At 54.9% G+C, this 57,196-nt stretch carries 55 protein-coding genes and 1 other RNA gene (1 of these 56 cut by a window edge); 44 read left to right on the top strand and 12 right to left on the bottom strand.

Translation table 11 applies throughout. The features are described 5' to 3' along the window. Positions 1–212: 212 nt before the first annotated feature. The 12 genes from Q4606_RS16185 to Q4606_RS16240 all read left to right on the top strand — a co-directional run bounded on the left by Q4606_RS16185 (position 213) and on the right by Q4606_RS16240 (position 10,676). The gene (locus Q4606_RS16185; protein WP_303594301.1) at positions 213–1,763 is read left to right on the top strand and encodes a 2-isopropylmalate synthase; all 1,551 of its coding nucleotides are present in this window, start codon (positions 213–215) and stop codon (positions 1,761–1,763) included. A gap of 50 nt (positions 1,764–1,813) precedes the next feature. Next, positions 1,814–2,641 (top strand): 2-isopropylmalate synthase, encoded by an 828-nt coding sequence (locus Q4606_RS16190; protein WP_303608140.1) that lies wholly within the window; start codon positions 1,814–1,816, stop codon positions 2,639–2,641. Continuing rightward, positions 2,641–3,129, top strand: a complete 489-nt coding sequence (gene rimI, locus Q4606_RS16195; protein ID WP_303594298.1) for a ribosomal protein S18-alanine N-acetyltransferase — start codon at positions 2,641–2,643, stop codon at positions 3,127–3,129. The genes Q4606_RS16190 and rimI overlap by 1 nt, the downstream gene beginning before the upstream one ends. An 87-nt stretch (positions 3,130–3,216) precedes the next feature. After that, positions 3,217–4,797 (top strand): peptide chain release factor 3, encoded by a 1,581-nt coding sequence (prfC, locus tag Q4606_RS16200; protein ID WP_303594297.1) that lies wholly within the window; start codon positions 3,217–3,219, stop codon positions 4,795–4,797. A 22-nt stretch (positions 4,798–4,819) separates the two neighbouring features. Further along, positions 4,820–5,593 carry a TatD family hydrolase gene (locus tag Q4606_RS16205; RefSeq protein WP_303608192.1) on the top strand — a complete coding sequence of 258 codons (774 nt, stop codon included), beginning with the start codon at positions 4,820–4,822 and terminating at the stop codon, positions 5,591–5,593. Positions 5,594–5,805: 212 nt separating this feature from the next. Continuing rightward, on the top strand, positions 5,806–6,234 hold the full coding sequence (gene rplM / locus Q4606_RS16210; RefSeq protein ID WP_303594294.1) for a 50S ribosomal protein L13: 429 nt from the start codon (positions 5,806–5,808) through the stop codon (positions 6,232–6,234). Between the two features lie 12 nt (positions 6,235–6,246). Further along, a complete protein-coding gene (rpsI, locus tag Q4606_RS16215) occupies positions 6,247–6,639 on the top strand; it encodes a 30S ribosomal protein S9 (protein ID WP_303594291.1) in 393 nt (130 codons plus the stop codon). A gap of 244 nt (positions 6,640–6,883) precedes the next feature. Further along, a complete protein-coding gene (gene petA / locus Q4606_RS16220; RefSeq protein WP_303594289.1) occupies positions 6,884–7,477 on the top strand; it encodes a ubiquinol-cytochrome c reductase iron-sulfur subunit in 594 nt (197 codons plus the stop codon). Further along, a complete protein-coding gene (locus Q4606_RS16225; protein WP_216009755.1) occupies positions 7,477–8,709 on the top strand; it encodes a cytochrome bc complex cytochrome b subunit in 1,233 nt (410 codons plus the stop codon). Before petA ends, Q4606_RS16225 begins: the two co-directional genes overlap by 1 nt. After that, positions 8,709–9,464, top strand: coding sequence for a cytochrome c1 (locus Q4606_RS16230; RefSeq protein ID WP_303608141.1), 756 nt, complete (start codon positions 8,709–8,711; stop codon positions 9,462–9,464). The genes Q4606_RS16225 and Q4606_RS16230 overlap by 1 nt, the downstream gene beginning before the upstream one ends. A 109-nt stretch (positions 9,465–9,573) precedes the next feature. Continuing rightward, entirely contained in the window at positions 9,574–10,203 is a 630-nt protein-coding gene (locus Q4606_RS16235; protein WP_303608142.1) for a glutathione S-transferase N-terminal domain-containing protein, read from the top strand. A 59-nt stretch (positions 10,204–10,262) separates the two neighbouring features. Then, positions 10,263–10,676, top strand: coding sequence for a ClpXP protease specificity-enhancing factor (locus Q4606_RS16240; RefSeq protein ID WP_303594364.1), 414 nt, complete (start codon positions 10,263–10,265; stop codon positions 10,674–10,676). 54 nt (positions 10,677–10,730) lie between these two features. Here the strand turns inward: Q4606_RS16240 and Q4606_RS16245 are convergent, their stop codons facing one another. Genes Q4606_RS16245 through Q4606_RS16255 form a run of 3 tightly spaced genes read right to left on the bottom strand, consistent with a single transcriptional unit; the run spans position 10,731 to position 13,645 of the window. Next, positions 10,731–11,321 carry an SIS domain-containing protein gene (locus tag Q4606_RS16245; RefSeq protein WP_303594280.1) on the bottom strand — a complete coding sequence of 197 codons (591 nt, stop codon included), beginning with the start codon at positions 11,319–11,321 and terminating at the stop codon, positions 10,731–10,733. 6 nt (positions 11,322–11,327) lie between these two features. Beyond that, positions 11,328–11,696: a YraN family protein gene (locus Q4606_RS16250; RefSeq protein WP_303594279.1), complete on the bottom strand. Its 369-nt coding sequence runs from the start codon at positions 11,694–11,696 to the stop codon at positions 11,328–11,330. 53 nt (positions 11,697–11,749) lie between these two features. Next, entirely contained in the window at positions 11,750–13,645 is a 1,896-nt protein-coding gene (locus Q4606_RS16255; protein ID WP_303608143.1) for a penicillin-binding protein activator, read from the bottom strand. 75 nt (positions 13,646–13,720) lie between these two features. Here Q4606_RS16255 and rsmI point away from each other — a divergent pair, with 75 nt between their 5' ends. The 18 genes from rsmI to lpxC all read left to right on the top strand — a co-directional run bounded on the left by rsmI (position 13,721) and on the right by lpxC (position 33,514). Continuing rightward, on the top strand, positions 13,721–14,617 hold the full coding sequence (gene rsmI / locus Q4606_RS16260) for a 16S rRNA (cytidine(1402)-2'-O)-methyltransferase (protein WP_303594276.1): 897 nt from the start codon (positions 13,721–13,723) through the stop codon (positions 14,615–14,617). A 57-nt stretch (positions 14,618–14,674) separates the two neighbouring features. Next, positions 14,675–15,036: RNase P RNA component class A (rnpB, locus tag Q4606_RS16265), an RNA gene on the top strand. Positions 15,037–15,341: 305 nt separating this feature from the next. Further along, positions 15,342–15,794, top strand: coding sequence for a division/cell wall cluster transcriptional repressor MraZ (gene mraZ / locus Q4606_RS16270; protein WP_303594275.1), 453 nt, complete (start codon positions 15,342–15,344; stop codon positions 15,792–15,794). Then, positions 15,791–16,777, top strand: a complete 987-nt coding sequence (gene rsmH, locus Q4606_RS16275) for a 16S rRNA (cytosine(1402)-N(4))-methyltransferase RsmH (RefSeq protein WP_303608144.1) — start codon at positions 15,791–15,793, stop codon at positions 16,775–16,777. The genes mraZ and rsmH overlap by 4 nt, the downstream gene beginning before the upstream one ends. A gap of 2 nt (positions 16,778–16,779) precedes the next feature. Further along, entirely contained in the window at positions 16,780–17,172 is a 393-nt protein-coding gene (gene ftsL, locus Q4606_RS16280) for a cell division protein FtsL (RefSeq protein ID WP_303594271.1), read from the top strand. Between the two features lie 43 nt (positions 17,173–17,215). Beyond that, complete coding sequence (locus Q4606_RS16285) at positions 17,216–18,955, top strand: penicillin-binding protein 2 (RefSeq protein ID WP_303608145.1); 1,740 nt, start codon at positions 17,216–17,218, stop codon at positions 18,953–18,955. Positions 18,956–18,959: 4 nt separating this feature from the next. Then, positions 18,960–20,444: a UDP-N-acetylmuramoyl-L-alanyl-D-glutamate--2,6-diaminopimelate ligase gene (locus Q4606_RS16290; protein WP_303594267.1), complete on the top strand. Its 1,485-nt coding sequence runs from the start codon at positions 18,960–18,962 to the stop codon at positions 20,442–20,444. Beyond that, the gene (murF, locus tag Q4606_RS16295; protein WP_303608146.1) at positions 20,441–21,880 is read left to right on the top strand and encodes a UDP-N-acetylmuramoyl-tripeptide--D-alanyl-D-alanine ligase; all 1,440 of its coding nucleotides are present in this window, start codon (positions 20,441–20,443) and stop codon (positions 21,878–21,880) included. The genes Q4606_RS16290 and murF overlap by 4 nt, the downstream gene beginning before the upstream one ends. Next, on the top strand, positions 21,865–22,950 hold the full coding sequence (mraY, locus tag Q4606_RS16300; protein WP_303594265.1) for a phospho-N-acetylmuramoyl-pentapeptide-transferase: 1,086 nt from the start codon (positions 21,865–21,867) through the stop codon (positions 22,948–22,950). Before murF ends, mraY begins: the two co-directional genes overlap by 16 nt. Positions 22,951–22,965: 15 nt before the next feature. Then, entirely contained in the window at positions 22,966–24,321 is a 1,356-nt protein-coding gene (murD, locus tag Q4606_RS16305) for a UDP-N-acetylmuramoyl-L-alanine--D-glutamate ligase (RefSeq protein WP_303608147.1), read from the top strand. Further along, positions 24,321–25,523, top strand: coding sequence for a putative lipid II flippase FtsW (gene ftsW, locus Q4606_RS16310; RefSeq protein WP_303594263.1), 1,203 nt, complete (start codon positions 24,321–24,323; stop codon positions 25,521–25,523). Before murD ends, ftsW begins: the two co-directional genes overlap by 1 nt. Then, on the top strand, positions 25,516–26,622 hold the full coding sequence (murG, locus tag Q4606_RS16315; protein ID WP_303608148.1) for an undecaprenyldiphospho-muramoylpentapeptide beta-N-acetylglucosaminyltransferase: 1,107 nt from the start codon (positions 25,516–25,518) through the stop codon (positions 26,620–26,622). Before ftsW ends, murG begins: the two co-directional genes overlap by 8 nt. After that, positions 26,615–28,063: a UDP-N-acetylmuramate--L-alanine ligase gene (murC, locus tag Q4606_RS16320; protein ID WP_303608149.1), complete on the top strand. Its 1,449-nt coding sequence runs from the start codon at positions 26,615–26,617 to the stop codon at positions 28,061–28,063. The genes murG and murC overlap by 8 nt, the downstream gene beginning before the upstream one ends. A 1-nt stretch (position 28,064) precedes the next feature. Further along, the gene (locus Q4606_RS16325) at positions 28,065–29,030 is read left to right on the top strand and encodes a D-alanine--D-alanine ligase (protein ID WP_303594362.1); all 966 of its coding nucleotides are present in this window, start codon (positions 28,065–28,067) and stop codon (positions 29,028–29,030) included. Continuing rightward, positions 29,023–29,862, top strand: a complete 840-nt coding sequence (locus tag Q4606_RS16330; protein ID WP_303594257.1) for a cell division protein FtsQ/DivIB — start codon at positions 29,023–29,025, stop codon at positions 29,860–29,862. The genes Q4606_RS16325 and Q4606_RS16330 overlap by 8 nt, the downstream gene beginning before the upstream one ends. A 36-nt stretch (positions 29,863–29,898) precedes the next feature. Continuing rightward, positions 29,899–31,134 carry a cell division protein FtsA gene (gene ftsA, locus Q4606_RS16335; protein ID WP_303594255.1) on the top strand — a complete coding sequence of 412 codons (1,236 nt, stop codon included), beginning with the start codon at positions 29,899–29,901 and terminating at the stop codon, positions 31,132–31,134. A 95-nt stretch (positions 31,135–31,229) separates the two neighbouring features. Beyond that, the gene (gene ftsZ / locus Q4606_RS16340) at positions 31,230–32,387 is read left to right on the top strand and encodes a cell division protein FtsZ (RefSeq protein WP_303594254.1); all 1,158 of its coding nucleotides are present in this window, start codon (positions 31,230–31,232) and stop codon (positions 32,385–32,387) included. 209 nt (positions 32,388–32,596) lie between these two features. Next, positions 32,597–33,514: a UDP-3-O-acyl-N-acetylglucosamine deacetylase gene (lpxC, locus tag Q4606_RS16345; protein ID WP_303594253.1), complete on the top strand. Its 918-nt coding sequence runs from the start codon at positions 32,597–32,599 to the stop codon at positions 33,512–33,514. An 11-nt stretch (positions 33,515–33,525) separates the two neighbouring features. Here the strand turns inward: lpxC and Q4606_RS16350 are convergent, their stop codons facing one another. Beyond that, positions 33,526–33,972 (bottom strand): DciA family protein, encoded by a 447-nt coding sequence (locus Q4606_RS16350; RefSeq protein WP_303594251.1) that lies wholly within the window; start codon positions 33,970–33,972, stop codon positions 33,526–33,528. Between the two features lie 212 nt (positions 33,973–34,184). On the opposite strand from Q4606_RS16350, the gene Q4606_RS16355 reads away from it, so the two are divergent. From Q4606_RS16355 to ribA, 6 genes are all read left to right on the top strand, one after another. Continuing rightward, the gene (locus Q4606_RS16355) at positions 34,185–35,138 is read left to right on the top strand and encodes a M23 family metallopeptidase (protein ID WP_303594250.1); all 954 of its coding nucleotides are present in this window, start codon (positions 34,185–34,187) and stop codon (positions 35,136–35,138) included. A 179-nt stretch (positions 35,139–35,317) separates the two neighbouring features. After that, on the top strand, positions 35,318–38,065 hold the full coding sequence (gene secA, locus Q4606_RS16360; RefSeq protein ID WP_303608150.1) for a preprotein translocase subunit SecA: 2,748 nt from the start codon (positions 35,318–35,320) through the stop codon (positions 38,063–38,065). 109 nt (positions 38,066–38,174) lie between these two features. Further along, positions 38,175–39,392: a bifunctional glutamate N-acetyltransferase/amino-acid acetyltransferase ArgJ gene (gene argJ / locus Q4606_RS16365; protein ID WP_303608151.1), complete on the top strand. Its 1,218-nt coding sequence runs from the start codon at positions 38,175–38,177 to the stop codon at positions 39,390–39,392. 2 nt (positions 39,393–39,394) lie between these two features. Continuing rightward, positions 39,395–40,396, top strand: a complete 1,002-nt coding sequence (locus Q4606_RS16370; protein ID WP_303608152.1) for a Nudix family hydrolase — start codon at positions 39,395–39,397, stop codon at positions 40,394–40,396. A gap of 103 nt (positions 40,397–40,499) precedes the next feature. Further along, complete coding sequence (gene moaC, locus Q4606_RS16375; RefSeq protein ID WP_303594243.1) at positions 40,500–40,982, top strand: cyclic pyranopterin monophosphate synthase MoaC; 483 nt, start codon at positions 40,500–40,502, stop codon at positions 40,980–40,982. Positions 40,983–41,079: 97 nt separating this feature from the next. After that, positions 41,080–41,694 (top strand): GTP cyclohydrolase II, encoded by a 615-nt coding sequence (ribA, locus tag Q4606_RS16380; RefSeq protein WP_303594242.1) that lies wholly within the window; start codon positions 41,080–41,082, stop codon positions 41,692–41,694. Positions 41,695–41,772: 78 nt separating this feature from the next. On the opposite strand, the gene dxs is transcribed toward ribA, so the two are convergent. From dxs to Q4606_RS16400, 4 genes are all read right to left on the bottom strand, one after another. After that, positions 41,773–43,704, bottom strand: a complete 1,932-nt coding sequence (gene dxs, locus Q4606_RS16385) for a 1-deoxy-D-xylulose-5-phosphate synthase (RefSeq protein WP_303608153.1) — start codon at positions 43,702–43,704, stop codon at positions 41,773–41,775. Between the two features lie 181 nt (positions 43,705–43,885). Further along, positions 43,886–44,758, bottom strand: a complete 873-nt coding sequence (gene ispA, locus Q4606_RS16390) for a (2E,6E)-farnesyl diphosphate synthase (RefSeq protein WP_303594238.1) — start codon at positions 44,756–44,758, stop codon at positions 43,886–43,888. Between the two features lie 23 nt (positions 44,759–44,781). Then, positions 44,782–45,036 carry an exodeoxyribonuclease VII small subunit gene (locus Q4606_RS16395; RefSeq protein ID WP_303594236.1) on the bottom strand — a complete coding sequence of 85 codons (255 nt, stop codon included), beginning with the start codon at positions 45,034–45,036 and terminating at the stop codon, positions 44,782–44,784. Positions 45,037–45,091: 55 nt separating this feature from the next. After that, entirely contained in the window at positions 45,092–45,865 is a 774-nt protein-coding gene (locus Q4606_RS16400; protein ID WP_303608193.1) for an NRDE family protein, read from the bottom strand. Positions 45,866–45,964: 99 nt separating this feature from the next. Between Q4606_RS16400 and Q4606_RS16405 the strand changes: the two genes are divergently transcribed. The 4 genes from Q4606_RS16405 to Q4606_RS16420 all read left to right on the top strand — a co-directional run bounded on the left by Q4606_RS16405 (position 45,965) and on the right by Q4606_RS16420 (position 49,081). Further along, positions 45,965–46,762 carry a sulfite exporter TauE/SafE family protein gene (locus tag Q4606_RS16405; protein ID WP_303608154.1) on the top strand — a complete coding sequence of 266 codons (798 nt, stop codon included), beginning with the start codon at positions 45,965–45,967 and terminating at the stop codon, positions 46,760–46,762. A 10-nt stretch (positions 46,763–46,772) separates the two neighbouring features. Next, positions 46,773–47,561, top strand: coding sequence for a prolipoprotein diacylglyceryl transferase (gene lgt / locus Q4606_RS16410; RefSeq protein ID WP_303608155.1), 789 nt, complete (start codon positions 46,773–46,775; stop codon positions 47,559–47,561). After that, positions 47,558–48,397: a thymidylate synthase gene (locus Q4606_RS16415; protein WP_303594231.1), complete on the top strand. Its 840-nt coding sequence runs from the start codon at positions 47,558–47,560 to the stop codon at positions 48,395–48,397. The genes lgt and Q4606_RS16415 overlap by 4 nt, the downstream gene beginning before the upstream one ends. A 168-nt stretch (positions 48,398–48,565) precedes the next feature. After that, complete coding sequence (locus Q4606_RS16420) at positions 48,566–49,081, top strand: dihydrofolate reductase (RefSeq protein WP_303594229.1); 516 nt, start codon at positions 48,566–48,568, stop codon at positions 49,079–49,081. On the opposite strand, the gene Q4606_RS16425 is transcribed toward Q4606_RS16420, so the two are convergent. Then, positions 49,060–50,586, bottom strand: a complete 1,527-nt coding sequence (locus Q4606_RS16425; RefSeq protein ID WP_303594228.1) for a DEAD/DEAH box helicase — start codon at positions 50,584–50,586, stop codon at positions 49,060–49,062. The two genes, Q4606_RS16420 and Q4606_RS16425, sit on opposite strands and share 22 nt — an antisense overlap. 196 nt (positions 50,587–50,782) lie before the next feature. Between Q4606_RS16425 and Q4606_RS16430 the strand changes: the two genes are divergently transcribed. Beyond that, a complete protein-coding gene (locus Q4606_RS16430) occupies positions 50,783–51,571 on the top strand; it encodes an acyl-CoA thioesterase II (RefSeq protein ID WP_303594227.1) in 789 nt (262 codons plus the stop codon). A 32-nt stretch (positions 51,572–51,603) separates the two neighbouring features. Here Q4606_RS16430 and Q4606_RS16435 read toward each other — a convergent pair whose 3' ends face one another. Together Q4606_RS16435 and Q4606_RS16440 are read right to left on the bottom strand one after the other, a co-directional pair. After that, entirely contained in the window at positions 51,604–52,503 is a 900-nt protein-coding gene (locus tag Q4606_RS16435; RefSeq protein ID WP_303594226.1) for a haloalkane dehalogenase, read from the bottom strand. Between the two features lie 97 nt (positions 52,504–52,600). Then, positions 52,601–52,954: a hypothetical protein gene (locus Q4606_RS16440; RefSeq protein ID WP_303594225.1), complete on the bottom strand. Its 354-nt coding sequence runs from the start codon at positions 52,952–52,954 to the stop codon at positions 52,601–52,603. 114 nt (positions 52,955–53,068) lie between these two features. Between Q4606_RS16440 and Q4606_RS16445 the strand changes: the two genes are divergently transcribed. Together Q4606_RS16445 and Q4606_RS16450 are read left to right on the top strand one after the other, a co-directional pair. Further along, positions 53,069–54,148 (top strand): AI-2E family transporter, encoded by a 1,080-nt coding sequence (locus Q4606_RS16445; protein WP_303594223.1) that lies wholly within the window; start codon positions 53,069–53,071, stop codon positions 54,146–54,148. Between the two features lie 122 nt (positions 54,149–54,270). Next, entirely contained in the window at positions 54,271–54,663 is a 393-nt protein-coding gene (locus Q4606_RS16450) for a peptidoglycan-binding domain-containing protein (RefSeq protein ID WP_303608194.1), read from the top strand. Positions 54,664–54,727: 64 nt separating this feature from the next. Here Q4606_RS16450 and ilvD read toward each other — a convergent pair whose 3' ends face one another. Continuing rightward, entirely contained in the window at positions 54,728–56,563 is a 1,836-nt protein-coding gene (gene ilvD / locus Q4606_RS16455; RefSeq protein ID WP_303594221.1) for a dihydroxy-acid dehydratase, read from the bottom strand. Positions 56,564–56,728: 165 nt separating this feature from the next. Between ilvD and Q4606_RS16460 the strand changes: the two genes are divergently transcribed. Beyond that, positions 56,729–57,196, top strand: partial view of an HDOD domain-containing protein gene (locus tag Q4606_RS16460; RefSeq protein ID WP_303608156.1) — the beginning only. Its footprint extends 789 nt past the window's final position; the window shows 468 of its 1,257 coding nt (coding positions 1–468); its start codon is at positions 56,729–56,731; its stop codon lies off the right edge, out of view.

Genomic DNA, 57,196 nt, shown 5'->3' on the forward strand with positions numbered 1-57,196 from the left:
AGAAGTGAAACAGGCCTGCGCCGATGGTAGTGTGGCATTGCCCATGTGAGAGTAGGTCATCGTCAGACTCTTAATACCGAAAAGCCCCGACAGCTTCGCTGCCGGGGCTTTTTTTTGTTCGAAAATCATCTAAGACGCCGGGGGACGCTGCTCCTTATACGTCCCGGTGATATACTGCTGCAATAAAACCTAATGCGATATGGAGTACCTCAATGTCTGGCAACGATCATCTGGTCATATTTGACACGACTCTCCGTGACGGTGAGCAAAGCCCCGGCGCCACCATGAACAAGACGGAGAAGCTCCGTATTGCCAAGGCACTTGAGAAGCTGAAGGTTGATGTCATAGAAGCCGGTTTCGCAATCGCCAGCCAAGGTGACTTTGAGGCGGTGAAGGCAATTGCAGAGACCATAAAAGAGTCAACGATATGCAGTCTCGCCCGCGCTCTGGATAAAGATATTGATCGTGCGGCTGAGGCCATCCGGCCTGCTGCCCGGGGCCGGATCCATACTTTTATCGCAACCTCGCCTATTCATATGAAGCACAAGCTGCAAATGCAACCTGATGAGGTTGTTGAGCAGGCAGTGCGGGCCGTGAAACGGGCTCGAGGCCATGTTGATGACGTTGAGTTCTCGTGTGAAGATGCCGGCCGTTCGGAGCTGGATTTTCTCTGTCGTATCATCGAAGCGGCGATAGATGCTGGCGCCAACACAATCAATATTCCTGACACTGTTGGTTATGCGATTCCGGAACAGTTTGCTGAAACTATCCATCAACTGCTGACTCGTATCCCCAATGCGGACAAGGCGATTTTTTCTGTGCACTGCCATAACGACCTTGGTCTTGCAGTTGCAAACTCGCTTGCTGCCGTAACGCGGGGAGCCCGACAGGTCGAGTGCACAATCAATGGCTTGGGCGAGCGCGCAGGGAACGCCTCTCTCGAAGAAATCGTGATGGCAGTCCGTACTCGCCAGGACCTCTTCAATATTGATACCGGTATAGACGCTCGTCATATCGTCCCGGCTTCACGTCTGGTGTCCACTATTACCGGTTTTCCAGTGCAGCCCAACAAGGCTATCGTTGGCGCAAACGCATTTGCCCACGAGTCTGGTATTCACCAGGATGGAGTACTTAAGCACCGCGAGACCTACGAGATTATGCGGGCGGAAGACGTCGGATGGCACACCAACAGCCTCGTGTTGGGCAAGCACTCAGGTCGTAACGCCTTCCGTACCCGGTTACTTGAACTGGGAATCCAGTTTGAGACTGAAACGGAGCTTAATGAGGCGTTTACACGCTTCAAGGCGCTGGCTGACTTGAAGCACGAAATTTTTGATGAAGATTTGCAAGCCATTGCAAGCGACACCAGACAGAAAGATGAGGACGGGCGCTTTGGTTTGGTCTGTCTTCAGGTCTGCTCTGAAACGGGCGTCGTCCCCAAGGCGATTATGACGCTGACCATGGATGGAAAAGAGCATAAGGTCGAAGCCGAGGGTAGCGGCCCCGTAGATGCAACCTTCAAAGCCATCGAGTCTCTTGTCGATTCAGGCTGCAACTTACAACTCTATTCTGTGAACAACATTACCAGCGGTACTGATGCTCAAGGGGAAGTCACAGTGAGGTTGGAGCGTGGTGGCCGAATCGTCAATGGGGTTGGTGCTGACACAGATATTATTATTGCTTCAGCGAAAGCCTATATAGAAGCTCTTAACCTGATTAGTCGGGGTGGTATCAGGCAACATCCACAGGTGGCGGATGTTTGAGCTAGGCCTGAGGCTACCTATGGGGTTCAGCGAGTCAATAGGTTGATTGGATGATCCAGACTGAGGCCCAGAGACAGTTCTATCTCGGTGTCGCCGGCATTCGCTTGTGGTATGCCCGTGAACCCCTGCCGGGTGCGGCACCCAGCCCTGAGTTGGAATTTGCGGACCCGGGCGAGCCGGAGCAGGCACCGATTCCAGGCCATACTATGGCTGCCCGAAAGCCGGGAGGTCCAGGTACGCCGAACCCTGCCCCAGCTCTGTCCGGATCTAATCAGCGAGGGGGCCAGCGAATTGCCAGTCTCCAAGCGTTGATGGAGAAGAGTGCAGGGGTGTCGGAGAAGGAGTTGCCAGCTGCGGAGGTCCCCGTAGATGAAGCTCTGTCCTCAAGTGATTCCCATGACAGCGCAACGTCAGAAACGCGGCCAAAGGTGCCGGAAGACAAGACCTTCAAACTTAACCTTGCCGTTTTTTCAGGCGAGCATCATCTTTTGGTTGCAGGTATCTCCAAAGAAGCGAGCCTTCGTTTGCAGGAGATCCTGGCAGCGAACATACTGAAGAGTCTTGGAGAGGAGAAGTCGAGGTTGGTCGAATGGGTTCAATGGCCAGTGTTCAATAATACTCTTGTGGCTGGTGGATCTATTGCCAACCTGATGTCAGTTTTGCAGCATGTTTTTCGCGATGCGGGGGGCAAAAAGGTCGTTGTCCTGGGTAATATTGACGGGGCTGATGCGGTGCAAGGAGGTGCTGGTGGCTGGCTATCAGAGGCGCTTGAGCGTTGTCCGGATATCGAGTGTGAATATTCTCTTGCAGAGTTGGCCAGCAACCCTGGGGCCAAACGCTCCTTGTGGCAACAGCTAAGGCCGCTGGTCAGTGCCTGATGCGTAAAAAAGTGAGTGCAGATTGTTCTGCCAAGGGGCTGGATCTGGCTATAAGGCCATTGGAACCCGAGGATCTGCCTGAGATGCTTGATATCGAGCTTCAGGGCTATTCTCACCCTTGGTCTGAAGGCGTATTCCTGGACTGTTTCAAACCGAGCTACCGTTTGTGGGGCATTTGCCAGTTTGGTTCTTTGGTAGGCTACGCTGTGGTCTCCTATATACTTGATGAGGTCCATCTCCTGAACCTCTGTATCCACCCCGGGTGTCGAGGCCGAGGGGCTGGGCGGCTTCTATTGCGCCATCTCGTTGAGGAGGCAAATCGGGAGGGCATGAACCAGGTGATTCTGGAGGTAAGACTCAGTAACAGCACCGCAAGCAAGCTTTATCGCAGCGAGGGTTTTGAGGAAATAGGCCGTCGCCCTCGTTATTATCCTGCAGCTTCCGGATGGGAGGATGCCAGAGTAATGGCGCTGTTGTTGCAACCCTGATGGTTGCTGCTTCTGTTCGCGTAATCACCTCTTAGCCCCTATAATGGCGGCCTCTTTTGAATATCTGACGCAGGTTGCTTTTCGATTATGGCTCACCTTTCCCAGGAAGTGGCTAAACGCCGCACCTTTGCGATTATTTCCCACCCGGACGCTGGTAAAACCACGATTACCGAGAAAGTTCTTTTATTCGGGCACGCGATACAGAAGGCGGGCACGGTCAAAGGCAAAAAGTCTGGTCAGCATGCGAAATCCGACTGGATGGAAATGGAAAAGGAGCGTGGCATCTCGGTCACTACCTCTGTCATGCAGTTTCCATACGGTGGCAAGCTGGTGAACCTCCTGGACACTCCGGGTCACGAAGACTTCTCTGAGGATACTTACCGTACCCTGACAGCCGTAGATTCGTGCCTGATGGTTATCGACAGTGCCAAAGGTGTCGAAGAACGCACCATCAAACTGATGGAAGTGACCCGGCTCAGAGACACCCCCATCCTGACCTTCATGAACAAGCTCGACCGTGATACGCGTGATCCCGTGGAGTTGATGGATGAAGTGGAGGATGTTCTCAAAATTGCCTGTGCGCCCATCACCTGGCCTATCGGTATGGGGAAAAGTTTTAAAGGCGTTTACCACCTGCTTCGTGACGAAGTGATCCTGTATCAAAGCGGGCAGGGCCATGCTATTCAGGATGTCCGGACAATAAGTGGTTTGAATAACCCGGAACTCGACTCTGCGCTTGGTGGGTACGCTGAGGATTTGCGAGATGAAGTTGAGCTGGTAAAGGGGGCTTCTCACGAATTCGATCTTGATGCGTTTCTAGCGGGTGAGCTTACTCCAGTATTTTTCGGTACGGCATTAGGTAATTTTGGTGTAGACCATATGCTGGATGGTCTGGTTGAGTGGGCCCCGACGCCACAGCCTCGCGAAACAGACCAGCGGCTTGTGCAGCCTGATGATGAAGCCTTCACCGGATTTGTCTTTAAAATTCAGGCCAATATGGATCCCCAGCACCGGGACAGAGTTGCGTTTGTGCGCATCGTATCCGGTAAATACAGTCCTGGCATGAAGGCCCGTCATGTGCGAATTGGCAAGGAAGTGCGCTTTTCCGATGCCTTGACGTTTATGGCAGGGGATCGTGAGCACGCTGAAGAGGCTTATGGGGGCGATATTATTGGCTTGCATAACCATGGCACGATCCAGTTGGGAGATACGTTTACTTCCGGTGAAGATATGAAGTTCACCGGTATCCCTAACTTTGCTCCGGAACTGTTCCGTCGCATCCGGCTCAAAGACCCGCTGAAAGCGAAGCAGCTCCAGAAGGGCCTGATTCAGCTGTCGGAAGAAGGCGCTGTGCAGGTCTTCCGGCCGCTGCGCAATAACGATCTGATTGTGGGCGCGGTTGGTGTGCTGCAGTTCGACGTGGTTGTTAGTCGTCTCAAGACCGAATACAAGGTTGAGGCTGTCTATGAGCCCATCAACGTCGCCACTGCACGCTGGGTAACATGTTCGGATGAGCGTGGGCTGGATGAATTCCAGCGCAAGAACGCCGATAACCTTGCACTCGATGGTGGTGACCGGCTTGCGTATATTGCACCGACGAGGGTAAATCTGAACCTCGCTCAGGAGCGTTATCCTGATGTGGAATTCCACAAAACCCGGGAGCACTGATCCGGTAGGCCGGGAGGAAGCTTTGAAACTGGTTGATGCCCATTGCCACTTCGACTTTCCCCGGTTCGATGGTTGCAGAGCCGGTGAGCTGGAGGCCGCTCTGCACAATGGCGTTGTCGGCCTCGTTATTCCAGGTGTGCGCAGTTCGGATTGGGACCGCGTTAAGAGCACTGCCCAGGCTCACACTGGGTTGTTTTACTGTCTAGGTATTCACCCGTGGTACATCGGTGAGCACTCTGAAAGGGATCTGGAAGCCCTTGAGTCACTCCTGAGCGCTCGCCCTGAGCGCTGCATAGCCATTGGTGAGTGTGGGCTGGACCGTTTGCATGGCGATTTGGCCTCACAGTACCCCTGGTTTGAGGCGCAGATTGAACTGGCATCGAAGTTGAATTTCCCTCTGATTATCCATTCGGTAAAAACGCATGATGAGGTGCATGCCACTCTGAGGCGTCACAATTGGAACGGTAAGGCTCTATTGCATGGTTTTTCCGGAAGCTATCAGCAGGCTGCCAAGTTGGTAGGGCAGGGGTGCTTTATAGGCGTGGGGGGAGTGATTACGCACCCTCGGGCACGCAAAACCCGCGAGACTGTTGCGCGCCTGCCTCTGGAATCTCTCGTGCTGGAAACCGATGCGCCCGATATGGCCCCTGAAGGCATAGTTGCCGGAAATAATTCGCCTGCATACCTTCCCAGAATTTTGGAATGTCTTGCCGAAATCCGGTCTGAGCAACCGGAATATCTGGCTTCTGTGTTATTCTCCAATACGGAAGAGTTATATGGTCACTCGCTATGGTAGTGCAGGAATAATAAAACACTGTGCTACAGGGTTGGATTCCTGAAATCGTTCGAGTATACTTCGCGCCCTGGCTTTTCAAGGCGATGCCACTATCTCAGCCCCGAATAGTGTCACTGCCAACTAAATAACAGGTACTGAACCTCCTCCGGGTGTATTACACTTTCCGGTGGCGGTTTTTAACGTTTCTTTTTATAGCGTTCAAGGCGGAATCAATGAAGACTCTGAGTGCGAAACCAGAAACCGTAAAACGTGACTGGTACGTTGTAGACGCAGCCGGCAAGACGCTGGGTCGTCTGTCAACCGAAATCGCCCGTCGTCTGCGGGGCAAGCATAAGCCTGAGTATACCCCTCATGTAGACACTGGCGATTACATTGTTGTGATCAATGCGGGCCAGGTGCGGGTTACCGGCAACAAGTCATCTGATAAGATGTACTACAGTCATACCGGCTTTCCGGGTGGGATCAAATCTATCAGCTTCGAGAAGCTGGTCGACAAGGCGCCTGAGCAAGTGATTCAGAAGTCTGTAAAAGGCATGCTTCCGAAGGGCCCGCTTGGTCGTGCCATGTTCAAGAAGCTGAAAATCTATGCAGGCGCTGAGCATCCTCATACAGCCCAGCAGCCCAAAGAACTCGACATTTAACGGAAGGCGGATATGTCTGTAGCACAAAATTACGGTACTGGTCGCCGCAAAACGTCCACGGCTCGGGTGTTCATCAAGCCGGGAAGCGGTAATATTTCTATCAACGGTCGCACTATCGAAGATTTCTTCGGTCGTGAGACTTTGCGGATGATCGTGCGTCAGCCTCTGGTTGTTGCCGAATCTGCAGATCGTTTCGATATCAACATCACGGTTAAAGGTGGTGGTATCAGTGGACAGGCTGGCGCTATTCGTCACGGCCTGACACGCGCTCTGATGGATTATGATGAAACTCTGCGCCCAGCGCTGCGCAAAGCGGGTTATGTAACTCGTGATGCTCGTGAAGTTGAGCGTAAGAAAGTTGGTCTGCGTAAGGCGCGTAAGCGTCCTCAGTACTCCAAGCGTTAAGTTTCGCTGGAGCAGATCTCAAGAAAACCCGGCTATTTTGGTCGGGTTTTTTTGTTTCCGGGTCAATGATAGTCAAATTGATCTGGAGCAGAGAACCGGCTCTGGTGGCGTCTTTCTGACTTGTAAGGACATGGTAATTTCATTACCATTTGAGCGCTTATAATTTTGGATTGTGAAGTCCTTTTCGATGCACACTGTCGGCTTTCTTGCGGGCTGTGACATCGCCTGATGGGAGAAAACCATAATGAATAATGGCGACGTGAGCCAAGGTCGACGCCGCTTCCTTATCGGTGCTACGGCTGCGGTAGGTGGAGTTGGCGTCGTCGGTGCGGCAGTCCCTTTCGTGGCATCCTGGAATCCCAGTGCCAAAGCGGAAGCGGCTGGTGCGCCGGTAACCGTCAATATCAGTAAGATTGAACCGGGTCAGCAAATCACTGTTGAGTGGCGGGGTATGCCGGTCTGGCTTATCCGTCGGACCGACGAAATGGTGGGTAATATAGAAAAGCTCAACGATAAGGTGAAAGATCCTCAATCCGAAGCCCCTCAGCAACCAGATTACATTGACGGCGTACTGCGGTCGCTCCGGCCTGAGATGGCTGTTCTCGTCGGCTTGTGCACTCACTTGGGTTGTGTGCCCTCTTATCGTCCTGAGATTGCGCCTGCAGATCTGGGGGATGAGTGGCTTGGTGGCTTGTTCTGTCCTTGTCACGGTTCCCGCTATGATATGGCCGGACGGGTCTACACGGCGCAGCCTGCACCGCTGAACCTTCAGGTTCCGCCTCATCGGTACGACGATGACGTGACTCTTACGATTGGACTTGATCCGGAGGCAGCGTAATGCAGAAATTATTGAATTGGGTAGATGAGCGTCTACCCGTTGTTGATGCCTGGAATAAGCATCTTGCAAAGTATTATGCGCCGAAAAATTTCAATGTCTGGTATTTCTTCGGCTCTCTGGCAATGCTTGTTCTGGTCAATCAGCTGGTAACAGGCGTCTGGCTTACTATGAGCTACAATCCGACTGGCGAGGGTGCGTTCGCTTCGGTTGAATACATCATGCGTGATGTGCAGTGGGGCTGGCTCCTGCGTTACCTGCATTCTACAGGTGCGTCTGCTTTCTTTATTGTGGTTTACCTCCACATGTTCCGTGGTCTGATGTACGGCTCGTACCAGAAGCCCCGTGAGTTGATCTGGCTGTTCGGTATGTTGATTTATCTGGTGCTGATGGCGGAAGCTTTCATGGGCTACTTGCTGCCTTGGGGTCAGATGTCCTACTGGGGCGCGCAGGTTATCGTCAACCTGTTTGGTGCCATCCCCGTTATTGGTGAAGATCTGTCTCTGTGGATTCGTGGTGATTACCTGATCTCGGGAATCACTCTGAACCGTTTCTTTGCGTTACACGTGGTTGCTCTGCCGATCGTGCTGCTTGGCCTGGTTGTTCTCCATATTCTTGCCCTTCACGAAGTGGGTTCCAACAACCCGGACGGTATTGATATCAAGAAGAACAAGGATGAAAACGGTATTCCGAAAGACGGCATCCCGTTCCACCCTTACTACTCTGTGCACGACCTGGTGGGCGTAGCAGTGTTCTTCTTTATCTTCTTTATTGTGGTGTTTTTCTTCCCGGAAATGGGTGGACTCTTCATCGAGAAGCCGAACTTTGAGCCTGCAAATGCGCTGAAGACACCTGAGCATATTGCGCCTGTCTGGTACTTCACACCTTTCTACGCGATGCTGCGTGCGGTCACGGTTGACCTGTTCGGTTTGTCCGCGAAGTTCTGGGGTGTTGTTGTTATGGGTGGCGCGATTGCCATTCTGTTTGTCCTGCCGTGGCTGGACAGAAGCCCTGTTCGCTCGATTCGTTATAAAGGTTGGTTGAGCAAAATTGCATTGGCACTGTTTACAGTTAGCTTTGTTATTCTTGGTTATCTGGGGCTTGTGCCTGCAACCGAGGGTCGTACCACTTTGGCTCAGATTTTGACCGTTGTGTACTTCCTCTACTTCATTCTGATGCCGTTCTATACGCGCATGGAAAAAACCAAGCCAGTACCAGAGAGGGTGACAGGATAATGAGAAAGCTGATTTTTGGTCTTTTCATCGCATTCCTGCCGGTTCTCGGGCTGGCAGCCGGTGCTGGCGTTCCGCTCGATCATATTGAGACGGATCACACCGACAAGGCGTCTCTGCAGCGAGGCGCGGCCATGTTTACGAATTACTGCATGGGATGTCACTCCATGGAGTATGCGCGCTACAAGCGTGTGGCCGAGGATCTTGAGGTTCCAGTTGAGCTCTACGAGGAGAACCTGATCTTCACTGGCGCCCAGATAGGCGAGTTGATGAAGAACTCCATGGACAAGGAAATGGCTGCGAACTGGTTTGGTGCACCGCCACCGGATCTTACATTGGAAAGTCGTCTGCGCGGCGAATCCTGGGTTTATTCCTACCTGCGCGGTTTCTATAAGGATGAAACCCGCCCGCTTGGCGTAAACAACGTGGTATTCGATAAGGTGGGGATGCCCCATGTGCTTGTTGATCTTCAGGGTTTGTGTGCGGTTGAGCCCAATATTGGTCATGCAGCAAGCGTAGAGCCATTAAGTGGGAACATTAATAACGCAAGCGCTTGCCCTGAATACGCGACGGAAGGAAGTATGACCGGAGCAGAGTTCGATCGTGCCATGTACGATCTGACTAACTTCATGTCTTACATGGCGGATCCGATCAAGGTAGAGCGTGAGCGCCTTGGGATTTTCGTTTTAATCTTCGTGGCTATTTTCTTTGTATTCGCCTACCTGCTCAATCGTGAGTACTGGAAGGACGTACACTGAGAAATAGGGTATAATCCTGTTCCCTGAGTTCCAGTGGGCGTTAACCGGCCCGCTGGAATTTTTGCGTTTTTCAGGGCCAATTCGGTTTGTTTACTCGTGAGGTAGTTCTATGGGCGTTGTGACCAAGCGGTCATCGATGACGTTTTTCTCGGATCCAGCCAGTCACTATAGCCACAGGGTGCGCATTGTGTTGGCGGAGAAGGGTGTTACCGTTGATGTCGTTGATGTTGATCCGGACAATCCGCCAGCCGAGCTGGCTGACCTGAATCCGTATAACGCCCTGCCGACTCTGGTAGATCGTGATCTGGTTCTGTATGAGCCGAACATCATGATGGAATATCTTGATGAGCGCTTTCCTCACCCTCCGTTGCTGCCGGTCTATCCGGTTGCCCGTGCCAACAGCCGGCTGATGATTCATCGTATTCAAAAGGACTGGTGTGGTCTGGTGGATCAGATCTTGAACCAGCCAAACGTCAAGGCGTCAGAAACCGCCCGCAAAGAGCTGCGTGAAAGCCTTCTTGCAACGGCGCCTCTGTTTGGCGAAATGCCGTTTTTCCTCTCTGAGGAATTCACTATTGTAGATTGCTGCATTGCCCCCATCCTCTGGCGTCTGCCGTCACTGGGGATAGAGCTCAATGACAAACAAGCCAAGCCGCTGCACAAGTATATGGAAACTATATTTGGGCGCGAAGGTTTCAAGGCGAGCCTCTCTGATCTTGAAGAAGATATCCGGAGCTGATTTGGCGGGCATTCGCTTTACGGAACAGGAGGCAAGCTGTGTCTGATAATAAGATCACCATGACATCCAGTCGTCCGTATCTGGTGCGGGCGTTTAATGAGTGGATACTGGATAACGACTGCACACCCTACATAGTGGTGGATGTGGGCGTTCAGGGTGTACAGGTGCCTACTGAGCATGTGGCGAACGGACAAATCGTTCTGAATGTCAGTCCCGGAGCTGTACGCGGTCTGGTAGTGGGAAATGGCGCGCTGGAATTCAGTGCCCGCTTCGGCGGTGTGCCAATGCAGGTGTTTATTCCGCTTCAGGCTGTGATGGCTATTTATGCCAAGGAAAATGGTGAGGGTATGGTATTTGGCAGTGAGCCAGGCTCGCCAGATCCTGACGGCACTAATGATCGGGAAGGTGCCGGGCAGTCGGGAAATCAGGACGATCGCCCATCGGGCAGGCCCACTCTCAAAGTTGTGAAATAAGCTATAACCAATAGCTGAACTAATCAAAAACGCCGGCATTTGCCGGCGTTTTTGTTAGCCCCCGAACAGTTTGCTGTCTACCAGGGAGCACAGTGCGTTAATCACGAGTAACAGCAGGGGCGTTGCTTCTGTTGGCGAGAGATCGTTGAGGGCAATTTCATGATCTTCCGCGTGCATAAGAGAGGTAATGTCGGACTTCTCCCGTGCGCTCAGTACTACCACGTTCATTTCCCGGTCATGAGCTGCCTGAATCGCCTGAATCAGGTTCGCTTTGTGGCCGTCGTCGACGATCACGAACAACAGGTCGCCGGGTTTACCGATCGCTTTTACCTGACGCGAGAAGGTGTCGTTGAAGCGATTGTCGCGGCAAATGGCCGAGTAGGTCGTGGCATCGGCTCCCAGGTTGATTGCCGGTAGTGCGGGCCGATCCTGCTCAAAGCGATTCAGGAATGCGGTACAGAAATACTGGGCGATGACATTGGCGTTGCCGTTGGCACAGGTGACAATCTTTCCATCATTGAGAAGAGCATTTACAAAGGCATCTGCTGCCTGCTCAATGGCGGGGCCTGCGGTGCTCGCTGCCTGGGCTGTGTGCTCCATGTGGCTTGCAAACAATTGGTTGATCAGGTTCTCCGTTTCGCTCATCAGAATCTATACGTCCGCCTGGATTGCATTTTTGATCCATTGTACCCGGTATTTTTTTACGGTTCCCGGGCTGATTGCCACGACATCTATGCGGCTGATTGTGTTCCACAGGTTGTGGCGGTGTAGATAGAATGCGGCTGCTTTCAGTAGTCGCTGTCGTTTCGGGTATGAAATGGAGCCCGCCGGGTCGACAAGGCTGCCGCTCCCGCGGTAGCGCACCTCAAAGAAGACGAGTGTATCGCTGTCCACTCCTATCAGGTCGATTTCACCGCCCCGGTTATAAACATTGCGCTCCCTGATGTGCACGCCGTGGGCGGTGAGGTACCGTGCAGCGACTCCTTCAAAGTGTGCTCCAACAGCTTTGCGGCCTTCCATGGCTCTGCTTGTCCTTTTGCGAGGTTTGTTCAGTCGATCAGTGTTTGGAGGCGTTAATCCTCTTCGTTGGCAGGATCGGACTGTTCGGGTAGCAGGCTCGGAGTGCCGCTGCCGAATTGGGCCCAGAGTTGGCTCCTGTGGATGCTGCCTTCAGAGGTCATGGTAAGTTCGCCGGTTTGCCCATCAATGGTTGCAGTTTGAACCTGTCGCAACAGGGGTAAACGTTTACTTAGCTGCCAAGCGTCCGCGCCCATCGCAAACAACCTGCCAAGCTGGCCCTGAGTGCCGGGTAGGGTCTTGGACGCTTCTTCGCGCAAAGGGTTTTCGCTGTCGAGAACCCATGGAATGTCAGTAAATATAACCTGATTCAGATCCCGGTCGCGGGCGGGGTCTGGCGTGCCCTCGTAAACGATGGAAGGTGAGTAGACCGGCAGGTCACCTCCGAAGTAAAAGGCAAACAGCGGCTTGAACTGGCGTGCAATCGCTGGCTCGGCCACCATTACGATTGCCTCAGCGTCCTGGCGCCGACGAGGCTCAAATTCGACATTGAGCCCAATGGTTCTTTCTACTTGTATGGCCCTGTCACGGGATACGGTTATGCCCAGCAAGTCCGCAGTAACGGCGCGTAGGTTATCCTCGCGGAAGAATCGCTCGATATCCAGTGCAACGGACCCATTGCGTTGCATGCGATTCAGTAGCGCCGCTTCAACCCGGTCACCCCACTCACCTTGTGGGATGAGTGCCAGGACCTGATTGATATTCTGTTCCGAAAGCCTGTCTGCGATCTGCCGGGCTTCATCCTCTGCTGAGAGGCCAAACTGATAGAGGCCGTCTGGGGCCTTCTTGCCGGCAGCCAGGTAGTTGAGCCCGAGAGCGGGTACCGGAAGAGCCTGCATATTGGTAAGACTCGCCAGGGCTTCCTTTTCAAGGGGGCCGATAATCAGGTCGATATCCTGAGCGGCGAGCTCTTTATAAAGCTCATCAAATGGTTGGCTAGAGGTGTCTACGATGCGGATGTCGGTTTTGTCGCGGTCCGCCGATTCATCCTGGTAGTAGGCTGCAAGAAAGCCGTCACGGATAGCTTTGCCCGCGCTGGTGAGGGCCCCTTGTAGAGGTAAAGCCAATACAATTTTTTCAGGCCGGTTTTCTGATAGGCTGGCGATCAGCTGTAGCTCTGATGGCAGTATCTGTGCTGCCGGGTGGCTGGGCCAGTTATTCTTCCAGCGACGGATAACTCGGCCCTGATCATCAATGCTTAGTCCCGGGTCGCGTACGCTGGCAGCGAGCTCAAGCCATCCCTCGGTTTCAAAACCAATGGCGCCCTCATTTGCGGTGGAAAGTTTCTCATCCGGAACGGCTTTCAGGAATGCCCAGATCTGGTCATGGATTTCTTGAGGATTAACCGTGCCGTCCGTCTGTGAAAGCAGCATCAGCGTCATGGCTGCTGAGAGGCGGTCGCCGACCAGTGCGTAGGTTTGGGCCTGAAGACTGGCGGCTCGGTTAACAAGATCTGCGTTGTAGCTTCTGAAGTTATCCGGTGAGAGCGTCTTGACGATGGTGTCGGCCCACTCCCGATCTTCGAGTGCCACTGCGCCTGCCATGGCAAGCAATTGCTTTTGTGCGAGCAGTGCCGGTGCAGGTTGCGCCAATTGATCGCTCTGCAGTAATGTGCGGGCGGCCCGGTGTTGGTCGCGCTCCTGGAATCGGCTGGCTACTTTCAGCAGGTACTTCTGGGCCGTTTCAGTGTCGCGCTCCTTTGCGGCGAGCTCTAGCGCCTGGGCTGGCGACTCTGCAACGTGTGACGCCAGATCGACACTGGCGCAACCGGCAAATAACAGAGTTATGGCGAATATCCCGGCCAGGGCGCGGTGGTTAATACGGTTTTTGGTCATGGCAAGCTCTATAGATTCCGGAGTTTTGGGCTTGTGGCGCCGATCTGATGGTGGCAAGTTTAACAGCTCCCGGGCTAATTCACATGACGCAGGTGTCATGGTAACCATGTCCCTGTGCGCGAGGCTTACATTTTGAAATCTGAATCGGATCAATCTGCCATACAGGCCATAAAGCCAGGTGATGGCCGTGGAACGCTATACATCGTTGCCACCCCCATTGGGAATCTGGAGGATCTTTCGCCGCGTGCAGTCAGGGTGCTTTCGGAGGTTGCTGTGATTGCTGCAGAGGATACCCGTCATAGTGGGCGTCTGATTCAACATCTGGGTATCAGCAAGCCCCTGATTGCATTACATGATCACAATGAGCGTGGCAGAGTTAAAAGCATACTGGATCAGTTATTGGCGGGTGCTGATGTTGCGTTGATTTCAGACGCGGGAACGCCACTGATCTCTGATCCGGGCTATGTGCTCGTTCGTGAAGCGAGGGCTGAGGGGGTGCGGGTGAGTCCGATCCCTGGGGCCTGCGCATTGGTTGCTGCACTTAGCGCTGCGGGCCTGCCTACAGACCGCTTCCTGTTTGTCGGGTTTTTGCCTGCAAAGCGCACAGGTCGATGCACGGAGCTGGGAGAGCTTCAAAAGGAGACAGCAACACTGGTCTTCTATGAGTCACCCCACAGAATACTGGATACAGTGTCCGACATAGCGGACGTTATGGGTGCGCATCGCGAGATTGTGCTGGGTAGGGAGATCACCAAGACATTCGAGACTTTTTACTCCGGTGAAGCTTCACAGGTTCTTTCTGCACTGCAAGACGACCCTCACGGCAGTCGTGGCGAGTTCGTTGTTATGGTAAGGGGTGCTGATAAATCTGAAAGCGGGTTGATGGCTGGTGCGCTGGATGTGGACCGGTTGCTAAACCTTTTAATGGCGGAGCTGCCGGTCAAGAAAGTTGCGAAGATTGCTTCTGGTTTAACGGGATTGGGTAAAAACGAGCTGTATCAGCGAGCATTGGAACTTAAAGACGGCTAACACCCTGGGGCGGTGCTTTTTCTTGCATGGTGCGTAGTGCAGGAGTATTGTCTCGCCCGAGCTCGCCAGACAGTCGCCGCCGGTATGACCGGGGGAGGAAAGTCCGGGCTCCGCAGGGCAAGGTGCCAGGTAACTCCTGGGCGGCGTGAGCCGACGGAAAGTGCAACAGAAAGCAGACCGCCTAAGTACCCGCGACCAGTTCGCGGGTGCCGGTAAGGGTGAAACGGTGCGGTAAGAGCGCACCGCGTGGCTGGCAACAGTCCACGGCGATGGTAAACCCCACCTGGAGCAAGACCAAATAGGAATCCAATGGCGTGGCCCGCGCTGGATTCGGGTAGGTTGCTTGAGGCCTGTGGTGACGCAGGCCCTAGATGAATGACTGTCCACGACAGAACCCGGCTTATCGGCGAGCTCGCCTTTTTCCTTCAGGTTGTGAAGCGCGTTCATTCTCATGGCGCGCTTCTTATAGCCAAAAAATCTTATACCTCACTTGTCTTCTTCAAACACTTTTGCAGGTGTTTGATTTTCCTTCTTTTCTTATCCGTAATATTACCTTTTTCTCACGCTGTCGCCCGTAACTTGTTGTCGTAAAAGGAACTTTTCCAAGAGGGCCGCTGTTTACGGCGCTTGCATTGTGAATTGCGTGTTTCTATAGTGTGCACAAGTGGGAAAAAGTGGTTTCTAGTGGTTATTTGTGGTTTTTGAGTACTCAGAGACGGTGTAAATGAGCAATTTTCTCGGCAGTCATGCCATCAATATGGATGCGAAGGGTCGCCTGGCGATCCCCGCCAAGGTGCGCGAAGGCCTCGCGCAGACCTGTGGTGGGCGCATTGTATTGACTGCGAATGCCGATGAAGAGCGGTGTCTGCTGGTCTATCCGGAACCCGAGTGGGAGATTCTTCGCCCTAAAATTGAGGCGCTTCCCAATATGAATAAGGCGGCGCGTCGCCTCCAGCGGCTGTTGCTTGGTAACGCGGCGCCCATGGAGATGGACTCCGCTGGGCGCATTCTGGTGCCGCCCACATTGCGCAGTTATGCCCATCTTGAGAAAAAACTGATGCTCATCGGTCAGGGTAAGAAACTGGAGCTGTGGAGTGAGGAGCGCTGGTTCGAGTGGCTGGATGAATCCTCTGGTGATGATGATATGCCACCTGAGATGGAGGCGCTCTCCCTATGACCACCGATCACACTCAGGAGGTCGGGGCAGATTTTTCGCATCGCTCGGTCCTTCTGGATTCGGCGGTCGACTATCTGGTCAGCGATCCCGATGGCAAATATGTAGATGGCACCTTTGGTAGGGGTGGCCACAGCAAGCTTATTCTCGGGCGCCTGGGCGCGTCTGGACATTTGCTGGGCATCGACAAGGATCCTGAAGCCATTTCTGTAGCTGAAGGTCTGGCTGCAGATGATCCTCGTTTTGGATACTTCCATGGTTCCTTTGCTGAGCTCAGTCGCGCGGTATCCGATGCTGGCTGGGAACAAGTTGATGGCGTGTTGATGGATCTGGGTGTGTCTTCACCGCAGCTTGACGATGCGTCGAGAGGTTTCAGCTTTATGCGTGATGGTCCATTGGATATGCGCATGAATCCGCTGCAGTCGCCAAGTGCGGCTGAGTGGCTGGCATACGCGGAAGAGCATGAAATCGCTAATGTGATTTTTCGTTACGGTGAGGAAAAGTTTTCCCGCCGTATCGCCCGACTGATAGTCGAGCGTCGCCAGGAAGCGCCTATTGAAACCACGCTTCAATTGGCCGCGCTGGTGAGCGAAGCCGTGCCGAAAAAAGAGAAACACAAGCATCCGGCAACACGCACGTTCCAGGCAGTTCGGATTTTTATTAACCGCGAACTGGAGGACCTGGAGGTCGGGCTGAAAGCAGCAGTAAGCCGGCTGGCGCCTGGTGGGCGTCTCGTGGTTATCAGTTTTCATTCGCTGGAAGATCGGCTGGTAAAGCGCTTTATGCGAGACCTTGCTCGTGGCCCCAGATTGCCGAAAGGAATACCGGTAACGGCTGAGCAGGAGGCTTCTGGCTTTAGGTTGATTGGCAAGGCCAGTAAAGCCGGTGCCGGCGAGGTCAGTGAAAATGTTCGAGCCCGCAGCGCTGTTATGCGGGTTCTGGAGCGTATCGACGACAGCAAACAGAAATCGCAGGGGAGCGCGTAATTATGGGCGCGGTAGCCATAGAGCCGACGGTAAAGACGGCGAAGCTGAATAAAGAAAAGGTTCGTGGTGGCGTTGTCGCTGCTGTCAGGATTTCGCGGCGCGTTTTTGATGCCACCCGGCAAAAAAAGGTCTTGGTGTCACTGGCTCTCGCTGCGCTACTTGTAGGTTCATCGATCGGCGTTGTTGTCAGCGCTCACGAGAACCGCGGGCTATTTAATACGCTTTCCCAACTTCAGGCCGAGCGTGATCGTTTTCAGGCGGAGTGGAGTCAGTTGCTTCTGGAGCAAAGTGCTCTGGGGGCCCATGGTCGCGTAGAAACTCTTGCGGCAGAGCGATTCAGTATGGTGGTCCCAGGGCGTCAGGACATTGTCCTGGTGCCGCTGATGTCGCGTTAGCACTGCAGTAATTCATGACAATAACCTTATCAGGGTGATCTGATTGTCAAGCCAGGAATCAGCAAGAACATTGGGCCAGAAGATAGCGGCAGGCTTGAAAGCCTGGCGCTTTGGCTCCGTGCTGGGCGTATTTCTGGTCGTTGTGCTGGCGATTGGCTGGCGGCTGGTTGATCTACACGTTGTAGATAATGATTTTCTACGAAAACAGGGTGATGTGCGCACGATTCGCGTAGAGGCCATCGATGCTCACCGGGGCGTGGTGACGGATCGTTACGGTGAGCCTTTGGCAGTGAGCACCCCGGTACAGACGCTCTGGGCCAATCCTTCAGAGACCGATCCCGACGAACCCCGCCTGACTAATCTGGCGCGGGTGCTGGACATCAGTGAGGCCAAGCTGCGTGAGCGTCTTGCGACCTACGCTGGGCGAGAATTCATTTACCTTCGTCGCAAGATACAGCCGGCACTGGCCGCAAAGGCTATGGAGCTGGATATTCCCGGTGTTTATACACGCCAGGAATACCGGCGTTATTACCCGGCGGGAGAGGTGACCGCTCATGTTGTCGGTTTTACCAACATTGATGAGCGCGGCCAGGAAGGCATGGAGCTGGCATATAACGACTGGCTGTCCGGAGAGTCTGGCCGCAAACGCGTGCTGAAGGACAATCGCGGGCGCATTATCAAGGATCTTACGCTTATTAGGGATGCCAGCCCTGGGAAAAACCTTGAGCTGAGCATTGATCTGCGCCTGCAATACCTGGCTTATCGCGAGTTGAAAGCCGTGGTCGGAGCCCACGACGCGCGTGGTGGCACGCTCGTGATGCTCGATGTCGAGACCGGTGAGGTCCTCGCTATGGTTAATCAGGGCTCGTATAACCCCAATGACCGCAGTCAGCTTGCGCCGGGAAATCTCCGCAATAAGGCGATCACGGATCTGTTTGAGCCAGGCTCAACCATGAAACCGATCTCGATAGCCGCCGCGCTCGAGTCGGGGCAATACTCTGCCAACACAACGATCGATACCTCTCCCGGTTATCGCCGTTTTGGTCGGTTTACGATTCGTGATTACAGGAACTACGGCGTCATCAGTCTTACCGACATTATAGTGAAGTCCAGTAACGTCGGTGTCAGCAAGATCGCGACCGAGCTGGGTGGTGACACCATCCGTAATTTGTACGCCCGGCTCGGGTTTGGTCAGCCAACCGGCATCGGCTTCCCGGGAGAAGCAGTGGGTGTATTGCCGGCGCGACCAAAATGGCGCCCCTCGGAAGAGGCAACGCTCTCATACGGTTACGGCATGAGCGTCAATGCCCTTCAGCTGGCTCAAGCCTACATGGTTATAGCAAATGGTGGTGTGCGGTATCCGCTAAGCCTGCTCAAGTTGAATGAAAAACCCGTTGGCGAAAGAGTGTTGTCCGAGCAAGTAACGGGCGATGTGAGGCTCATGCTGGGAGAGGTGGTTTCCAGGGGCTCAGGAAAGCGGGCTCAGCCCGGCTTCTACAGCGCCGGAGGCAAGACAGGTACCGTTCATCTGGTAGGGGCTCAAGGCTACGAGGACAGCCAGTACAAAGCGATTTTCGCCGGGATGGCGCCAATCGATAATCCCAGAATTGTCACGGTCGTGGCCGTCGATGCGCCCCAGTCCGGTGAATATTACGGCGGCGAAGTAGCGGCGCCGGTTTTTTCACGGGTAATGAGTGATGCGCTTCGCCTCCTGAACGTGAAGCCGGAGCTTGAGGTAGGCACCGCAGGCCCGCAAACGCAAAAAACAGGGGAGAGGGGGTAAGCCTATGTGCATAACGTCTCTCAGCACTCTGTTGCAAGGTATTGTTACTGTTCCCTCAGTGTTCGATGTAACGATTCACGGGTTGCAGACTGATAGCCGTGAGATTGGTTCTGGCGATGCGTTTGTTGCACTGGCGGGGGCAGCTACCCCCGCGGACTATTATGTGGATCAGGCCATAGCCGCCGGTGCGACGGTTGTGCTTATGGAGTCTGATGCAGATCAGGAGTGCTCGGAACACCACGGTGCGCTGATTGTCCCGATTGTGGGACTGCGGCAGTTAACGGGAAAAATTGCAGCCCGTTTTTACGAGCACCCATCCCGTCGGCTTCGCCTGATAGGTGTTACCGGTACCAACGGTAAAACCTCCGTGAGTCATTATGTTGCCCAGTTGCTGACCCAGACGGGGACACCTTGTGGAGTTCTGGGAACTCTGGGTTACGGCATGCCGGGAGCTTTGCAAAGCGCTACCCATACGACGCCCGATGCTGTTCAGATAAATCGTGTGCTGTCGGCTATTCTCGCCAAGGGCGGCCGTGCTGCAGCGATGGAGGTGTCATCGCATGGTCTGGACCAGGGGCGCGTGGATGGACTGAACATAACCGCAGCGATATTCACTAACCTGACGCGGGATCACCTCGATTATCACGGCTCCATGGAAGCCTACGGGGCAACCAAGGCTAGGCTTTTCGAACGCGAAGATGTGCATTTTTCGGTGATCAACTTTGATGATCCTTTCGGTCGTCAGTTGTATGAAAAGCTCGAAGGTCGGAGCGATCGCGTCCGCTACAGCCTGCACGAGTCCGAGACGGAACTGTGGTTGAAAGAGTTTCATCCCACGGGCTCCGGTTTTCATGCAACGGTCGACGGTGAGTGGGGGGCATTTGAGCTCTCCGTGCCTCTGATGGGCAGCTTCAATGCCAGTAATGTGCTCGCGGCCGTTGCGACGGTCATGACACTGGGCGTCCCGGTAGAGCAGGTTCAGCAGGTTGTGAAACAGTTGGTTCCGCCTCCTGGCAGGCTCGAACAGTTTGTTGGTGCGGATGGAATTTCTGCTGTTGTGGACTATGCCCATACCCCGGACGCCTTGACCAATGCATTGGCGGCTCTGAGGCCGCATGTAACTGGCCGGCTGATTTGTGTTTTCGGGTGCGGAGGCGACCGCGACAGCGGAAAGCGCCCGGAAATGGCGAAAGAAGCAGAAGCGGGTGCCGATGTGATCGTTGTTACAGATGACAACCCGCGTACAGAGAGCCCGGCAGAAATTGTTCAGGATATTCTGGCGGGCTTTTCAGAGGCGGGCGCTGTAACGGTGATCCATGATCGAGCGGAGGCGATTCGTTTTGCGGTGAGTATGGCAACGCCGGACGATATCGTTCTTATAGCAGGCAAAGGTCATGAAGCCTGGCAGGAGATTGCTGGTAAGAAGCTTCCCTTCAGCGATGCAGCTCAGGTTCGCCAGGTGCTGAGACTTGAGGGAGGTGCAGCATGATGCGCGCTTTTTCACTGGCTGAAGCCATGGAGTTTACCAGCGCTGTCTGCAAATCCACGGGGCTCGACGCTACCACGTTTGCTGACATCTCCACCGATACGCGTGCACTGAAACCGGGTGACCTGTTTGTTGCCCTGCGTGGTGAGAACTTTGATGGCCATGAGTTTTTGCTGGCGGCGAAGCAGTCAGGAGCCAGTGCTGTCGTGGTCGATGCCTTTGATAGCGTTCTTGATAGCAATCTTGATAGCGCCATCGATAACGATCCGGACAACTCCCGCCAGATGCCCCAGTTGGTTGTGGCTGACACCGTTGACGCGCTGGCAGGCCTCGCCGCAGGCAACCGCAACGAGAGTGACGCAAAACTGGTTGCAATCACTGGTAGCAGCGGCAAAACCACCGTTAAGGAATTGACTGCCGCCATTCTGACTCGCATGGGCGATACGCTGGCGACCCGCGGCAATCTGAACAATCACATTGGTGTTCCGCTGACTCTGTTTGGCCTCAGGCCAGCCCACAGGTATGGCGTTATCGAACTCGGAGCCAGCGGGCTCGGTGAAATCGCACATACGGTGGCAATCACTCGCCCACAGGTGGCAATTCTCACAAACGCTGGCCAAGCGCACCTGGAAGGCTTTGGCAGCTATGAAAATATTGTGCAGGCCAAGGGCGAGATTATTGAGGGTGTCGCTGAGGGCGGCCTGGTTGTTCTGAATCGCGATGACCCGGCTTTCGAGCTATGGCGTACGCGTGCCGGCAGTCGCAGGGTTGCGAGCGTTAGCCGCTGTGGGAACCCGGATGCGGACTACAACGCCATTGTAAAACAGCCTCAAGACCAAAAGCCGGAAATCGTGGTTACAGGGCCGGGCGGCTGGACTTGTAAGTTACCACTGCCTTTGGAAGGCGAGCACAACGTAACGAACACTCTGCTTGCTATTGCAGCGACTCGTGAGCTGGGAGCAACAGATATTGCGGTTATCGAAGGCCTCGCCGGGGTGCAACCGGTTCGCGGCCGACTGCAGGTTGTCAATTTTTCGGGAGGGCTGTCAGTCATCGACGACAGTTACAACGCTAACCCGGCGTCCATGAAAGCTGCGCTGAGCGTTCTGGCAACACGCGATGGCAAGCGTGTTGCGGTTTTTGGTGCCATGGGAGAGCTGGGGCCAACTGCCCGTGAACTGCACAAGGAGGTCGGAGTACTGGCTTCCGAACTCGGAATCGACCGCCTGCTGACGGTGGGAGCTGGATGCGACGGCTATGCCGACGGTTTTGGCGAAACAACTGAAACGTATCAGACACACGAAGAAGCAGTGCAAGCCATCGCTCTTGTTAATGAGCTGCCGATGACCGTGCTGGTGAAAGGGTCCAGGAGCGCCGCCATGGATCTCGTGGTGGAAGGGATTAAAAACAAGGTGAATAACGCATGCTGCTCTGGCTGACAGAGGTTCTATCACAGTATTTTTCAGCGCTGACAGTGTTTCAGTACCTGACCGTGCGTGGAATTTTGGGAACGTTGACCGCTCTCCTGATTTCATTGGTTATTGGGCCTGTGATGATTCGCAAGCTAAGCCAGTACCAGATTGGCCAGGCGGTCCGTGATGACGGGCCCCAGACCCATCTGAGTAAAGCCGGTACCCCGACTATGGGTGGCGCTCTGATTCTGGTATCTATCGCCATCAGCACACTGTTGTGGGCGGATCTGACGAATCGTTATGTGTGGGTTACTTTGCTGGTTACCCTGATGTTTGGCGCCGTTGGGTGGGTTGACGATTACCGCAAGGTGGTTGAGCGCAACCCTCGCGGTCTGCCTGCCCGCTGGAAGTATTTCTGGCAATCGCTGATCGGTGCTGGTGCAGCCATAGTGTTGTACTTCAGCTCGGTCTTGCCTCAGGAAACTTCGCTTTACCTGCCGTTTGTAAAAAACGTATCGCTGACCCTCGGGCCGGTACTTTTCATCCTGCTGACCTATTTCGTCATCGTCGGCAGCAGCAACGCAGTGAATCTGACGGATGGTCTGGATGGTCTGGCCATTATGCCTACGGTGATGGTCGCCGGTGCGCTGGCTATCTTTGCTTATGTTTCCGGCAACGTTCAATTCGCCAACTATCTGTTGATCCCCTATTTGCCAGGCACCGGTGAGCTTATTGTGTTTTGTGGCGCATTGGTCGGCGCCGGTCTCGGCTTCCTTTGGTTCAACACCTATCCCGCTCAGGTGTTCATGGGTGATGTTGGCGCACTTGCACTTGGTGCTGCTCTGGGTGTGGTTGCGGTGATCGTGCGCCAGGAAATAATTCTTTTCATCATGGGTGGGGTGTTCGTGATGGAAACTGTTTCAGTGATCCTTCAGGTGGCCTCATTCCGATTAACCGGTCGCCGGATTTTCCGGATGGCGCCGTTGCACCACCATTTTGAACTCAAAGGCTGGCCGGAACCGCGAGTGATCGTGCGCTTCTGGGTTATCACCGTCATTCTCGTTCTGATTGGCCTGGCCAGTCTGAAATTACGTTAGGAAAACGGACTGATTATGAGTGTCATCACGTCAGATCGCCGCATATTGGTAGTGGGGCTCGGTAAAACCGGGCTCTCCTGCGTGCGCTATCTGTCTACACAGGGGCGAAAGGTTGTCGTGGCTGATAGCCGCGAAGCTCCCCCGTGCATTGATGACCTGCGTGCGGGGTGGCCGGATGTTCCTGTCTATCTGGGTCCATTTGATCCTGAGCTGTTCGCTGACTTCAGCGAGTTGGTCGTCAGCCCGGGCATAAACATCGCTGAGCCGGCAATTGCTCACGCCGCTGAACAGGGGGCGCGTATCCGAGGCGACATCGATCTGTTCGCAGAGGCTGCCGATGCGCCGATAGTTGCGATTACCGGTTCCAATGGCAAGACCACGGTCACTACACTGTTCGGTGAAATGGCAAGGGCCGCCGGTCGCAAAGTTCAGGTGGGCGGAAATATCGGAACACCCGCACTGGATTTGCTGGGGCTTGATACAGAGCTTTATGTACTCGAATTATCCAGTTTTCAGTTGGAAACAACCGGGGAATTGAATGCGCTGGCGGCTACGGTGCTGAACGTCAGTGATGACCACCTGGATCGATATCCAGACAAGATGGCTTACTTCCAGGCCAAGCAGAGAATTTTCCGGGGCTGCAAGAACGCCATTGTGAATCTGGATGATGCGCTGAGCACACCGATGGCCAGGGATAATCTTCGATTCCTGTGCTTCGGATTCAACCGTGTTAATCCGCAGACGTTCAGCACCCGGGAAGATGACCAGGGCATCTGGTTGACCTTTGGGTTCGATAACCTACTGAACGCCAGTGAGCTGAAGCTGATTGGCTGGCACAACCTCAGCAATGTTATGGCAGCGCTGGCGTTGGGTCAGGCTGCGGGGCTGCCCATGAACGTTATGCTGGATACCGCTCGTCAGTTTAGCGGTTTGCCTCACAGGTGTGAGTTCATACGCACGTTTGGTGATGTTGATTATATCAACGACTCAAAAGGCACAAATGTGGGCGCTACCGTCGCAGCTATAAAAAGCCTGGTGCCGGAAGGTGATGGGAAAATAGTGCTGATTGCCGGTGGAGAAGGCAAAGGGGCAAAGTTTTCTGACCTGGAAGCACCGATTACAGCATGCTGCCGTGCAGTGGTGTTGATCGGCCATGACGCAGACCGCATTGCTGAGGCAGTTGGTAATGGTATCCCGGTATACCAGGCAACATCGTTGGCTGATGCTGTGAAAAAATCGTCAGAGCTTGCGTTGAAAGGCGATCGGGTGCTTTTTTCTCCTGCCTGCGCAAGCTTTGATATGTTCCGGGATTATATGGACCGTGGTGAGCAATTCGGCGCCCTGGTCAAGTCTTTGGGGGAGATACTGTGATGCAGGCAGGATTGTCCGTATCTCCCGTCAGAACCCAGTGGCTGAGTGATATTCAGCCCCTGTCAGCTCTGGTGATCAGTTCGGTTGCACTGCTGATTATTGGGGTTGTAATGATTTCGTCCGCTTCTATGGATATGGCGGTAGAAACCATGGGCAACAGTTATCACTATGTGATTCGCCAGCTCATGTTCGCGGCCATGGGCTGCGTGCTGGCGTTGGTGGCGGTCAACGTGCCTGTTGCCTGGTGGGAGCGCAGTGGCTGGTTGTTGCTGGGTATCGGCATGTTGTCTCTGGTTCTGGTGCTGACCCCTCTGGGTCGCACGGTGAACGGTTCAACCCGTTGGATTCCCTTTGGCCTGTTCAATGTGCAGGTATCGGAAATTGCAAAGCTGTGCCTGATTGCTTATCTGGCGGGATACGTTGTTCGTCGACGTGATGAGTTGTTGAACACCTGGCCTGGCTTCCTGAAGCCTCTGGTTGTTCTGGGTGTGGCTTCTGCATTGCTGGTGATTCAGCCTGATTTCGGTGCCACAGTGGTTCTGGTTACAGCGGCCGCGGGCATGATTTTCCTGAGCGGTGTGCGGCTAAGTCGGTTTATGCCCTTGATTGCAACGCTGGTCGTGCTCGGAGTGGTCTTGGTTCTGACTCAGCCCTATCGCCTGAAGCGTGTTGTCAGCTACCTCGACCCATGGAAAGACCAGTTCGATAGCGGCTACCAGCTAACTCAGTCCCTGATTGCTTTCGGTCGGGGTGAGTGGGGTGGTGTTGGCCTGGGTAACTCTATACAGAAGTTGTTTTTTCTGCCGGAAGCTCATACAGACTTTATTTTCGCGATTATTGCAGAAGAGTTCGGGTTGCTGGGTTCATTGATTGTGCTTGGGCTGTTTACGGTGCTGGTTGTCACTGGTTTTGTGATTGCCCGCCGCGCTGAGAAGGCAGAGATGCCGTTTGGTGCCTGTTTCGCTTACGGCATTACGCTACTGATCGGCCTGCAGGCCGGGATCAATATGGCGGTCAGTACCGGGTTACTGCCCACCAAGGGGCTCACCTTGCCTCTGGTCAGCTACGGCGGCTCCAGCCTTATGATCAGTTGTGTCTGTATTGGCATTCTGGCCAGGGTTGAGATGGAAAGGCTGGACAAGGAAAAACAGGCTACCGAAAAGACCGGCTCCCGTAAGCGGGGAGGGGCTAGCTATGACTGAGTCACGCCGGTTCCTGATGATGGCTGGAGGTACAGGCGGGCATGTGTTTCCTGCACTCGCCACTGCCCGGGCACTGGAGTCCAAAGGGCATGAAGTGCACTGGCTGGGCGCCAGTGGGGGAATGGAGGAGCGTTTGATTGGGGATACTGAAATTCCGCTCTCGCTGATCCATATCTCAGGGCTTAGGGGCAAAGGCAAGTTGGCTCTGGTTATGGCGCCGTTCCGGCTTATGCGGGCATTGGGAGAGGCCTTCACGATCATGCGCCGTGTTCGCCCGGATTGCGTGGTTGGTATGGGCGGATTTGTAACCGGCCCTGGCGGTTTGGCTGCCTGGCTAACTCGAACGCCCCTGGTGATTCACGAGCAGAACGCCATCGCAGGCATGACTAATCGCATTCTTGTGCGGTTTGCGAAAACGGTTCTCGAAGCTTTTCCAGGGAGTTTCGGTCCGGATGTAATCACCCGGTGTACCGGAAATCCAGTGCGCGAAGATCTGGCAACTCTGCCGTCGCCAGAGCAGAGAATGTCCGGGCGCTCGATTCAGCCCGGCGAAAAGAACAAGCCGCTGCGCCTTCTCGTGATCGGCGGCAGCCTCGGAGCCCAGGTGTTCAATCAGCAGCTGCCGGAAGCACTGGCAATGCTGCCCGAACAGGAACGGCCGCAGGTCAGGCATCAGTGTGGTGAAAAGAATCTTGAGGCCGCGCGTGCGTCTTATCAACAGCACGGCGTTGATGCGGCTGTGGAGTCGTTCATCAAAGACATGGCGGAGGCCTACAGCTGGGCCGATATCGTTTTGTGTCGCGCGGGTGCCCTGACGGTTTCCGAGCTTTGCGCAGCAGGTATCGGAGCAGTGTTGGTGCCGTTTCCCCATGCAGTGGATGACCACCAAACGAAAAACGGTCAGCAAATGGTGAACGCCAAGGCGGCCGTACTAATACCACAGTCACGGCTTACGCCGGCCGTGCTGGCAGAAACCCTGGGCGATATTGCCAGGGATCGTGCCCGGGTCATGGATATGGCAAAGGCTGCACGCACACTGGCTCGCCCTGACGCAACGGAGAGAGTCGTGAATTATTGTCTGGAGGCCGCTAATGGCTGATATAACCAATCCGCCACTTGTTTTTCAGGTACCGGAGATGCGCCGGATTCGCCACATTCATTTCGTGGGTATCGGTGGGGCCGGCATGAGCGGGATCGCCGAAGTGCTGAAAAACCAGGGCTACGACGTCTCAGGGTCAGATCTGAAAGAGGGTGTGGTTACCGCTCGCCTCAAGGCCATGGGAATTGAGGTTCAGATCGGTCACCGGGAAGAGAACAGCGCCAAAGCGGATGTGGTTGTGGTGTCTTCTGCGGTCGGTTCTGAAAACCCTGAAGTGGTCTCTGCTCGCAGTCGGCGGGTTCCGATTGTGCCCAGGGCTGAGATGCTCGCTGAGATCATGCGTTATCGCCATGGTATCGCCGTTGCCGGTACCCACGGCAAGACTACTACGACGAGTCTGATCGCATCGGTGTTTGGCGAAGCCGGGCTGGACCCGACCTTTGTGATCGGCGGAAAGCTGAACAGTGCAGGTACCAACGCCAAGCTGGGTGGCTCACGCTATCTGGTGGCAGAAGCGGATGAAAGTGATGCTTCGTTCCTGCACCTGACGCCGGTGATTTCTGTCGTCACCAATATTGAAGCCGATCATATGGATACCTATGACGGCGACATTGAAAAGCTCAAGCAGACGTTCGTCGATTTTCTCCATAACCTGCCGTTCTACGGCGTTGCGGTTATGTGTGTCGACGATGCCTATGTGCAAGAAATTATTCCGCGCATTTCCCGCGCGATCATTACGTATGGCATCAGCAACCCAGAAGCGGATTATCGTGCCGAGAATATCGTTACCGACGGCCTGAGAACCCACTTTGTGGTCAAGCGCCCCGGCGGGCGCAGTGATTTGACGGTAGAGCTGAAAATGCCCGGGCGCCATAACGTGCTGAATGCACTCGCGGTCATAGCGGTTGCAACCGATGAGGGAGTTGCGGACACCGCTATTTGCCAGGGTCTGGCAGCGTTTGCCGGTGTAGGCCGGCGCTTTCAGGTCAACGGAGAATATAAAATTCCCAAGGGCGGCACGGTTACCCTTGTGGACGACTATGGTCACCATCCGACTGAGGTTGAAGCGGTTATTCGCGCAGCTCACGATGCATGGCCCGGGCGGCGCCTGGTGATGCTTTATCAGCCCCACCGGTTCACGCGAACCCGTGATCTCTACGAAGACTTTGTACGGGTTCTGTCGGAAGTAGATGGCCTACTGCTGATGGATGTGTACTCCGCTGGCGAACCGGCCATTCCGGGCGCAGACGGGCGAGCCCTGTGCCGCAGCATACGGCAGCGTGGCAAGGTGGAGCCGGTGTTTGTAGAAGATAACCGTGAAATTGAGAGCTTGCTGGGCAGTGTGCTACAGGACGGTGACCTCCTTATTACGCAAGGTGCAGGCGATATTGGCGGTGTGGCGAATCGGTTGGCAGCAGCAGGAGTATTTGCAGGTGAGTGATATGCAGCATTCCGGGATACCAGCGTATCAGGCCGAGCCAGCATTGGTTCGGTCGTTGGGACGCGTGGCTGTGTTTATGGGGGGAGACTCCGCGGAGCGTGATGTTTCTCTCAAGAGCGGCAAGGCCGTTCTTGCTGCTCTGGTATCTGCCGGCGTTGATGCGTTTGGCATTGATGTTCAGGGGTGTCTTCTGAAGACCGTCGAGAGCCCTGAGTTTGATCGGGTTTTCATAGCGTTACACGGCCGCGGTGGGGAAGACGGCATCTTGCAGGCGATTCTGTCTCAGGCTGGTATTCCCTTCACCGGCAGCGAAGTGATGGCATCTGCTTTGGCAATGGACAAGCTTCGTACCAAATATGTCTTTGCGGGTTGTGGTCTGCCGACACCAAAGTTCAGAACCATGTCGGCTGCCGATGAGGCTGAACAGATTGTTCGTGAGTTGCGCACACCATTGAGTGTAAAGCCATCTCGCGAAGGCTCCAGTATCGGTATTCGTAAGGTAAATAACGTCGCAGAACTGGCTGAAGCATACGAGCAAGCTGCGGCACTGGATAACTCGGTTCTGGTAGAGGAGTGGATTGAAGGTCCGGAATTCACCGTCAGCTTGCTGCAGGATAGCGCGCTTCCAGCGATAGGGCTGAGCACGGACCATGTGTTCTACGACTATGACGCGAAATACCTGGCAGATGACACCCGCTACAGAATTCCCTGTGGTTTAGCGCCCCAGGATGAAGTGCGATTACAGAAACTTGCGCTTGAGGCTTTTCGCGTCGTCGGCTGCCGCACCTGGGGCCGAGTAGACATCATGCAGGATAGGGACGGCGAATTCTGGTTGCTGGAAGTAAATACGGTGCCGGGTATGACCGACCATAGCCTGGTACCTATGTCGGCAAGAGCTGCCGGTATCAGCTTTGAAGAGCTTGTTGTGAGGATTCTTTGCGACACGCTGGAGACTGCCGATGCTTGAAACACTACTCATCCGGAGCCGGGCGGTACCGTCCGACCCTCCCCGGCGCAGGGGGGCAACCTCCCTCGGGCCGGAGAAGGACCGGTTTGGAGTGTTGAAGGCAGTGTTGGCTGCCGTGCCCTGGCTGCAGGCCGGTATGGGTATCGCGGTACTGCTGTTGGCGGGCTTGGTGCCCTGGGCAACGGGTAAGGTTCTGGGTGCCATGGATCAGCAGGTTATGGCCATTGATGTAAACGGTGAATTTGTGGGCGACAGCCGCGTTGCCATTGAACGCCAAGCCGGGAACTGGATCGGTAAGAGCTATTTTTCGACGGATCTTTCGGAAATCAAGGCTGATCTGGAGAAGCGGCCATGGATAGAGACTGTAGCGGTGCGCCGGGTTTGGCCGGATCGCCTGGAGATTAATATCCGGGAGAAAAAGCCCCTGGCGTACTGGAACGACGGTCGCCTGGTGAGCCGCACCGGAGAGCTTTTTATGCCACCCAACCCCGAAGTGGCCGGGCGCTTGCCGCAGCTTTCGGGGCCGGATGAGCGGGTGCGGGATGTGATCAGCATGGCCCGTACCATGAGTGACAAGCTTGTGGGGCACGGGCTGGGTTTTTCCGGGCTCTCACTGGAGCGACGAGGTGCCTGGACCCTACGTCTCTCGAATGGAATTGAAGTGGTACTCGGGCGGGACCAGGTTGCGAAGCGCTTTGAACGTTTTATCACTGTGTATGAAAACCGGCTTATATCGCGGTCGGACGAAGTTAGCCGGGTAGATGCCCGCTATACCAACGGTGTAGCGGTTCAGTGGAAGCCAGCTCTGGCTGCTTCCGGCCCGAAAACATAGAAACAGTAAATTCAGACCTACGGTTTGGTGGAACACATGTCATCGGTTGAAACGGAAAACATGATTGTCGGCCTCGATATCGGAACCTCGAAGGTGGTTGCGATAGTCGGCAAACGCAAGATGGACGGAACCATTGAAGTGGTGGGTATTGGCTCCCATCCGTCAAGGGGACTGAAGCGGGGCGTGGTGGTCAATATCGAAACTACGGTTCAGGCGATCCAGCGGGCGGTTGAAGAAGCTGAGCTGATGGCGGGTTGTCGAATCCACTCAGTGTATGCAGGGATTGCAGGCAGCCATATAAAAAGCCTCAACTCCCACGGCATTGTGGCGATTCGCGACCGTGAAGTAACGCAGGCGGATATTGACCGGGTCATCGATGCAGCCCAGGCCGTGGCTATTCCTGCGGATCAGAAAGTCCTGCACATTCTGCCGCAGGAGTTTGTGATCGATAACCAGGAAGGCATCAAGGAGCCTATGGGCATGTCCGGTGTGCGCCTCGAAGCGAAGGTGCACCTGGTGACATGCGCCGTTAACGCAGCGCAAAACATTGAAAAATGCATTCGCCGCTGCGGTCTTGAGGCTGATGACATCATTCTGGAGCAGTTGGCTTCCAGCCACGCAATCCTCACAGAGGACGAGAAGGAACTGGGGGTCTGCGTGGTGGATGTGGGAGGTGGTACTACGGATATTGCTGTGTTCACCGGCGGTGCCATCCGTCACACGGCCGTTATTCCTATCGCCGGCGACCAGGTTACCAATGACATAGCCATGGCATTGCGAACGCCCACGCAGAACGCCGAAGAGATCAAGATCAAATACGCCTGTGCCTTGACGCAGTTGGCGGGAGCTGATGAGACCATCAAGGTGCCGAGTGTTGGCGACCGGGCGCCCCGTGATCTGTCGAGACAGGCGCTGGCGGAAGTTGTTGAACCTCGATACGAGGAGCTGTTTACCCTCGTGCAATCGGAGCTGCGCCGTTCAGGTTTTGAGGATCTGGTTCCGGCGGGCATCGTGATTACCGGGGGCGCCTCCACCATGGAGGGTGTGGTGGAGTTGGCTGAAGAAATCTTCCATATGCCGGTGCGGCTAGCTTGTCCGCATGCAGTTTCCGGTATGACAGAAGTTGTTAATAACCCCGTTTACGCCACGGGCGTGGGGTTGTTGATTCACGGTTTCCGGCAGATGGATCTTGGCCGGGCACCGGTGCTCAAGGGCGAGGATGCACCCTCGCTGTTTGAGCGCATGAAGGCCTGGTTTACCGGTCATTTCTGACGGTTCCGGGCAGGCAGTAAACGAAGGTATCTCGAAAATACAAACTCGAATAAACAGCCTGGAACAAGGCTGAAACAGCACGAAGGAGAAGGGGAATGTTTGAACTTGTCGATAATGTCCAACAAAACGCTGTCATCAAGGTAGTGGGTGTTGGCGGCGGCGGCGGTAACGCTGTGCGCCACATGCTTAACAGTGACATCGAAGGTGTGGAGTTCATCTGCGCCAACACAGATGCTCAGGCATTGGCTGATATGGATGCCCGTCAGATCATTCAGCTGGGCGGAAATATCACGAAAGGACTGGGTGCCGGAGCCAACCCTGAGATAGGCCGCCAGGCTGCTCTCGAGGACCGTGACCGCATTGCTGAATCCATTAAAGGCGCGGACATGGTGTTCATCACCGCTGGTATGGGTGGCGGAACGGGCACTGGTGCTGCGCCGGTGGTTGCGGAGGTTGCTCGGGAAATGGGCATACTGACCGTTGCCGTAGTGACCAAGCCCTTCAACTTTGAAGGTGGCAAACGAATGAGTCTGGCTGATCAGGGGCTCAAGGAACTGGAAGAAAGCGTTGACTCGCTGATCACCATTCCAAATGAAAAGCTACTTGCAGTGCTGGGTAAAAAGACCAGCCTGCTGGACGCTTTCGCCGCAGCTAATGATGTTCTGTTGGGAGCGGTTCAGGGCATTGCGGATCTGATTACCCGGAACGGCATGATCAACGTCGATTTCGCCGACGTTAAAACGGTTATGTCCGAAATGGGCATGGCGATGATGGGTACAGCCCGTGCTTCCGGTGAGAATCGCGCGCAGGAAGCTGCAGAGGCCGCTATTCGCAGCCCGCTGCTGGAAGATGTCAACCTGCAGGGCGCCAAAGGTATTCTGGTCAACATCACCGCAGGTATGGATCTGAACCTTGGCGAGTTCTCCGAGGTTGGCGACATTGTGCGTGAATTTGCGTCAGACACTGCCACAGTGGTCGTCGGCACCGTTATTGATCCGGAAATGACTGATGAGCTGAAGGTAACCGTTGTTGCAACAGGGCTTGGTGGCGATCGTGAAAAGCCGACCAAGGTTGTTGATAACACGCGAACTCTGGACGGTAAAACGGACTACAACCAGCTGGACCGCCCTGCAATCCTGCGTCGCCGTGCGGTATCACACGGAAACGTTGCGGTAGATCAGAGCAAAGAAAGCGAAGAGCAGGGAGTCGACTATCTCGATATTCCCGCATTCCTTCGGAGGCAGGCTGACTGATAATCTGTTGCAATTGATGTCCGGTGCAGGTTCATATCTGAAGAGATAGACCATAATTCCGGACAATGAAGCGCTGATGACCAATAGCCGGTGTTGCTTATTTTTTAGGCAATTTCAGGTTGGGCAAATGGTACTCAGACGTATTCTTTGATATTCTGCGCCCAGATTTTTGCTTTGAATATCGCCATTTTTTACGGAATAACGAACCGATGATCAGACAACGGACACTTAAAAACACGATCCGTGCTACCGGGATTGGCTTGCACTCAGGGGAAAAGGTTTACCTTACCCTGAAGCCAGCTCCGGTAGATTCGGGAATCATTTTCCGGCGCACGGATCTCGACCCGGTAGTCGAAATTCTTGCTTGTGCTGAAAATGTGGGTGAGACCATGCTGTCCACGACGCTGGTAAAAGACGGTGTCCGTGTGGCGACAATCGAGCATTTGCTCTCCGCTATGGCTGGTCTCGGTATCGATAACTGCTATGTTGAACTGAGCGCTTCAGAAGTACCGATTATGGACGGCTCTGCCGGTCCATTCGTGTTTCTGCTGCAGTCCGCCGGTATTGCTGAGCAGGAAGCTGCAAAGCGATTCATTCGTATCAAGCGGGAAGTGACCATCGAAGAGGGCGACAAGAAGGCAACCTTCCTGCCGTTCGAAGGCTTCAAGGTGAGTTTCGGCATCGACTTTGATCACCCTGTGTTCAAAGGTCGTGCCCAGACAGCGACCGTTGATTTTTCCAGTACGTCTTTCGTGAAGGAAGTCAGTCGCGCCAGGACTTTCGGGTTCATGCGCGATATTGAAAAGCTGCGGGCGATGAACCTGGCCCTGGGTGGCAGTGTCGACAACGCCATAGTGGTAGATGACTACAAGATCCTGAACGAGGATGGTCTGCGCTATGACGACGAGTTCGTGAAGCACAAAGTACTGGATGCAATCGGAGACCTTTACCTGCTGGGCAATAGCCTGATCGGTGAGTTCCGCGGTATCAAGTCTGGTCACGACCTGAACAATAAGCTGTTGCGTAAACTCAGGGCGGAAGAGGACTCATGGGAAGTGGTTACCTTCGATAACGAAGAAACTGCACCTATCTCTTACATGAAGCCTGTGTTGGCGGTGCCGGCTTAAGGCTGGATGCCTTAATCCCGGACATGGCTTGCGAGTTTTTCGAGAACCTCGCGTAGTTTTTTATCCTTCGTGTGCCCGGCTTCCTCTTTGAGGAGTCGGGCATTTTCTTTACTTAAAGGTATTTTTTTTGCTGGCGGCCTGTCATGAAATCTTGGGGGCGCAACTTTCACCTTGAGCTTCCATACGAACCGGAAGAGCTCGTTTTCCCGCAATTTTTCCATGATCTCGTGTTGCCGAAAGCGAATCTGACTGGCCTTTCCCGCGTTCTCCGCTGAGAGAGTCAGCTCCCCTTCCTGACAACAGACGAACCGGGTACCCGCTACCAGCGTTGGTGGCAAGGCTGCCATGACCTCTTCTTCCGCCATGCGATGTGTGTTGGCTTTGGCGACCAGTTCTCTCAGAACCGGGGTTTTTCCAAGGTTGTCAAAGGTCATTTTTTGATCATTTTTTCGGTTCATAAGGTGCTTTCTTCTCGACGGCCGCGATAACGATTGGTTACACTTCTGCACGTTTTACGCGTGGTGCCTCCACTGCTCTTGTTTTACCTTGTTGTAAATGAGTATGTCTACCGGGCGCTGCGATTTATCAGTACGTAGTTGTTGCTAAGGAGGGCAGACCCACTCGGAACATTTCGAGCTGCAGCACTACAGGACAGGATTGCAGCTCATTGATGAAACCAGAAGACAATATGAACATCATTCTCGTTGGCAAACGCCACGGAGCATCTCGTGTGTTTGCCCTTAACGGCACAGTCGCTCTTGTTCTGGCATTTTTCGTAGCTGCCTTGCTGGTTGCGACGGCCTGGGGTGGGTACACCATCGCAATGAACCAGGCGGAAGCAAGAGAGCCATCAAGCTCTGAACTTGTAGCCGAATGGCAAAGCAGGCTGGGTGAGCAGAAAGCTGAACTGGCGGGGTTGCAGCAAAATGTGCAGGATCAGGTAGACGCGTTGACCCTGCGCCTTGGCGAGATTCAGGGCAGATTACTGCGCCTCGATGCACTGGGTCAGCGATTTGTGGAATCTGGCTTGGTAGCCAGCGATGAATTTGATTTTAATCAGCCAGCGGCTGTAGGTGGCCCTGAAGACGCCCTTTCTGCGGATTCCTTCACGGCACCGGAACTGACCCGGATGATTGATGAGTTGGAGCGCAAGATGCTGGATCGTGAGCAGCAACTTCGGTTGCTGGATCAGGTTTCATCGCGCCAGAAACTTGAAGACGAATTGTACCTGGAAGGTCGTCCCATTACCTGGGGCTGGTTATCTTCACGTTATGGCTATCGCTCAGATCCTTTCACTGGAAAGCGTACCTGGCATGCCGGCGTCGACCTTGCAGGTAAGGACGGTAGTGATATTATCTCTGTAGCTGGTGGCGTTGTATCATACGCAGGTGAGCGCTCCGGTTATGGTAATCTGGTTGAAGTCGACCATGGCGATGGCCTGGTTACCCGCTATGCGCACAGCAAAACGATCAAGGTTAAAGTAGGGGATGTGATCCAGAAGGGGCAGGTGCTGGCGCTGATGGGGAGCACGGGTCGCTCCACTGGGCCTCATGTTCACTTTGAAGTCATTCGCAATGGAAAAAGCGAGAACCCGGAAACCTATATCAAGAGAGCCAGTCGCTAGAACCTCAGGCGTTGCCTGACGTTAACCTTGTTCCCGCCAGTTTCGTCAGGTTTGTCAGCTCCCGGTATTTGGCACAGGATAGTCACGGAACTCAGGCTATGTGAGCCCTGCCTTTTGTACTGTTACAAAATAAGGTTAGAATGCCGGCTTCCTCCGTTTAATCAAAGAAGTAGTGGTCTATGTTCTCAATGTTTGCAACCAAGATGTTCGGCAGTAAAAATGCCCGAGAAATCAAGAGAATGCGTAAGCTTGCCTTGCGTGTTAATGAGCTTGAAGAGCAGTTTGGCAATCTGGCGGACTCCGAGTTGCAGGGCAAAACGGCGGAATTCCGTCGCCGGCTTGATGAAGGTGAAAGTCTGGATGCATTGCTGCCCGAAGCGTTTGCGACCGTTCGTGAAGCGGGGCGGCGTGTCATGGGCATGCGCCACTACGATGTACAGTTAGTCGGTGGCATAACCCTGCATGAGGGTCGGATTGCGGAGATGAAGACCGGTGAAGGTAAAACGCTGGTCGCGACTGCTGCTGTTTATCTCAATGCCTTGCCGGGCAAAGGGGTACACGTTGTAACTGTGAATGATTACCTGGCCAGCCGTGATTCCGAGTGGATGGGCAAGCTGTACCGCTTTCTCGGTATGCAGGTAGGTGTAGTAGTCGCCGGTCAGGCTCCGGAGGAAAAGCGAGCCGCTTATCAGGCCGATATTACCTACGGCACGAACAATGAATTTGGTTTTGATTATCTGCGTGACAACATGGCGTTCAGCGCCGATGACAAGGTACAGCGCGGTCTCCATTATGCGATTGTGGACGAAGTTGACTCGATCCTCATCGACGAGGCCCGTACTCCGCTTATTATCTCTGGTGCCGCTGAAGACAGCTCGAAAGCGTATATTGCTATTAATGAATTGATCCCCAGTCTGCAAAAAGGCGAAGTCAGTGAGGAGGGCGAACCCTCCGGCGACTTCACCATCGATGAAAAGTCACGTCAGGTTGAATTGACCGAGGCGGGGCATGAACGGGTTGAAGAGCTGCTGCTGAGTCGCCAACTTCTGCAGGAAGGTGAGAGCCTGTATTCCGCGGCCAATCTGAGCCTGCTGCACCATGTGCATTCAGCACTGCGTGCCCACCATCTGTTTCAGAAAGATGTGGATTACATTGTTCAGGGTGGCCAGGTTGTCATTGTTGATGAGCACACAGGCCGCACCATGCCAGGCCGTCGCTGGAGCGAAGGCCTGCATCAGGCGATGGAAGCCAAAGAAGGTCTGAAGATTCAGGCTGAGAGTCAGACTCTGGCTTCAACAACCTTCCAGAATTATTTCCGGTTGTATGACAAGCTTGCCGGTATGACCGGTACGGCTGATACCGAAGCTTTCGAGTTTCGTCAGATCTACGCACTGGATGTTGTGGTCATTCCACCGAACAAAGCCATCCAGCGGATTGATTACAACGATCTCGTATACCTGACTCAGGATGAAAAGTTCCACGCCATCATCGATGAGATCAAGGATGTGACCGGTGAGGGTCGGCCAATTCTTGTGGGCACCGCCTCCATCGAGGCATCGGAGCTACTCTCGATGCTGCTGAAAAAGGCGCGTATAGAGCATAAGATCCTTAACGCCAAACAGCACGAATCAGAAGCTCAGATTATTGCCCAAGCCGGGCGTCCGGGTGCCGTTACTATTGCCACCAACATGGCCGGCCGGGGCACGGACATTGTGCTGGGCGGCAACTGGGAGCACGAAGTCGCCGGGCTGGACAACCCGTCAGAGGAGGAGGTTGCGCGCCTCAAAGCTGAATGGACAGAACGTCATAATCAGGTTCTGGAAGCCGGTGGCCTGCATATTGTGGGTACCGAGCGCCACGAATCCCGCCGTATAGACAACCAGTTGCGTGGTCGTGCCGGCCGTCAGGGCGACCCGGGTTCTTCACGCTTCTTCCTGTCTCTGGAAGACAACCTGATGCGCATCTTTGCGCCGGATCGTGTCAAGAGCCTGATGCAGGCGATGGGTATGAAGAAGGGCGAGGCCATTGAACACCGCATGGTCACGAATGCCATTGAAAAATCCCAGCGTAAGGTTGAGGGTCGCAACTTCGACATGCGTAAAACGCTGCTCGAGTACGATGACGTCGCTAACGATCAGCGTACTGTGATTTATGACCAGCGTAACGAGGTTATGGCGTCAGAGGATGTCTCCGAGATGGTTAACACCATCCGTGAAGACGTTGTTGACGCATTGATCAGCGAACACATCCCGCCCCAGAGCATGCCTGAGCAGTGGGATGTGGCAGGGCTGGAGACTCAGTTGCAGTCGGAAATGGCTGTTGACCTGCCAATCCAGGCCTGGCTGGAAGAAGACAAAAAGCTTTTCGAAGACAGTCTGCGCCAGAAAATTCTGGATGAGATTGTGGCAGCCTATCGAGCCAAGGAAGAAGTGGCCGGCGCAGAGTCCATGCGTAAATTCGAAAAGCAGGTGTTCCTGCAGGTTCTGGATACGCTATGGAAAGAACATCTCTCGAATATGGATCACCTGCGCCGTGGTATTCACCTGCGCGGCTATGCCCAGAAAAACCCCAAGCAGGAGTACAAGCGCGAAGCATTTAACATGTTTGAGGGCCTGCTTGAGAATATGAAGCGTGATGTAACTCGCGTGCTTTGCCATGTCAGGGTTCAAAGCCGTGAGGAAATGGAAGAGGTCGAGCGTCGCCGTAAAGAAGCCCTTGAGCTTGAGCTTGCCAAGGCGCGCTTGCGCCATGACGAGACCAGCGCGACCGCGCAGAGTCAGGCTGAGCAAGGCGATAGCGGTGGTGAGGGTTCCCGGCAGACTACGCCTGACACCTTCGTGCGACAGGAGCGCAAGGTGGGCCGTAACGAGCCTTGCCCCTGCGGATCTGGCAAAAAGTACAAACAGTGTTGTGGAAAGGTGAACTGACCAACCCTCACTGGAAAAGCTAAAGTAAGGAGCCCGCAATCGACCAGTTGACTGGAAGACTGCGGGTTTTTCGTTTTCAGGCATATTCAATTCAGAAGGAGTGGCAAAGATGGCGGTTGGACCAGGAACCTTACCCGAGTTCTTTCCGGTAGCAGGTGTCAGGCTGGGTATTGCCAGCGCAGGTATCAAAAAGCCCGGGCGTAAAGATGTGGTGGTGTTTGAGTTGGCACCAGGCAGCCGGGTAGCGGGATTGTTTACGACCAACCAGTTCTGTGCCGCTCCGGTTACTATCAGTCGCAGGCATTTAGCGGAAAAGGCTCCACGCTATCTGTTGATCAATACCGGGAACGCTAATGCAGGAACCGGTGAGCGAGGAATGCAAGACGCACTGGCTTGCTGCGAGGCTTTAGCGCAGCAAGCAGGTGTTAGCGCTTCTGAGGTCTTGCCATTCTCAACAGGGGTGATTGGTGAACCTTTGCCGGTTCAGAAGATCCTGAGCGCGCTGCCAGATGCGCTGGCGAGCGCTGGTGATAATCGCTGGGTGGAAGCTGCCAGCGGTATAATGACGACCGACACGCGCCCCAAGGGCGCATCCGCGCAGGTTGTTCTGGGCGGGCACACTGTCACCATCTCTGGTGTCAGTAAGGGTGCGGGCATGATTCGCCCCAACATGGCTACTATGTTGGGTTTCATTGCCACAGACGCCCTTATTGCGCCAGACGCGTTGCAGGTGCTGGCATCAGAACTCGGAGAGCAGTCGTTTAACCGCATCACAATTGATGGTGATACCTCAACTAATGACGCCTGCATGCTGATAGCCAGCGGCCAGTACGGCGGGCCGGAAATTACTCTGGACAGCGAGCATTTGCCGGCGCTGCGGGATGCGTTGAAGAACGTTTATATGAATCTCGCCCACGCTATCGTGCGCGACGGTGAAGGCGCAACCAAGTTCGTTACCATTCGCGTCAGCGGCGCAGCTGCCCGGCAAGAGGCGTTGGATGTGGCCTATACGGTCGCCCATTCCCCTCTGGTAAAAACGGCGCTGTTTGCATCTGATCCTAATTGGGGGCGGATTCTGGCGGCGGTCGGTCGAGCCGGCGTTACGGATCTGGACGTCAGTGCGCTCGAAATCTATCTCGGAGAGGTTTGTCTTGTCAGGAATGGTGGCCGCGCCGAGGATTATTCCGAGGAGCGGGGGCAGGCGGTCATGGATCAGGAAGAGATCACTATTGCTATTGACCTGAAACGGGGTGATATCAGCGAGACGGTCTGGACCTGCGACTTCTCCCACGACTACGTCACAATTAACGCGGACTACCGCAGTTAACTATGGCTGGTACAGGAACCCACGTCCGAGAGGTACATGTAGCAGTCGGAGTTATTGTCCGGGAAGGGCGTGTGCTCATTGCCCGCCGGCCAGATCATGTGCATCAGGGAGGTTTGCTGGAATTTCCCGGCGGCAAGGTTGAGCCAGAAGAATCCGTGCAGGACGCTCTGGTGCGTGAGATCGCTGAGGAAACCGGGTTACAGATAGCGGCCGATTGCCTTCAGCCCGTTATTGGCATTCGCCACGATTATGGTGACAAACGGGTATTTCTGGATGTCTGGAGAACCGATCAGGCGCGTGGCAAGGCTCATGGCCGTGAGGGGCAGACCATAGACTGGATGTGCCCTGAACAACTGCGCGACGAAGACTTTCCAGCGGCCAACCGGCCCATTATTCGCGCTCTGAGGCTTCCTTTCCTGCTTGCTATAACAGGAGATATTCAGGCCGGAGATGCTGGCGTCCGGCAGCTAAGCAATGCGCTTTCTAAATTGCCGGCCGTGTTGCCAGCTAGTGATCGTGCAAGCCTTGTACTGTTGCGCGCTCCGGGTATGGCTGCAGAGGAATACTGTAGCCTGGCCGAGTCTGCATCAGACCTTTGCGAGACGGTAGGTGTTGGTCTTCTGGTCCACGGGTCGGTCTCAGTGTTTGATGAGAATCCGGACGCAGCTGGGCTTCACCTGCCCTGGCGAGAAGCAGAAAAGCTTGATGCGAGGCCCGTACCGAGCGGCGTCTGGCTTGGGGTTTCCTGCCACGATGCTCACGAAATCGACCATGCCGTTGTCATTGGTGCGGATTATGTGACGCTGGGACCGGTAAAACAGACGACAACACACCCGGATACACCAGCCATGGGCTGGATGGAGTTCCGTGAACTGGTATCTCGTGCAACGATTCCGGTTTTTGCTCTGGGCGGTCTTGAACCTGCAGATCTTGATCAGGTAAAGCAGTCCGGAGGACAGGGGGTTGCCGGGATAGGTTACTGGTGGCCAGCAAGTTGCGCATGATCAGCCGCGCTGACGGGTATATCTGATATGCTCGCCGGCGGAATTTCACTTATATCGCTAGTGATCTGGCGGTTATTCTCAAATACGCACCTGGGGAGACGCTGTGAGTAAACTGACCCATCTTGATGACAAAGGTGAAGCCCGCATGGTGGACGTTACGGATAAAGCCGTAACGGAACGCGAAGCGCGCGCAGAAGCAACTATCCATATGGCGGCTGAAACCCTGCGGATGATCACGGACGGTGAGCATCCGAAAGGCGATGTGCTGGCGGTGGCGCGTATTGCCGGAATTATGGCGGCCAAGCGAACCCACGATTTGATTCCCTTGTGCCACGCTTTGAACCTCACCTCTGTGAAAGTTGAGCTCACCCCTGGGGCGGATGGTGCGTCAGTGCATATACTGACGCGCTGCAAGCTTTCAGGCCAGACGGGTGTCGAAATGGAAGCTCTGACGGCGGCCAGTGTTGCTGCGCTGACGCTGTACGATATGTGCAAGGCCGTTGATAAGGGTATGGAGATCAGCGCCGTGCGCCTGTTGGAGAAAAAAGGCGGACGCAGTGGGCATTGGGTTGCGGGTAACCAATAAGGCGTGATCTGCATGGTAACTGGGCTCGTAAATACCGCCTGATAGCTCACCCATGTTAGAATCCGGACCCCGATTTACTGAACCACGAGGAAACACTGTGGCTGTTCGTTACATCCAGACCTGCCGACTTCCGACCCCGTTTGGGGTGTTCGATATGCACGGTTTTGAAGAGCTGGACACCGGAAAGGAGCACGTTGCACTGACTCTGGGGTCGCTTGAAAGTGACGAACCCATGTTGGCACGCACACACTCGGAATGCCTGACCGGCGACGCCCTGTACAGTATGCGCTGTGACTGCGGCTACCAGCTTGAAGAAGCGTTACGAAGCATTGCCCGTGAGGGGCGCGGCATTCTGATGTATCTGCGCCAGGAAGGTCGTGGTATCGGGTTGCTCAACAAGATCCGGGCTTACCACCTGCAGGATCAGGGGGCTGATACCGTAGAGGCCAATGAGCGCCTTGGATTTGCGGCTGACCTGCGCGATTACAGCATGTGTAAAGACATGCTGGAGCATCTCGGCATCAAAAGCCTGCGCCTGATGACGAACAACCCTCGCAAGGTTAAAGCTCTGACGTCCTATGGCATCGAGATTGTGGAGCGTGTGCCACTGCATGTCGGGCGTAACCCTCATAATGAGCACTACCTGGACACCAAGCAGAGCAAACTCGGGCATTGGCTGGAAACCCATCAGGACGATGATCCTGCGATATAAATGCAGCACTGAGAGCCGATGTTAATATTAAAAAAGCCCGCCTGAGCGGGCTTTTTGCATACTGGTTTGGCGACAGGTCTATTTCACTGCTTTAAGTCTCTGGTGTTGCAACCGCTCCATGCGGGCACTTATTGCAGCGAATATGCCCTGAGCATCCAGCCCGCAGTCTTTCAGCAGTTCTTCGTGCTTGCCATGATCAATGAAAGTGTCGGGGAGCCCCAGGTGTAGCACTGGCATGGAAACCTCCTGGCTGTTCAGGAATTCGGTAACAGAACTGCCTGCGCCCCCGGCTATGACATTTTCTTCCAGTGTGACCAGTAGTTCGTGTTGCTCTGCGAGCTCGAGAACCAGAGCTTCGTCCAGTGGCTTTACGAAACGCATGTCGACCACCGTTGCGCCCAATTTTTCTGCGGCTTCCAGGGCCGGGCTTAGCAAGGTGCCAAAGTTGAGAATGGCGACGTCATTGCCGTCACGGATCTTTCGTCCCTTGCCGATTTCCAGGCGGGTAAGTGCTTTCTGGATCACCGCCCCTGGTCCGGTTCCCCTGGGATAACGAACAGCTGCGGGCCCCTCAAACAGCATGCCGGTATGAAGCAGTTGGCGAGTTTCATTTTCATCAGACGGCGTCATCAACACCATGTTCGGGATACAACGCAGATAGCTGATATCAAAAGCCCCTGCGTGAGTCGGGCCGTCCTCGCCAACCAGGCCAGCCCGGTCGATCGCAAACAACACATCAAGGTTCTGGATAGCGACATCGTGTATCAGCTGGTCGTACGCACGCTGCAAAAATGTCGAATAAATTGCAACCACTGGCTTGCCGCCATCGCAGGCAAGGCCTGCGGCAAGCGTTACGGCGTGCTGTTCGGCAATGGCAACATCAAAATAGCGGTCCGGAAAGCGCCTGGAGAATTCCAGCAGATCTGAACCTTCGCACATGGCGGGCGTTATGCCGTTTACCCGTTCGTCCTGTTCCGCGGCATCACACAACCACTGCCCGAACACGTTCGCGTATTTCTGCTTCGCGGGCTTGGGTTTGACCGGCTCAGGTTTCCTTGGAGGCACCGGCTCAATCTTGTTGATGGCGTGGTAGCCGATGGGGTCTGCTTCGGCCGGCGCGAAGCCCTTGCCTTTGGTGGTCACCACATGAAGGAACTGCGGCCCTTCCAGTTCACGGATGTTTTCCAGGGTCTCGATCAGTAAGGGCAGGTCGTGGCCGTCGATGGGGCCGATATAATTGAAACCCAGCTCTTCAAACAGGGTGCCTGGTACGATCATACCCTTGAAATGTTCTTCAGTTTTCTTTGCCAATGCCATCAGGTTGGGCGCGCCCTGGAGGACCTTTTTGCTGCTGTCACGAACCTGGTTGTAGGTGCGACTTGAAAGCAGCTTGGCGAAATAGTTAGACAGGCCACCGACATTGTGTGAAATCGACATGTCGTTATCGTTCAGGACCACCAACATATCAGCATGCAGGTGCCCTGCGTGATTCAGTGCCTCAAAGGCCATGCCTGCCGTCATGGCGCCATCACCAATAACGGCAATGCTCTTGCGGCCGGTTTTCTGCTGTTGGGCGGCAACGGCCATGCCCAGAGCTGCGCTGATTGAGGTGCTGGAATGACCTACACCGAAGGTGTCATAGGCGCTTTCAGACCGTTTAGGGAAGCCGGCCAGGCCGTTTTTCCGGCGGATGCTACCCATTTGTTCACGGCGGCCCGTCAGGATTTTATGTGGGTAAGCCTGGTGGCCAACATCCCATACAAGGCGGTCTTCGGGTGTGTTGAAGACATAGTGCAGGGCCACCGTGAGCTCGAGCACGCCAAGCCCCGCGCCGAAATGGCCGCCAGTCTGCCCGACAGTCCATAATAAAAACGCGCGCAGTTCTCTGGCGAACTGAACAAGCTGTTCAGCCGGCAACTCCCGCAATTGGGCGGGCACGTCAACCCTGTCCAGCAAGGGCGTATTTGGCCGCTGTGACGGGATTTCCTTGAAAATATAAGTGTCCTGCATCTACTCGGGTCTTTTCCGGAATGTTCGGTAACTGGCTGCCATTATAGGGGAACAGGGGTGCCTGTTTCACACATGTCGGGCCATATGTTACGAAATTGTACTTGCTCAGTGTGCGCCTTCGCGGCGCCTGATTTCAACGAAAGGCTCACCGAGAGGCGCAATGTTGATTTAAGAAGCGTACTCAATGAGTTCTGGCTACCACATAATCTGCCATAGCCCTCAGGGGGTCGGCTTCCGGGCCGAAATCCTGCAGGCTCTCAAGCGCGTTGCTGAGCAGTGAGGCAAGATGCTTCCGTGTTCCTGCAAGTCCGAGCAGGGCGGGGTACGTCGGTTTTGCGCGGGCAATATCGGAGCCTTGGGGTTTGCCGATGGTTTCTGTGTCTCCCTCAATATCCAAGAGATCATCCTGAACCTGAAATGCCAACCCGAGCGCTTTGGCATAACGCGTCAGGGAATTCAGTGAGTGTTCACTGATGCCGGGCACGGTCAATGCTCCGATTCGCACGCTGGCTTCAATGAGCGCCCCGGTTTTGTGTCGGTGCATGGTTTCGAGCTGTGCCAGTGTCAGGCTTTTGCCCACGGATTCCAGATCAATCGCCTGGCCGCCTACCATGCCGCTATGTCCGCTTGCACGGGCCAGTTCCTGAATCATGGCGAGCCGCGCTGATACCTCAATGCCGGGAGCCTCTGCCAACCATTCAAATGCCAGTGCCTGCAGGGCGTCGCCCGCCAGGATTGCCGTAGCCTCATCAAAGGCAATATGTGCCGTCGGCCGACCACGACGCAACTCGTCGTTGTCCATCGCCGGGAGATCGTCGTGCACAAGCGAATAGGCATGGATCAGCTCTATTGCGCAGGCTGGAACCAATGCTGCATCAGGGTTTTGGCCGAGGGCATTCGCGGCAGCAATGGCCAATGCCGGGCGGATGCGCTTGCCTCCGCCAAGTACGCTGTAACGCATTGCTGCCTGCAACTGCTCAGACACCGAGCCGGATTTTATGCGGCGATCCAGTTCGTCGTCTACGCGGCTGCGGCAGGCTTCCAGAAAATCCATGGTCGGCGACCTCCCGTTATGCATCAGTCGGCATCGCCCGGCGAAAGTGGACGGGTTTCAAGGGTGCCATCGTCGTTTTGCACCAATTGCTCAACCCTTTGTTCAGCGCTCTTGAGCGCCTGCTGACATGCGCGGGTCAGCTTCACGCCCCGCTCGAAGGCTGACAGCGATTGCTCGAGGGACAGCTCTCCCTGTTCCAGGTTGCGTACCAACGTTTCCAGCTCATCGAGAGACTTCTCAAAGTCGGCAATAGATGTGGCGTCTTGTTGACCGGCCATCGGCGGCCCTCCGATCGGGTGAACGAATTTCGCGGAGTATATCAGAGGCTGAGCGCTATCGCTGCCAGTGGAATTCCCGGTGCTCTTCCGGGCGGCCTTCTGGTCCCCAGCTCTGCTCGGTAACGCGAACTTCGCCAATATGGGAGACGCTGACGACTGTGGTGGCTCGTGTGCCGTATTCAGCACCGGTTATGAAAGGCGACGAAAGAAAGCGTTCAGTATCAAGATTTATGCCGGTATCGGGTAGCAAGTGATCCGGCGCCGGTGTTGTATCCTTCAGCAGCCGGGCAAGGTCTGTGTGCAAGTCCCGGGCATGGTTTCCTGCCGACTTTATGGTTCGGCCTACGGCTTCCCGGAGGCGCAGCAGTTTCGGCCAGGGCGTTTGAAGCAGGTGATTGCTCAGGCCATATATTCCGCGATGAATGGCTCGACCGGGGTGCGCATCCCGATTGCTGAAGTACCAGCCGCTCGTTTCGCCGAGGCTGACAAGGTTGAAGCCGGCGTACCGGGCAGCTGTGTTTTCCAGGCTTCCCTGCAACTGCGATTCAGCTTCAATGAGCGCCCGTAAGGGCAACTCGCCACGGCTTGCCTGGCCGGCTTCTGGGGTGCCTTCGCGAACATTGGTTACTGCAGCCACCCGGCCTTCCGGGGAAACTGCCAGCCAGGTTCCCCCGGACTGAAGGTCCCTGCCGGCCAGAATCCGTTCGCCGGATTCCGTTTCCCACCAGTCGAGAGGCGCTGTGGGTCTCCGGAAAAATTCATCCCGGTTGGCGGCAACCACCAGGGGGAAACGGGCGCTTTGGCCAATAGAAAATGCGATCAGACACATGCCAGGTTGTTCTCCGGATCTAAGGGGGTATTCCTGGGTGATGAAGTACTTGCTGGTGTGTATCATACCAGCCTTATTTTCCCGTATGTGTGAGCACTTATGTCCCTGTTATCCGTGTTTGTGATTTATATGGTGCTGGGAGCCTTTGCCGGTACCCTTGCGGGCCTCTTTGGCATTGGTGGCGGCCTTATTATTGTGCCGGTGCTAATTTTCAGCTTCGGGGCGCAGGGCTTCAGCCCTGAGATTGCTGCCCATTTGGCTGTGGGCACCTCACTGGCAACCATCGTATTCACCTCCTTCAGCTCTATCCGCTCGCACCAGAAACACAGTGCAATTCGTTGGGACATCTTTCGCCCTATGACTGTAGGTATAGTGCTTGGCGCCCTTGTGGGGGCCTGGACTGCGTCACTACTCAGTGGCCCAGCTCTGGAACTGATCATTGGAATATTTGTCATCCTCGTGGGTTTCAAGATGCTACTCGATGTAAACCCCTCTCCGGGCAGAGACGTGCCGGGGAGTTCAGGCCTTGGTGCGGCCGGTGCAGGAATAGGCTGGGCCTCCGCTATTTTCGGAATAGGCGGCGGTACACTGACGGTACCCTACCTGAACTGGTGTAATGTGCGGATGCAGCAGGCTGTGGGCACCTCTGCCGCATGCGGGTTGCCTATTGCCATTGCGGGCACCCTCGGGAACGCCTGGACGGGTTGGGGTGAGTCCGCTGTTCCGGAATACAGCCTTGGTTTCATCTATTTGCCGGCTCTGGTAGGTATTATTCTCACCAGCGTTCTGTTCGCACGTGTCGGCGCTAACCTGGCGCATCGACTGAACGCCAAAGTGCTAAAGCGGGTGTTTGCCATCATGCTTTTGCTGGTTGGCCTTCGTTTTCTTCTAAGCTGAGAGGTTATTGATGCTTCAGCATCCACAGATAGACCCGGTCGCCATTGCCATCGGGCCATTAAAAATTCATTGGTATGGGCTGACTTACCTCGTAGGCTTTGTTGCCGGCTGGTGGCTGGGCCGCCTGCGTGCTCGCAAACCGGGGTCTCCGATTACAGAGGAGCAGATGGGCGACCTTCTGTTTTACCTGGCGCTCGGCGTTATTCTGGGCGGGCGTTTTGGCTATGTTATTTTCTATAACTTCAGTGTTTTTCTGGCCGACCCCATGTGGCTCCTACGAGTATGGGAAGGTGGTATGTCTTTCCACGGCGGGCTGCTTGGCGTCATGCTCGCCATGTGGTTGTACGGGCGCAAAATTGGCACCGGGTTCTGGCGGCTCGCGGATTTCGTCGCACCTCTGGTACCGGTAGGCCTGGGGGCCGGGCGGATTGGTAACTTTATCAACGGCGAACTGTGGGGCAAGCCGACGGATCTGCCCTGGGGCATGGTGTTCCGCCAGGCGCCGGATGCGCTGGCTCGACATCCATCCCAGCTTTACCAGTTTGCCCTGGAAGGTGTGCTGTTCTTTGTCATCCTCTGGTGGTTTTCTGCCAAGCCACGGCCGCGAATGGCGGTGTCAGGGCTGTTCCTGATTTGCTACGGAATCTTCCGTTTTCTGGTGGAGTTTGTGCGGCAGCCAGACGCCCAGTTGGGCTATCTGGCGTTTGACTGGCTCACCATGGGGCAGGTACTTTCCTTTCCGATGGCGCTTGCAGGCGCAGCCCTGATGTTTATTGCTTATCGGAGAAACGCGGAATGAAAGCCTATCTCGATCTCATGAAAGACGTAGTGGATAACGGATTCGACAAGGGCGACCGCACCGGTGTCGGCACCCGCTCTGTTTTCGGGCGGCAGATTCGTTTTAATCTTCAAAACGGCTTTCCTCTGGTAACCACGAAGAAAGTACACTTGCGCAGCATTATCTACGAGCTGCTCTGGTTTCTGAAAGGCTCAACGGACAACAACTGGCTGAAAGAGCGAAAGGTTTCGATCTGGAACGAATGGGCGCTGGAAAACGGTGACCTTGGCCCTATCTACGGCAAACAATGGCGTAGCTGGCAGTGCCCTGATGGCCGCGTGGTGGACCAGATCAGCGAAGTCATTGATCAGATCCGCAACAAGCCAAACTCCCGGCGCCTGATCGTTTCTGCCTGGAACCCGGCTGAACTCCCGGATGAATCCGTTGGCCCCCAGGAAAACGCCCGGGAAGGGCGCATGGCGCTGGCTCCTTGTCATTGCCTGTTCCAGTTCTACGTGCTCGACGGCAAGCTCTCCTGCCAGCTTTACCAGCGCAGCGCTGACCTGTTTCTGGGGGTACCGTTCAATATTGCCTCCTACGCGTTGCTGACCCACATGATCGCCCAGCAGTGTGACCTGGAAGTTGGCGAGTTTGTGCATACCTTTGGCGACTGTCATCTCTATCAAAATCACCTCACCGATGACATAGTTTTCGAACAGCTCAAGCGTGAGCCGAAGGCGCTCCCTGAACTCGTGATCAAGCGCAAACCAGACTCAATATTTGATTACGAACTGGAAGACTTCGAATTCGAGGGCTACGACCCTTATCCAGGCATTAAAGCGCCCATAGCAATATAAACCTGGCAAGCTTCGCGCGACGTTTGATCGCAAGGGTGCGAAACGGCTCTCCAAAAATGTGCGGAGCCAAGCGTACACGGACGTATTCACAGCGGTTTTTGGAGAGCCGTTTTGCATCCTTGCAGCCCCGAAGCCCAAAGCAAAAAGCCCCGAGTCAAAGGAACCAGCATGCGTAAAGCCCTCATAGTAGCCATGTCCCGAAATCGGGTAATCGGCAAAAACAACAACCTGCCCTGGCATCTCCCGGGCGATCTCAAATACTTCAAGCAAGCCACCATGGGCAAGCCCATCATCATGGGCAGGAAAACCTGGGACTCCATTGGCAGACCCTTGCCGGGCCGGATGAATCTGGTTATTTCCCGGAATGCGGATCGTGAAGCGCCCGCAGGAACGGTTACCGCCAAATCACTGAAAGAGGCTTTGATAAAGGCAGAAGCACAGGCTGAGCTGGAAGGTGGTGACGAAGTAATGATTATCGGGGGAGGGCAAATCTACGCAGAAGCGCTACCCATGGTAGATCGTATTTACATTACGCAGGTGCATGCCGAGGTGGATGGCGATGCGTATTTTCCGGAAGTGAACTGGGATGAGTGGGAAGAGATCGGACGGGAGGATTTCTCCGCGTCCGATAACAATCCTTACGACTACAGCTTCGTCGTCTATCAGCGCTTGGCGTCTGACTGACGGGGAGGCCGCTTACCGCCCGGCTTGCCACCTTTGCCCGGTGGTTTGCCGCGGGCACCTGAGCCACCTGGGCCGCCGCGCCCTTTGTATCCACCTTTAGGCGGTCCCTTACGGTACTCGCCCGGGCGGCCGCCCTTGCGATCACGACGGGGAGGTGCTGTTGCAGACACAACGGGCAGGGCTTCCGGCTGTTCAAGCGGGAAAGTGCCTGGCTGAAGCGCTTCCATCCAACAGGCCAGGGCGCCGGCAACCATGGCGATATCCATCTCGTTGCGCTCAGCGATATCGTCAAGCAATGCCATAGACTTCGCAAGCTTCTTGTCTTCAGCAAAACCAAGCAGTTGGCTTTCGAACTGCTCTTCGCGCATTTTCTTCAGTTCAACTGGCGACGGCAGCTCGTAAGCTTCCATTGGCGAGTTAGTGGCGCGCTCAAGCGTGCGAAGCCAGCTCCGCTCACGGGGAGTAACCAGCAGAATCGCTTTACCAGTGCGCCCGGCACGGCCGGTACGCCCAACCCGGTGGATGTAGGCTTCAGTGTCGTAGGGCACATCATAGTTAATGACGTGAGTAATTCTTGGTACGTCCAGACCACGCGCCGCTACGTCTGTGGCCACGATGATATCTTTTTTGCCACGCTTCAGATCCTCAACCGTCTGCTCACGCTGGCGTTGATTCAGATCACCGTTCAGCGGGGCGACAGCATGTCCGCGAGCGCTCAGTTTTTCAGCCAGCAGTGTGGTTTCGGCCTTGGTTCGGACGAAGATAATCGACGCTTCGAAAGGCTCTACTTCCAGAATGCGGGTGAGGGCATCCAGCTTGCGCTCTGCGTATACCGGGAGAACAAACTGCGAAATGCGCTCAACTGTGCGGGTTTCGCTTTCGATCTTTACTTCGGTCGCATCGCTCAGGTAGGTCCTGGCGACCTTCTTGATTTGCGGTGGCATGGTGGCCGAGAAAAGCGCGCGCTGACAATTTTCCGGCGTTTTGGCCAGTATGGCTTCTACGTCGTCAATGAAGCCCATGCGGAGCATTTCGTCAGCTTCGTCGAGAACCAGCGCTTTCAGATTGCCCAGCTTCAGTGTGCCTTTGCGAAGATGGTCCAGCATACGGCCGGGCGTACCGACAATAACCTGGGCACCGCGTTTAAGGCCTTTGATCTGGGGGTAAAAGTCTTGCCCACCATAAATTGGCAGTACATGAAAGTGCTTGAACTTGGCGGCGTAGGAGGTAAACGCTTCTGCCACCTGAATGGCCAGCTCCCGTGTGGGGGCTAGAACCAGAATCTGTGGTTCACTTACGGATGCATCAATACGGCTCAGCAACGGTAAAGCGAAGGCGGCGGTTTTACCCGTGCCGGTCTGGGCGACGCCCAGTAAGTGTTTGCCAGCGAGCAGCGCGGGAATGCACTGGGCCTGGATGGGCGTCGGGGTTTCATAGCCAATAGCGGATACAGCTTCAAGTACGGCTGGATCAAGCCCCAGTTCGGCGAAGGACAATTCAGACATTGATTTACTCGGAATTCGGGAGGTAGAGCATTGCCGGGCAATGCATTATGTGAACATATTATAAACGCTTTTTGACGGTTTTAATACGTAAAATCGAATCCAGTCTGTAGGTAGTTGCCGGAGCACCGGGATTGCGTTGTGCCCGTAATTTCGGCAATCTCCTGTTTTACTGATAGGTTGCTAATAGGAACGCGCTATGACCTTTGATGAACTGATTGCCGCTGGCCGTGCCAGCAACGAGTTGGTGATGCCTGCGACCTGGTCTCAAGGGCGAGCGACCTTTGGCGGCTTGGTGACTGGTCTGTTGTTCGACCGTATGGAGCGAACGGTTGCTGATAACAGGCCTGTACGGTCCATGCACGTGTCGTTTATAGGGCCGGTAGAAGCAGAGGTTCCCGCGGTTTTCGATACACAGATTCTGCGCGAGGGCGGCTCGGTCAGCCAGGTGGAAGGGCGGATTATCCAGAATGGGGAACCGCGGTTAATCTGTATTGGAGCATTTGCAGGCGACCGGGAATCGGTTGTGCGCATCGATGGAATGCCAGCTCCGGAGGTTAAACCAGTGGATCAGTGCCAGGGGCTTCCGTATATCGAAGGTGTCACTCCGGGATTTATCGGGTACATAGATATGCGCTGGGCATACGGAACTATGCCGTTTACGGGTGGAAGTGGGCGTGAAATGGGTGGCTGGATGCGGTTCAGGGACGTGCCCGAGGTTATGACCGATGCGCATATTGTTGCACTTATCGACGCCTGGCCAGCGCCGGTTCTTCAGCACTTCAAGTCCCAGGTGCCCGCCAGTTCATTGTCCTGGGCGTTCGATATTATTCACCCAAGGCCGGCCCTGAAGCCAGATGACTGGCTATTGTACAAGGCGACAATTGAGCAGGCAGGAGACGGCTATTGTCATTTCAATGCCGGAATCTGGACACCCAGGGGTGAGTTGCTGGCGATCAGTCGCCAGACCGCGACCGTCTTTGGCTAGGGGTATCTGAGACATTGAAAAGAAATGGCGGCTCAGGCCGCCATTTCAGCTTTTAACGCATCAATAATGATTCGGGCGAAGTCTGCGGGGGAGTCTTCCTGCAGGAAGTGTCCGCCGCGCAGGGTGATATGAGGCTGGCCGAGGGCGCCTGGAATGCGGCGCTGCATGTAGCGGTCCCCGCCACGGGTGATCGGGTCGCCGCTGCTGAAACAGGTAATAAAGGGCTTTCGCCAGTTTTCCAGGACTTTCCATGCGGCCTTGTTTGCGCTACTTGCCGGGTCGCCAGGCGATATTGGCACCAGCTTCGGGAATGCCCGCGCGCCTGCTTTGTACTCAGCCGAGGGGAAGGGCGCCTCGTAGGCTGCCAGTTCATGTTTGCTCAATGTTCGCTCGGTGCCAAACTGTACGATGCGGCCAACCGGAAACCAGGGGCTGTGGGTAGCGAAAGCCTTCCATAGGCTGAACGCAGCAGGTGCCGAGGTTTCGCCGGTTGGCAGCATGCCATTCCCGACTATGATCCGTTGAAAGCGGTCTGGAAGTTCCGCCGCAAGCCGCAAGCCCAGAAGTGAGCCCCAGTTCTGACAGACCAGAGTGATGTTTTTTAGGTCCAGAGCTTCAAGCCAGTGTGTCAGCCATGTCATGTGGCGATCGTAACTGTAATCGTCGATGGATGCCGGTTTGTCCGACTTCCCGAAGCCAATGAGGTCTGGTGCCAGTACACGGTGCCCGGCCTCGGCTACCAATGGAATCATGTGACGGTACAGGTATGACCAGGACGGCTCTCCATGGAGCATCAGAACGGGGGATGCTGCGGCTGGGCCTTCGTCGACATAGTGCATCCTGAGGCCTGACTCAACATCGAGATAATGAGGGAGAAAAGGGTAGTCCGGAAGACCTGAAAAACGGTCTTCGTCGGTTCTCAGAATACGCATGCCATCGACTGTCCTGACTGATTGGTTGCGTGCTCAGGATAAATCAGTTGGCGGTTTCCTGTGTTTGTATTGCGTAACAGAGCGTTGCGGCTTTGAATCAGGCCTTGCCAGGGTCGACTTTGGGTCGCCGGTTTGAGCGCTTGTCTTCCCAGTCAAGGTTTTTTGGATCGTACCAGCCAATAGCTCTGAGCACCTTCTCTCGGGTCGTCGCGGAAAGGGTTGGCCAGAGTTCCTGGAAGTCGTCCAGTCCCTGCTCGCGAAAACGCTGCTGCTTGCTTTGGAGCCGATTAAGAATTCGGGGCAGCTGCAGCGCCTCGCCGAGCTGCCCCGGAACCAGAACCTCCTGGCCCATTACCTTTCGGCGATGCGTTCTGGCAGCCAGCACCCGTCGTAGTTCCGCCGCAGCGTCCAGAGCAGTTTCCGTAGTAAAGGTTTCCTGTTCCAATACCATGACCTGTCTAATTGCTGATCAACAACCTTCCACTATAACCTGAAGCATGCACCAGTGGCCATTTGGTCGTGTTAGGCTAATGCGAGTCTGAACTTCACTGGGATAAACGGAATTATGTACGCAAAACTTGAGACACGAACCTTTCTTGCCTTGCTGGTTGGAGTATCTGTGGCTTTCGTGTTTCTTATGAAGCCCTTTTTCGGACCGATCTTCTGGGCGATTGCGATTGCACTGATTTTTCATCCGTTCCAGATGCTTCTCGTGCGCCGGCTTGGAGAGCGGCCAAACGTGAATGCGTTGATTACCTTGACTGTATGTATGTTGATTGTGGTCATTCCTGTATTAGTGCTGATCACATCCCTTGCGGCCGAAGGGCTGGGAATCTATCAGCAGATTCAGGAAGGAGAGATAAAGCCCGGCGAGTATATTGATCAGGTGAACAAGTCTTTCCCTGCTATCCAGTCGCTTCTGGCGCAATTTGATATCAGCTTCAGTGAAATCCGCGACCGGGTTGTCAGCCTGTTCGTGGGCGGTAGCCAGTTTCTTGCCAAGCAGGCACTTGGCGTCGGCCAGAACACATTCCAGTTTTTCCTCGGGCTGGCTCTTATGGTGTACCTGGCGTTCTTCTTGCTGCGTGACGGCAGCGCATTGGTAGATTTGCTGATCCGTGCGCTTCCGCTGGGGGATGAACGTGAGCGCCTGTTGTTTGCCAAGTTTGCGGAAGTAACCCGTGCAACGGTGAAAGGCAACCTGCTCATCGCCATTATCCAGGGGGCTTTGGGGGGCATTATTTTCTGGATTCTGGGTATTGGCGGGGCTTTGCTGTGGGGGGTGGTGATGGCCATATTCTCACTTTTACCTGCCGTGGGCGCTGCATTGGTTTGGGTGCCAGCTGCTATTTATCTGGCCGCTGTGGGTGATATTGTTCAGGCCGTTGTGCTCACAATATTCGGAGTCGTCGTGATAGGGCTTGCGGATAATGTGTTGCGCCCGATTCTGGTCGGGCGTGATACAAAACTTCCTGATTACATAGTGTTGCTTTCCACTCTGGGCGGTCTTGCGATGTTTGGCATTAATGGTTTTGTGATGGGGCCGCTTGTCGCCGCGCTGTTTATGGCCTTCTGGGGAATTTTTATCCGGGAGTTCAGCGAAGAGTCCCAGAGAGCTGCGGATCACGACCGTGATGTAGATTAAAGCGACAGGATACAAAAGTATGTTAGGCTTTTGCCGTTCGCCCCAGCCTGTGGAGATGGGCTCCACATAACAAGAAAGAAACGGATATCGCTGAGATATCAGGAGTAAAACAGGTGAGTATCATGAAAAACGCGACCATCCGCATGGGCCGCCTTGCGCTCACAGCCGCTACAGCAGCTATGTTGTTTTTCGCACCCGCTGCCTTCGCTGACGAGACAGTATCGCTCAAGAATGCCTTATACGGCGCCGGGTACGATGTCACTAACGTTAATTCAACAATGGATGATGCCACCCGGTCTGAGTTGTCCCGTTTTCAGAAAGACAATGGGCTTCAGGCGAGCGGGATTCTGGATGAGGCAACCAAAAAGGCTCTGGGAATGATCAGCGTGCAGGTGGCGGCCGCTGGTAATACTTCCAGCCCGGTTGAATCCAAGCCTAAAACAGTCAGCAAGCCCGAGCCTGTTGAAGAAGATGCCATTGAGGAAGAAGACGACGGTGGCTGGTCCCTGTTCTAAACCAGGTAATACAAAAAAGCTCGCGCAGGTCATCTGCGCGAGCTTTTTTGTTTAAGAGCCCGAATTAGCCGAGTTTTTCCAGGTCTCTGACTGCGCCCTTGTCAGCGCTGGTTGCCAGAAGAGCGTACGCTTTCAACGCCGCCGACACGGCTCGCGGTCTGGGCAGTTCGGGCTTCCAGCCTTGGGCATCTCGCGCTTCACGACGGCGATCCAGTTCCTGTTCGTCCAGTAGGACATTAATGGAGCGTTGCGGAATATCGATGCGGATAGGATCACCGGTTTCGATAAGCCCTATTGCGCCGCCGGCTGCAGCCTCGGGCGACGCGTGGCCGATGGAGAGGCCCGAGGTACCGCCAGAAAAACGTCCGTCAGTCAAAAGTGCGCACTCTTTACCCAACCCTTTGGATTTAAGGTAGCTGGTGGGGTAGAGCATTTCCTGCATACCTGGGCCGCCTTTGGGTCCCTCGTATCGGATAATAACCACTTCACCGGGTTTGACTTCGTCAGCGAGAATGCCGGCAACGGCGGAGTCCTGGCTTTCAAATACCCGGGCTTTGCCTTCGAAAACATAGATGCTTTCATCGACCCCTGCGGTTTTTACCACGCAGCCGTCTACGGCAATGTTGCCGTAGAGGACGGCAAGGCCGCCTTCTGAGCTATAGGCGTGCTCAACGGAACGAATGCAGCCTGTCTCTCGGTCGCCATCCAGGCTTGGCCAGCGTGTGCTTTGGCTGAAGGCGGTCTGGGTCGGGATGCCGGCGGGGCCAGCTTTGTAAAACTCGACAACCTCCGGAGGCGGAGAACGCATGATATCCCAGGTTTCCAGCGCTTCTTTCATGGTCTTGCTGTGAACTGTGGGCAGATCGGTGTTGATGAGGCCTCCACGTTCAAGCTCACCCAGGATTCCCATAATGCCGCCGGCGCGATGTACATCTTCCATGTGGTATTTGGGTGAGTTCGGGGCCACTTTGCAAAGTTGTGGAACCCTTCTGGAAAGCTGGTCAATCTCGTTCAGAGTGAACGGAACACCGCCTTCCTGCGCAGCTGCCAGCAGGTGAAGGATGGTGTTGGTGGATCCGCCCATGGCGATATCCATAATCATTGCATTCTCGAACGCCGCCATGGAGGCAATGCTCCTGGGTAGGACGCTGGCGTCGTTCTGTTCGTAATAGCGCTTTGTATTCTCCACAATCTGGCGTCCGGCTTTCAGGAACAGCTGTTCCCGGTCGGCGTGGGTTGCCAGCATTGAGCCATTGCCGGGCAGCGCCAGGCCGATGGCTTCAGCCAGACAGTTCATGGAGTTTGCAGTAAACATGCCGGAGCATGAGCCGCAGGTCGGGCAGGCGCTGCGCTCGTACTCTGCGACAGCTTCATCGTTGGCAGTCGGATCTGCGGCTATGACCATGGCATCCACCAGGTCCAGTTTGTGCTCAGATAACTTGGTCTTCCCGGCTTCCATGGGGCCGCCTGAGACAAAAATTGCGGGAATGTTCAGGCGCATGGCAGCCATTAACATCCCTGGGGTGATTTTGTCGCAGTTGGAAATGCATACCAGCGCGTCAGCGCAGTGAGCATTCGCCATGTACTCAACGGAGTCCGCGATAATCTCGCGCGAAGGCAGAGAGTAGAGCATGCCGTCATGGCCCATGGCGATACCATCGTCCACTGCAATGGTATTGAATTCCTTGGCTACACCACCTGCAGCCTCAATTTCGCGGCAGACAAGTTGTCCCAGGTCTTTAAGGTGAACGTGCCCGGGTACAAACTGGGTGAAGGAATTGACAACGGCGATAATCGGCTTGCCGAAATCATTGTCTTTCATACCGGTGGCGCGCCAGAGGGCGCGGGCGCCGGCCATATTGCGGCCTGCGGTAGAAGTCCGCGAACGATACTGAGGCATGGTGCTCTGATCTCTCTTGGTGGATGCTTGGTTGTAACTTTAATGAAGAGATAAAGGATACCAGATTAGACACCCTGCGCATGGTTGTTTTGCTGCGCCATGGTTACAATAGCTTACAGATATCATGAATTAACTCCCGCCTTGAGCTTACTAAGGAGAATGCCTATGGCTAGCCAGGAGAGCTTGCCGCTACGTCGTCTGAAAGAGTTTCAGCCACTGAACCGGTTGACTGATGACCAGTTGGTATTGCTAGCCAGCCGAGCCGAGCGCCGATCTCACGGGCCGGGCCAGCGAGTATTGGAGCGCGGTGTGCGTGATGGTCTGGACTATTTTCTGGTTACAGGGAAAGTAGAGCTTGAATCGGTTGATGGCCGCAAAACGGTTGTTGAAGCCGAAACCGAAAAGGCGCTGAACCCCATTGCCAGGCTGCAGCCACGAATGTATGAGGTGACTGCGGTAAAGCCCTGTGAGTTCCTGGTAATAGAGCAGGATGTTCTCAACCAGCTGCTGCGAGCTGCTCCGGTTGCCCAGGTTGAGATGGATTCGGGGGAGAGCAGTGATAGCGGAGAGAGTGAAGAACACCATCTTTTGATGGAGTTCTACGCCGAGCTGCGCTCGAACCAGCTCAAGCTG

It is taken from the genome of Marinobacter sp. 1_MG-2023, assembly GCF_030549045.1.
Taxonomy (GTDB): Bacteria; Pseudomonadota; Gammaproteobacteria; order Pseudomonadales; family Oleiphilaceae; genus Marinobacter.

Coding starts and splice junctions, on each gene's coding strand:
- Q4606_RS16185 (WP_303594301.1), top strand. CDS start 213: ATGTCTGGCAACGATCATCTGGTCATATTTGACACGACTCTCCGTGAC.
- Q4606_RS16190 (WP_303608140.1), top strand. CDS start 1,814: ATGATCCAGACTGAGGCCCAGAGACAGTTCTATCTCGGTGTCGCCGGC.
- rimI (WP_303594298.1), top strand. CDS start 2,641: ATGCGTAAAAAAGTGAGTGCAGATTGTTCTGCCAAGGGGCTGGATCTG.
- prfC (WP_303594297.1), top strand. CDS start 3,217: ATGGCTCACCTTTCCCAGGAAGTGGCTAAACGCCGCACCTTTGCGATT.
- rplM (WP_303594294.1), top strand. CDS start 5,806: ATGAAGACTCTGAGTGCGAAACCAGAAACCGTAAAACGTGACTGGTAC.
- rpsI (WP_303594291.1), top strand. CDS start 6,247: ATGTCTGTAGCACAAAATTACGGTACTGGTCGCCGCAAAACGTCCACG.
- petA (WP_303594289.1), top strand. CDS start 6,884: ATGAATAATGGCGACGTGAGCCAAGGTCGACGCCGCTTCCTTATCGGT.
- Q4606_RS16225 (WP_216009755.1), top strand. CDS start 7,477: ATGCAGAAATTATTGAATTGGGTAGATGAGCGTCTACCCGTTGTTGAT.
- Q4606_RS16230 (WP_303608141.1), top strand. CDS start 8,709: ATGAGAAAGCTGATTTTTGGTCTTTTCATCGCATTCCTGCCGGTTCTC.
- Q4606_RS16235 (WP_303608142.1), top strand. CDS start 9,574: ATGGGCGTTGTGACCAAGCGGTCATCGATGACGTTTTTCTCGGATCCA.
- Q4606_RS16240 (WP_303594364.1), top strand. CDS start 10,263: ATGACATCCAGTCGTCCGTATCTGGTGCGGGCGTTTAATGAGTGGATA.
- Q4606_RS16245 (WP_303594280.1), bottom strand. CDS start 11,321: ATGAGCGAAACGGAGAACCTGATCAACCAATTGTTTGCAAGCCACATG.
- Q4606_RS16250 (WP_303594279.1), bottom strand. CDS start 11,696: ATGGAAGGCCGCAAAGCTGTTGGAGCACACTTTGAAGGAGTCGCTGCA.
- mraZ (WP_303594275.1), top strand. CDS start 15,342: ATGAGCAATTTTCTCGGCAGTCATGCCATCAATATGGATGCGAAGGGT.
- rsmH (WP_303608144.1), top strand. CDS start 15,791: ATGACCACCGATCACACTCAGGAGGTCGGGGCAGATTTTTCGCATCGC.
- ftsL (WP_303594271.1), top strand. CDS start 16,780: ATGGGCGCGGTAGCCATAGAGCCGACGGTAAAGACGGCGAAGCTGAAT.
- Q4606_RS16290 (WP_303594267.1), top strand. CDS start 18,960: ATGTGCATAACGTCTCTCAGCACTCTGTTGCAAGGTATTGTTACTGTT.
- murF (WP_303608146.1), top strand. CDS start 20,441: ATGATGCGCGCTTTTTCACTGGCTGAAGCCATGGAGTTTACCAGCGCT.
- mraY (WP_303594265.1), top strand. CDS start 21,865: ATGCTGCTCTGGCTGACAGAGGTTCTATCACAGTATTTTTCAGCGCTG.
- murD (WP_303608147.1), top strand. CDS start 22,966: ATGAGTGTCATCACGTCAGATCGCCGCATATTGGTAGTGGGGCTCGGT.
- ftsW (WP_303594263.1), top strand. CDS start 24,321: ATGCAGGCAGGATTGTCCGTATCTCCCGTCAGAACCCAGTGGCTGAGT.
- murG (WP_303608148.1), top strand. CDS start 25,516: ATGACTGAGTCACGCCGGTTCCTGATGATGGCTGGAGGTACAGGCGGG.
- murC (WP_303608149.1), top strand. CDS start 26,615: ATGGCTGATATAACCAATCCGCCACTTGTTTTTCAGGTACCGGAGATG.
- Q4606_RS16325 (WP_303594362.1), top strand. CDS start 28,065: ATGCAGCATTCCGGGATACCAGCGTATCAGGCCGAGCCAGCATTGGTT.
- Q4606_RS16330 (WP_303594257.1), top strand. CDS start 29,023: ATGCTTGAAACACTACTCATCCGGAGCCGGGCGGTACCGTCCGACCCT.
- ftsA (WP_303594255.1), top strand. CDS start 29,899: ATGTCATCGGTTGAAACGGAAAACATGATTGTCGGCCTCGATATCGGA.
- ftsZ (WP_303594254.1), top strand. CDS start 31,230: ATGTTTGAACTTGTCGATAATGTCCAACAAAACGCTGTCATCAAGGTA.
- lpxC (WP_303594253.1), top strand. CDS start 32,597: ATGATCAGACAACGGACACTTAAAAACACGATCCGTGCTACCGGGATT.
- Q4606_RS16350 (WP_303594251.1), bottom strand. CDS start 33,972: ATGAACCGAAAAAATGATCAAAAAATGACCTTTGACAACCTTGGAAAA.
- Q4606_RS16355 (WP_303594250.1), top strand. CDS start 34,185: ATGAAACCAGAAGACAATATGAACATCATTCTCGTTGGCAAACGCCAC.
- secA (WP_303608150.1), top strand. CDS start 35,318: ATGTTCTCAATGTTTGCAACCAAGATGTTCGGCAGTAAAAATGCCCGA.
- argJ (WP_303608151.1), top strand. CDS start 38,175: ATGGCGGTTGGACCAGGAACCTTACCCGAGTTCTTTCCGGTAGCAGGT.
- Q4606_RS16370 (WP_303608152.1), top strand. CDS start 39,395: ATGGCTGGTACAGGAACCCACGTCCGAGAGGTACATGTAGCAGTCGGA.
- dxs (WP_303608153.1), bottom strand. CDS start 43,704: ATGCAGGACACTTATATTTTCAAGGAAATCCCGTCACAGCGGCCAAAT.
- ispA (WP_303594238.1), bottom strand. CDS start 44,758: ATGGATTTTCTGGAAGCCTGCCGCAGCCGCGTAGACGACGAACTGGAT.
- Q4606_RS16395 (WP_303594236.1), bottom strand. CDS start 45,036: ATGGCCGGTCAACAAGACGCCACATCTATTGCCGACTTTGAGAAGTCT.
- Q4606_RS16400 (WP_303608193.1), bottom strand. CDS start 45,865: ATGTGTCTGATCGCATTTTCTATTGGCCAAAGCGCCCGTTTCCCCCTG.
- Q4606_RS16405 (WP_303608154.1), top strand. CDS start 45,965: ATGTCCCTGTTATCCGTGTTTGTGATTTATATGGTGCTGGGAGCCTTT.
- lgt (WP_303608155.1), top strand. CDS start 46,773: ATGCTTCAGCATCCACAGATAGACCCGGTCGCCATTGCCATCGGGCCA.
- Q4606_RS16415 (WP_303594231.1), top strand. CDS start 47,558: ATGAAAGCCTATCTCGATCTCATGAAAGACGTAGTGGATAACGGATTC.
- Q4606_RS16420 (WP_303594229.1), top strand. CDS start 48,566: ATGCGTAAAGCCCTCATAGTAGCCATGTCCCGAAATCGGGTAATCGGC.
- Q4606_RS16425 (WP_303594228.1), bottom strand. CDS start 50,586: ATGTCTGAATTGTCCTTCGCCGAACTGGGGCTTGATCCAGCCGTACTT.
- Q4606_RS16430 (WP_303594227.1), top strand. CDS start 50,783: ATGACCTTTGATGAACTGATTGCCGCTGGCCGTGCCAGCAACGAGTTG.
- Q4606_RS16435 (WP_303594226.1), bottom strand. CDS start 52,503: ATGCGTATTCTGAGAACCGACGAAGACCGTTTTTCAGGTCTTCCGGAC.
- Q4606_RS16440 (WP_303594225.1), bottom strand. CDS start 52,954: ATGGTATTGGAACAGGAAACCTTTACTACGGAAACTGCTCTGGACGCT.
- Q4606_RS16445 (WP_303594223.1), top strand. CDS start 53,069: ATGTACGCAAAACTTGAGACACGAACCTTTCTTGCCTTGCTGGTTGGA.
- Q4606_RS16450 (WP_303608194.1), top strand. CDS start 54,271: ATGAAAAACGCGACCATCCGCATGGGCCGCCTTGCGCTCACAGCCGCT.
- ilvD (WP_303594221.1), bottom strand. CDS start 56,563: ATGCCTCAGTATCGTTCGCGGACTTCTACCGCAGGCCGCAATATGGCC.